Here is a 55055-nt window from a genome sequence, read left to right as displayed (position 1 = left end):
GCACGTCCTCGTTGACGACCCGCACCCCGTCCTCGCCGACGGCGCCGTAGGCCACTTCGGGGTGGGACGGGACGCCGAGCTTGCGGACGAGGACGACATCGAGCGGGCAGTCCAGCGCACGGGCGACCGGGTGGGCGACCGGCACCCCGCCGCGCGGGAGGGCCAGCACCACGGGCCGTGCGTGGCGGAGATGGTGCAGGCGTTCGGCGAGGAGCCGGCCGGCCTCGGCACGGTCGGTGAAGAGCATGGTGCGCCGCCTTCCTGCCCGCCGCTCGACGTGATCGTGCGGGCGGCACGGGCATGCCGTGTCGGGTCGGCCCGATGCCGCTGTCAGTCCGGGAGAGCTGCCCGTATCCGGGAGGCCACGTCGTCGGCCTCCGCCTGGTCCGCGTACCGGGTACGGGGCCAGAAGAAACCCCGCAGACCGTCCTTCCGGTTCCGCGGCACGACATGGACGTGGAAGTGGGGCACGGACTGGCTGACGCGGTTGTTGGCCCCGACGAAGGTGCCTGCCGCGCCCATGGCCCGTTCGACGGCGCCGACGGTCCGCCGGACCCGGGCGAACAGGGGGCCGACCTCGTCCTCGGTGAGGTCGGTGAGGGTCTCGGCGTGCCGGACGGGCACCACGAGGACGTGGCCGTGGAAGAGGGGCCGGGTGTCCAGGAACGCGACGGCCGTCCCGTCCTCGAAGACGCGGTGTGCGGGTGCGGCGCCGCTCACCACGCGGCAGAAGGCGCAGTCGGAGCGGCCGGTGACCGGCTCGTAGGACCGTGAATCACCCATTCGCGGCTTTCCTCCTTATAATACTTTCTGTGATTGTGGAACAGCTCATGGTGAACGTCCCCTACATCAGGAGTGTCCATGATCCTGTCCATCTCCGGCGTGGTGCTGCTGGGAGTCATCGTCTTCCTGCTGTTCAAGAAGGACGGCATGAAGCTCTCCCATTTCGCGGTGTGCGCCCTGTTCGGCTTCTACCTGGCGGGCACGGCGATCGCGCCGGGCATCAAGGCGGGCGGGGCCAGCCTCGCGAGTCTGATCGGAGGCATCCAGCTCTGACGACGCCGACGACGGAGCACGGTCCGGAGAGGAGCACGGTGTGAGTCTGCGGTCCATGCCACCCTTCGCGGGACTGTCCGGCCTCGGTGGAGGCACGAGGGAGGCGGTGCGGCGCAGCCGTGCGGCCGTGAGCGCGGGCGCGGACACGGCGGCGGACGTCCTGCATCCACTGACCGTGGTCGTACGGGGCCTGCGCCGCCTGGCGGTCTCCGCACGCGACTGGTGGAGGTCGGCACCGCAGGAGCAGCGGGGCCCCGTCGCCGGCCTGCTGGTGCTGGGGGCCGCGTGTCTGCCGCTGACGCCCTACGGTCCGGGCGCGGCCCTCGTCGCCCTGCTGGCCGCGGCGGCCTGGCGCGGACGCGGCGAGGACCGGGTGCCGGAAGAGACGGAGATCGGCCCGGGGCCGGAGGAACTCGCGCGGCTGCAGGCCCTGTACGAGGCGCTGGTGCCGTACTTCGCGCCGCCCGAGGCCGCGGCTGCCTCGGCGCTGTACACCCATGACGGAGAGTGGGAGCGCTGTTTCGAGGAGTACGCCTTCTCGGCCGAGGGCCGGATCGCACGTCTGCTGCTCCGCTACCCGGCCTGGTTCCCCGACGGCGAGGACGAGCAGCGGGTGCGGGTGGAGCGGCTGCTGGCAGTCAAGGCGGGCAGGGGACGCGAGTACCGGTTCGAGTGGGACGAGGAACGCAACATGCTCGAGGTGTCGGTGCTGCCGCATCTGTCGCTGGACATCGTCGCGCAGCCGTTCGTCACCGCGCCGGGCGAGACCGTCCTGGGGTTCACCGACCCCGGGGCGGTGGACCGGACCATGCCGGTCTCGGAGGGGTGGGCGTCCCGCGATGTCCCGCCCGTGCTGTGGCGCACCGGCACACGCTCGACCGAGCCGCACCTGCTGGCACTGGGCAACCCTGGGTCCGGGGTGACGACGCTGCTGCGGTCCCTGGCCGTGCAGGCCCTGCGCCACGGTGACGTGCTGGTGGTGGACGGCGGCGGCGGGGACGAGTTCACCTTCCTCTCGGGGCGTCCGGGTGTCCTGGCCGTGGAGTCGGGCGCCGCGGGGGCGCCGGCCGCGCTGGAGTGGGCCGTGCACGAGACGGAACGCCGGCTGCTGGCCGTGCACCGGGCACGCCAGGAGGGCGTACCGGCTCCTTCCGATGTACGGCGGCCGCTGTGGGTCGTCGTGGACCGCCCCGCGCTGCTCGGGCATCTGGCCCGTGCCGAAGGCCGCCGCGACCCTCAGGAGTTGCTGGAGGTGCCGCTGCGGCACGGCCGGGCCGCGCACGTGACGGTGGCGGTGGGCGAGCAGTTCGAGGGGGCACAGGAGCTGGCGCAGTCGGTGCGGGCCTGCACGCGTGCGCGGGTGGTGCTCGGGGCCGGGTCGGCCGAACAGGTACGGGCGGTGCTCGGTGAATCACCGCGGTCGGCCCCCGCACCGCAGCCTCCGCCGGGCCGGGGGTACGCCCGTCTCGGCGGCGGACCGGTACTGCGGCTGCAGGTGCCCGCAACGCCCGACCCGTACGACGAGTCGACGAGCGAGGCGCACCGTCAGGCCGTACTGGGGCTCCTGCCGCTGCGCCGGACGAACGGCGAGGTCGCTCAGGCGACGTAGCTGCGCGGGGTGGGGCTGCCGGACGCGGCTCCGGAGCGCACCTGTTCCGCTGCCGCGGCGAGGCGGGCGACGGCTTCCGAGGCGAGGGGGTCGGCGAGGGTGAAGGGGACGCGCACATAGGCTTCGAACGCCCCGTCGACCCCGAACCGGGTGCCGGCGGGCACGCGCACGCCGAGCCGCTCGCCGGCCTCGGCGATGCGGGATCCCGACAGGCCACCGGTGCGCGCCCACAGCGTCAGGCCGCCGCGGGGAACCCGGAACTCCCAATCGGGCAGCCGGTGGCGCAGGGCTTCCACGACGGCGTCGCGGTTCTCACGGGCGCGGGTCCGGTGCAGGTCGAGAGCCCGGTGCCAGTCCGTGTCGAGGAGGTGCGCCACGGCGAGCTGTTCGAGGACGGGACTGCCGAGATCGGCGTAGGCGCGGGCTGCGGTCAGCCGGCGGACCACCTCCGGAGCGGCGCGGACCCACCCGATGCGCAGCCCGGCCCAGACGGTCTTGCTGACGGAGCCGACGGTGACGACGGTGGAGCCTCCGGGATCGAAGGCCGCCATCGGACGCGGGACCTCGGTGTCCTCGTCGAGGACGAGTCCGGTCATGGTCTCGTCCGCGACGAGGACCGTGCCGGCGGCACGGGCTGCGGCGACAAGCTGCCGCCGCTCGTCCTCGCCGGCGAGGACACCGGTGGGGTTGTGGAAGTCGGGGATGACGTACGCCATGCGGGGTGCCGAGTCGCGCAGCAGCTGCCGCCAGGCGGCCAGGTCCCAGCCGCCCGCGTCGTCGTCCATGGCCACGGGCATCAGGCGGGCACCGGACTCGCGGAGCAGCTGGAGGATGTTGGCGTAGGAGGGGTGTTCGACGGCGACGCGTTCGCCTCGCGGGAGGAATAGTCGCGACAGCGCGGAAACCGCTCCCATGGCGCCCGTCGCGATCATGATCTGTTCGGGCATGGTGGGGATGCCGCGCGCGGTGTAGTGGCGTGCCACCGCTTCCCGGAGGACGGGGAGACCGGCGGGGTAGTCGCCGTGGGTGTGGGTGTAGGGCGGCAGGTCGCCGAGGGCGTGTTGGAAGGCGCGGGTCAGGTGGGGCTCGGGTGCGGGCAGTGCGGCGCATCCCAGGTCGATCATCGTGTCGGCGGCTTCGGGCGGCAGTGGCTCCAGGCCGCCGGTGGGCAGCGGGCTGCCGTCGGGCAGCGCCGTCCAACTGCCGGCGCCGCGGCGGGATGCCAGATAGCCGTCGGTGCGGAGCGTCTCGTAGGCGGTGGCGACGGTGGTGCGGGAGACCTGGAGCGCGGCCGCGAGTTCGCGCTCGGCCGGCAGGCGGGCGCCCACGGGGACGCGCCCTTCGAGGACCAGGAGCCGGATGCTGTCGGAGAGCCTGCGGTAGGCGGGACCGTGCACGGACTCCGCGCCGGTGCCGGCGGCGGGTGCGGGCGCGAGCAGGCGGGCCAGTTGGGCCGCGCCGACAGTCGATGTCCATGGCGCCACGGAAACCAGTCCACCTTCTTCGCATTGGCCCTGCACTTGGGGATTCTACAGGCCACAGACTGCCACGGTCCGGCCACCGATGCCAGAAATGAGGTCCTGTGGTGTCGTTCCCTCGTGCTTCCGGTCGTGCGTTCCGCCCGGGTCGGCGGCTCGCCCAGCTCTACACCGGCCTGGCGCTGTACGGCGCGAGTGCCGCACTGATGGTCCGCGCCGACCTGGGCCTGGGGCCGTGGGACGTGCTGCACCAGGGCGTGTCCCATCGTTCGGGGCTGTCCATCGGCACGGTTTCGGTGGTGACAGGGGCCGTGGTGCTGCTGCTGTGGGTTCCGCTGCGGCAGCGGCCGGGCCTGGGCACCGTCTCCAACGTGTTCCTGGTGGGACTGTCGATGGACGCGACACTGTGGCTGGTGCCCGCCCCCGGGCCGCTCGGGGCCCGTGTCCCGCTCATGGTGGGGGCGGTCGTGCTCAACGGTGTCGCCACCGGCCTGTACATCTCGGCACGGTTCGGCCCGGGCCCGCGGGACGGGCTCATGACGGGTCTGCACGCGCGGACCGGACGCTCCGTACGCCTGGTGCGCACGGCGGTGGAACTGGCGGTGCTCGCCACCGGCTACCTGCTGGGCGGGTCCGTGGGGGTGGGCACGGTGGTCTATGCCCTGGCGATCGGGCCGCTCTCGCAGGTCTTCCTGCGGATCTTCGAGGTCCCCGGGGCACCGGCGGCGGAATCCCGGAGAGCGGCGGGGAACACGGGCGAGGACGGGCGCGCGATACTGCGGGGGTGACCGGCGTACGACACTCCTTCCTCGACCGTCCGGCCCCACTGGCGTTCGCCCACCGGGGCGGCACCGCGGAGGGGCTGGAGAACACCGTTGCCGCCTTCCGGCGGGCGACGGACCTCGGCTACCGCTATCTGGAGACCGACGTGCACGCCACGGCGGACGGCCGTCTCGTCGCGTTCCACGACGACACCCTGGACAGGGTCACCGACGGGCGCGGGCGCATCGCCGAGCTGACATGGGACCGGGTGCGAAGGGCGCGGGTGGGCGGCTCGGAACCGGTACCGCTCTTCACGGACCTCCTGGCCGCCTTCCCGCAGGCGTACTGGAACATCGATGTGAAGGCGGAGGCCGCGCTCGACCCACTGCTGGCCGAGCTGCAGCACGCGGACGCCTGGGACAGGGTGTGCGTGGGCTCCTTCGACGAGCGGCGCGTGGCCCGCGCGCAGGAGCGGGCGGGGCCGCGCCTGGCCACGTCGCTGGGCTCGCACGGCGTCCTGGGGCTGCGGCTGCGGGCCTACGGAGTGCCGTACGCGGTGCGCCGCAGCGCGGTGTGCGTGCAGGTACCCGTGCACCACGGGCGGCTGCGGATCGTCGACGCGGCGTTCGTGCGGGCGGCGCATCGGCGGGGCCTGCAGGTGCACGTGTGGACCGTGAACGACGAGGACTCGATGCGGGCACTCCTGGACCTGGGAGTCGATGGCATCATGACCGACCACATAGAACTCCTGCGCGAGGTACTCGTCGACCGGGGAAGCTGGCCGGCCTGACAGCGGTCTCGCGCCGGGCGGACCCGGCCGACGCGGCAGGGCGGTACGAGGGGGCGGTCGGTGGAGACGGTCGAGGCGCAGGCGGCGGCGAGCGACGCGGAGCGTCGCCGGGAGCAGCGGGGCTGGTACTTCTACGACTGGGCGAACTCGGTGTTCTCCACCAGCGTGCTGACGGTCTTCCTCGGCCCGTACCTGACGGGCGTGGCCCAGGCGGCGGCCGACGCGCAGGGGTACGTCCACCCGCTGGGCATCCCGGTGCGGGCGGGCTCGTTCTTCGCCTATGCCGTCTCCGCGTCGGTGCTGCTCGCGGTGCTGGTGATGCCGATGGCCGCGGCGGTGGCGGACCGCACGGGGCGGAAGAAGCCGCTGCTGGGGTTCTTCGCCTATCTGGGGGCGGGCGCGACCACCGGGATGTTCTTCCTGTCCGGTGACCGCTACCTGCTGGGCGGGGCGCTGCTGATCGTGGCGAACGTGGCGTTCGGCGCGGCCGTGGTGATCTACCACGCGTTCCTCCCGCAGATCGCCCGGCCCGAGGAGCGGGACGCGGTGTCCTCCCGCGGCTGGGCGTTCGGCTACGCCGCGGGCGCTCTGGTACTGGTGGCGAACCTGGCCGTGTTCCTGCAGCACGAGGCGCTGGGCATCGGCGAGGGCACCGCGGTGCGGATCTGCCTGGCCTCGGCGGGACTGTGGTGGGGGCTGTTCACGCTGGTGCCGCTCCGGCGACTGCGGGAGCGTCCTGTCCCGGCGGCCGGCGGGAAGGCGCTCTCGCCGGGCGGAGGGGCCGGGCAGCTGCTCCGCACTCTGCGGGACCTGCGGCGCTACCCGTTGACGCTCATGTTCCTGGCCGCGTACCTGCTGTACAACGACGGCGTGCAGACGGTCATCACGCAGGCTTCGGTGTACGGCGCGGAGGAATTGGGGATGTCGCAGACCACCCTGATCACGGCGGTGCTGCTGGTGCAGGTGCTGGCGGTTGCGGGCGCGCTGCTGATGGGGTGGCTCGCCGGCCGGTTCGGCGCGAAGCGCACGGTGCTGGGTTCGCTGGTCGCCTGGACGGCCACGGTGAGTGCGGGGTACTTCCTTCCGGCCGGCGCACCGATGTGGTTCTTCGTGCTCGCCGCCGGTATCGGCCTGGTCCTGGGAGGCAGCCAGGCCCTGTCGCGGTCGCTGTTCGCGCAGCTGATCCCGGGAGGCAAGGAGGCGGAGTACTTCGCGCTCTACGAGATCAGCGACCGCGGGACGAGTTGGCTGGGGCCGCTGCTGTTCGGGCTGACGTACCAGCTGACCGGCAGCTACCGCGACGCGATCTTCTCGTTGGTGCTGTTCTTCGTCCTGGGCTTCGTACTGCTGGCCCGCGTGCCGCTGGCGCGGGCTGCGGCTGCCGTGGGGAACCCGGCCCCGGAGCGGATTTAACGGATGGGACGAGGGGGCGGTAGTATACGCCTTCGGCCCGCTGCATGAACCGACACTGCACGCTGCACGGCGAAGAACGCCGGGTGACATCTCCTGTCGCAGGTGACAAACCGGGCGTCGGCGGGTATCGAGTATTTCGACGCGGCACGACGGGCGACGCATGTTCCTTCGCGGGAATCTTCACCGCCGACCGGACGTTGACTTCGAAGACGACGACAGCGACACCTGTCCTGTGGGCGACCAGCCCGGGAGGCACGATTCATGAGTGAGCGAGCTCTTCGCGGCACGCGGCTCGTGGTGACCAGCTACGAGACGGACCGCGGCATCGACCTGGCTCCGCGCCAGGCCGTGGAGTACGCATGCCAGAACGGTCATCAGTTCGAGATGCCGTTCTCGGTTGAGGCCGAAGTCCCGCCGGAGTGGGAGTGCAAGGTGTGCGGGGCACAGGCACTCCTCGTGGACGGCTCCGGCCCCGAGGAGAAGAAGGGCAAGCCGGCGCGTACGCACTGGGACATGCTCATGGAGCGCCGCACGCGCGAGGAACTCGAGGAAGTGCTGGCCGAGCGGCTGGCGGTTCTGCGTTCCGGCACCATGAACATTGCCGTGCACCCGCGCGACACCAAGCGCAAGTCGGCCTGACGCACACGGTCACGAGCGGGGGGGGGGGGGGGGCGCCCCCCGGGGGGGGGGCCCCCCCCCCCCCCGGCGGGGGGGGGGGGGGGGGGGGGGGGGGGGGCCGCCCCCCCCCCCGCCGCCCCCCCCCCCCCCCCCGCCCGGGGGGCCCCCCCCCCTGGCCCCCGCTTGGGGGGTGGGTCGGGAGGGCGGGGGGGGTGGGCCGCCCCCCCCGCGGGCCCCCCCCCGGGGGGGGCGGGGCGGGGGCCCCCCCCCCCCCGCCTCCGGATGATCAGCCCACCAGGTGCAACACGGTCCTGCGACGACCCCTGGAACCCGAGGATCAGCGCGGCGCTGTGCACGCCGGGGTGCGGCAACCGGTACGCCGCCTATGCCGTTGCGGCATCCCCCGTACCGACCTCGTACTGGCCGACCTCGAGGAAGTACCGCCGATCCTCATCGGTCCCGTCCATCGCCTCCTGCGCCGCTTCGTACAGTGCACTGCCCGGTTCCGCCTCGGCGATGATCCTCATCACCGCCACCCGGTCGTCCTCCGCGCGGGCCTCGTAGAAGCCGACCTCGAGGAAGTGGCGCATGTCCTCGGGGGTTCCGTCCAGGGCGGCCTGCGCGGCCTCCCGTACGGCCCTGCCGGTGTCCTCGTCGGCGAGGATGCGCAGGATCGCGATCCGGTCCTCCTCCGCGGAGGGCTCTTCGTCCGCGAGCGTGGACGCCGCCTGGCCGGTGGCGTCGGGGCTCCGTTCGGCCGCGACGGCCGGTGCGGAGAAGAGAAGAGTCGGGGCGAGAACCGTTGCCATGATCACGATCGAAGCTCTGGATGCTCTCATGCACGAACCAACTTCCTGTCGGAAATGCGAGTTGTTCGACGGTAACCACTCGTCAGGTTCGTTTTCCTCTGCATTTCCGGGCAGGTTTCCCACCTCGACGCTGCCACGTTCCTGAAGGAACGACCGCCCACCACCACCGTTACGCTGACATCCATGTCCTGGTGGACGAACTGAGACGCACGTGAAGGGCGAAGCGTGACGGAGGAGAGGGACGTGGGCCGATGAATCCGCTCAGGGGCGGGCCGCCGCGCGGCGGCTGGCGACGCCGGGTGCTCCGCGCGCCCATCGGGCTGTACCGCATGGGGCTGGGCGGTCTGCTGGGTTCCCGCATGGTCCTGCTCACCCACACCGGGCGGAAGTCCGGACTGCCCCGTCAGGTCGTCCTGGAAGTGGTGGCGCGCGGGGACGGACCGGGCAGCTACGTCATCGCCTCCGGCTACGGCGAGCGCTCCCAGTGGTTCCGCAACGTCACGGCCACGCCCGCCGTCCGCTACCAGGTCGGTACCCGGACCTACGAGGGCACGGCCGTACCGCTGCCGCCCGAGGAGTCCGGGCGCCGACTCGCCGACTACGCGGCCCGGCACCCGCGGACCGCTGCGAAGCTGATGGCGTCGCTGGGCCACACCCCGGCATCGGCCGCCGACTACCGCGCCCTCGGCGCCGACCGGCGCGGCGGTGTGCCACTGGTCCTGCTGAGCCCGCGGGCCTGACCGGCTTCAGTCCTCGGCCAGTTCGGCAACGCCCGTGATGCGGTGCAGGGGGTAGGTGCGGACCTCGTCCGCGGTGTGGTCGTAGGCGGTGACGAATCCGCCTTCCACCCGCACCGGCGCGATCACCCGCTGCGAGGCGGCCCCGTCGGCGTTGACGTAGCCGATCCACAGCGCGGTGCCCGTCAGCACCGCCGACTGCATCGTGGCGATGGTGTCGGCGGACGTGGTGCGCGGCGGTTCGCCGTCGCGTTCCCGCGAGGCGGCGGGGATCCGGGGCTTGTGCGCGGCGGTCGCCGCGTGGTCCCCGGCGCGGACGGCCCGCACGGCGGCGGACAGCAGCGCGGCGTCCGGCACCGGAGGCCCGTCCGGCACCGGGGCCGGCGCGCTGCGCGGTGGTGTGCGGCGGGCGTCGGGGCGAGCCACGAGTACGTCGCCCTCGGCCGATTCTGCGGCCGGGGCGTATCCCAGCTCCCGCAACCGGGCGAGCAGCTGGTCCGGGGGCAGCTCGGAGGCGGCCACGGTGGGGGCGAGCAGCCGCAGCCGCATCGGTGCCGCGCGCTTCTCGGCGAGGATTTCGGTGAGCAGCGCGTCGTCGTCGCAGCGTAGGTACGAGCCGGCGGCACCGACCCGCAGGTGCCCGTGGCGGCGGGCCACGTCGTCGACCAGGTACGACAGCGGCTGCGGCACCGGTGTGCGGGAGTGTGTGGCGAGGAAGGCGTGGATCTCCGAGGCGCTGCGTCCGGCGTCCAGGCCGCGGCGCACCGAGGCGGGGGTGAAGCGGTACACCGTGGCGCCGCCCTTGGACTCCACGTCGGCCAGCACTCCCAGGGCCGCTGTGAGTTCGCGGGTCAGCGGACCGGGTGCGACGGCGGTGAGGTCGGCCTGGAGCAGGACGTGGTCGAGTGGTTCCGGCAGCAGCGGGACGAGGCCGGCGGACGCCTCGTCCGCCTGGGTGGCGCCCTGTGCGGCGGTCACCGACCGTCCCCAGGCCGGGTCGTCCGCGTCCGTGCCTTCGGCGGCCTCGGGCGCCAGTGCACGGGCGTACGATGCGAGGGCGCCGCGCCCCGTGAGACCGAGGAGTTCGGTTTCCGCGAGCGCCCAGCGCGCCAGCCGCGTCCGCAGGGGCGTCCCCTCGGCGGGCGTCGAGGCGGCGTTGCGGCCGGGGGCCGCCGGAACGCCCGCGCCGCGCAGCGGGCGCTCCCACGCGAGCCGTTCCGGCACGGACTCCTCGACCGGTGCGGTGCCGGGCGGCAGCTCGGCCAGCAGGACGAGCACCCGGTGCCGTACGTCGGGTGCCAGTCCCCGGTCGAGGCCGGGGCCGAGGGCGGCCATGACGCGGCCCTTCGCGTCGCGCTCGCCGACCAGGCCCGCCACCCGTGTCTGCGTCAGCCAGGCGGAGATCAGCCGTCTCCACTGCTGCTGGGGCGCGGCGCGCAGCCAGTCGTCGTAGGCGGGCGTGGGGGCGTACACCTCGTCGGCCTCTCCGTCGGAGGCCAGCAGCCCGGCGGCGAAGGCGAGTTCGATCCAGAACGCGGCGGTCGGCTCCGGGAGGTCCAGTGCGACCGCGGTGCGCTTGAGGTCGCGCACGCCGAGGCCGCCCGCGCGGAGCACGCCCGGCGGGTCGGCCTCCCAGACGCCGCAGAGTTCCTCGACCGTCGTCAGAGCGGTGAAGGCCTGGGCGGCCGCGGTGGCGTCGACGGTTCCGGTGGGGTGTTCGCGGCGTGCGGCCACCTCCGGCGGGTCCGGCTCCAGGTTGCGGTGCGCGCGGCCGCCGCGCAGGTGCAGCGCCACTTCGCGGGGCAGCACCACCGCGCGGTCCGCGGACGGCAGCAGCAGACCGTGGTCGAGCAGCCGGGCCAGGGGCGGCGACGGCGCCCGGTGGTCGACGGTGCCGTACGGCGGGCCCCAGACCAGGCGGTCGAGCACCTCCCGGCTCTCGGCGGGCAGTGCGTCCGCGAGGAGCGCCGCCATCCGGTCCCGGTCGGTGAACAGGCCGGTCAGCGCCTCCAGCGCGCTGACCGGGTCGTGCGTGGCGGGAAGGCCGTTGTGACGCAGGATTTCCTGGAGCCGGTTCGGGGACATCCCAGCGGTGGCCTCGGTCACGGTGGGGCCGAGGCCGGTCGGCGGGACTCCGGGCGGGGCGGGCGCGAGGACGGTGCGCGCCGTCCGCACCAGCCGGAGCCGGTCGTCGCCGCCCCACAGCAGGGCGCGGGCCCGCAGGGTGCGCAACGCTCCGGGGAGGCGTGCGTCGACGGCGGCTGTCGCCGCCGGGTCGGGGTCGGTGCCGAGCAGCAGGTCCCGGAGTACGGGGTACGGGCAGGGGTCGGGTGCCACGGCGATCGCCTCGGCGACCTGGAGGGCGAACCGGTCCAGGCGTTCCACGGCCCGCACCACGGAGGCCCGGGTGCCGGCGCGGGTCGCGAGCTGCGTGAGGTCGCCGGGTACCGGGGACAGCAGGTCGGGGCGGGCGCGCAGCAGGGCGGCCAGTGCGTCGTCGTCGCGGCCCCGCAGATCGTCGGCGAGGGTGCGGGACGGTGCCGGGGCGGCGGACTGCGGCTCGTGGCTCATCCCTCCCACGTTAGCGGCGCGACCGCCGCCTGTGGATTCCGCTGTGCGCCGGACCCGCGCGAGCGGGTCGACGGGGAATCCCGTGGCGCACCCGCCGTGCCCCGTCCTACGGTCCGCGCATGACGTACGCCGAGGCCCCGTGTCCCACTCTGCGCACCGAGCGGCTGCTGCTGGAGCCGTACGCACCGGCCGACGAGGAGGACTTCGTCGCCCTGTTCCAGGACCCGCGTGTCTCCCGGTGGATGGGCGACGGGCCGCAGAGCGAGGAGGACGACCGCGCACTCTTCGGGCGGATCTTCTCCGCGGTATACCCGGCCCGCCGGTTCGCCGTGTGGGTCGTGCGGCACCGGGGGCGTCCCGTCGGGCATGCCGAGGTCAAGCGGACGGACGCGGCCGACGGTCACGAGATCGTCTACGCCCTCCGCCCCGACTGCTGGGGCCGCGGCATGGGTACGGAGCTGGCCGGGGAACTGGTGGCCTACGGGTTCGGGGCCCTCGGCCTCCCGGCGCTGCACGCGACGGTGGCGGCGGAGAACGCGGCCTCGCTGGCGCTCCTGGAGCGCCTCGGGTTCCGGCACGTGCGCGACATCCCCGAGGAGCAGGGCGGCGTCACCCGCCATCTGAGGTGCGACGCCCGGCCCGGCACACGGTGAACCGCCCGTGCGCCGGGCGCAGGCGCGGTACGGTCGGCATGATCGGACATCACCGGGTGGTGGAGCGGGTGTTGAGGTAGCGGTGGGGATCGAGAGCGAACAGCTCGTCTTCGACTATCTGAGCCGTGTCGGCGACCTCGCGCACGGCACGTCGATGACGGCGTCAGAACGGGGCAGGCTGGTCGGTGGGCTGCGGACCGAGATCGAGCGGATGCGGGCCGCGGCCGGTGGCGCCGGGAGCACGGCGGCGGTGCGGAAGGTCCTCGAACGCCTCGGCACGCCGGAGGAGGTCGTCTCCGAAGCTCTCGGAGGAACCCCCGTGGGCGTTCCCGCCGGCCCCTCCGAGGAGGAGGCGGAGCCGCGGCCCCGGGTGCGGCTCACCAAACTGCCGCGCATGCGGCGGGCGGAGGCCCCGGAGGCGCCGCCGCCGTCGCGCGGCGCGTCGCCGCCGCACCTCGCCGGTATCGACGAACTCGGCCCGGAGGAGAGCGACCCCGAGTGGTGGCGGGTGTCCCGCCGCGCACAGGGCGGCAGCGGGAGAGAACTCGGCTACGACATCCCCGACGCGTTCAGCGGCGGCATCGAGCTGCCGGAGGTACTCGAGCGTCCCCCCGGGGAGAAGTCGGAGGACGCGCCGCCCGCCGTCGGCGGAGCCGGGGCGTCCGGTGGCCGGAGTTCCGTGATCGGCGCCCTGAAGGCCCGGCGCAGGAAAGCGGCGGAGGCGGGGCCGGCCGTCGGCGGATTCGTCGAACTCGCGGCGGCCGGGTTGCTGGTGGCCGCTGCCGTGACGGGGTCGCTGCCGGTGCTCGGGCTCGGCTGGCTGGCCGCCTACTGGTCGCCCCGGCTGACGCCGAGCGAGGGGCAGTGGGCGGCCTTCGGCATCCCCGGGCTGACCGCCGCGGGCTGCGTGGTGTGGCTGTGGGGCCGCACCGAGGGGCGCTGGGGCTCACCGCTCGGTGCGGGTCCGAAGGCGATGCAGGAGGCGTTGACCGGCATCTGGCCGGTGGCGTTCCGGGTTGCGGCCGTCGCCGCGGCGGCCTACCTCGTGTGGCGCGCGCGGCGACGGCCGGGCTGACGCGGTGACGGCCGGGTTCCGGTGACGGACGTGGGCCGTCACCCGGCGAGGTGTGTCGCCATCTCGTCGAGGATCCGGTCGGCGGCGGTGTAGCCGATGCCCATGAACCACAGGTCGTCCTCGACGTGGAAGGCGTTGCCGTTCCGCACGGCAGAGAGGTTCTTCCACAGCGGGCTGTCCACCGCCTCGGCCTCGCCGGACTTCTCGGCCGCGCCGTAGGAGCTGTAGAAGACGACGTCGGCGTCGCCCTTGTCCACCTGCTCGGGGCTCACCTCGTACGCGAAACCGTCCTCGGCCTTGTCGACGATCGCGGGACGGCCGACCCCCAGGTCGTCGAGGATCGTGCCGATGTAGTTCTTGCGGCCGTACAGGCGGGTGTCCGCGCCCTCGATGAAGCGGACCATGCTCACGGTCGTCCCCGCGGCCTCCTTGCTGCCGCCCAGCGCCTTCCGGGTCTCCGCCACGTGCGTGTCGTACGCGTCGACGACCTCCTCCGCCTCGTCCGTCCGGCCCAGCGCCTTCGCGTGGACGAGGAAGTTCTCCTTCCACGGGTAGCCCGTGGTCTCGGTGAGGACGGTCGGCGCGATGGCCGAGAGTTCGTCGTAGCGCTGGGCGTCCCGGATCTTGCTGCTGAGGATCAGGTCCGGTTCCAAGGAGGCGATCTTCTCCAGGTTCGGGGAGGCGATCGTGCCGACCTGCTCGATCCCGGACAGCTTCTTCTCGGGGAAGTAGTCGAGGAAGCCCTGCGAGGCGTCCGCGACGGTCGCGCCGACCGGCGTCACGCCGAGGGTGAGGGCGGAGTCCAGCTCGGCCGTGTCGAGGACGACGACCCGCTCGGGGTCCTCGGGCACCTCGACCTTGCCCATGGCGGTGTCCATCGCGTGGGTGGTGCCGTCGGCCTGCGCGTCGGCCGATCCGGAGCCGGAACCGGAACCGGTGTCGGAGCCGCAGCCGGTCAGGGCCAGCGTGCCGGCCAGTGCGACGGCCGCGGCGGTTCTTCTGCGGGGGGTGAGTGTCATGTTTCTTCCTTTCGTGGTGCGGGCGGGGCGGGTGGCGTGGCCCCCGCGGTGGGTCCGCCCCTGCCGGGACGGTTCTGCCCGGGAGCGCCGGGCACGACGAGCGGGCCGCCGGTCACGGGGTCCTCGACGACGACCGCCTCCAGTCCGAACACCTCGCGGACGAGGTCGGCCGTCACGACGTCCGCGGGACGGCCCTGGGCGACGACCCGCCCCTGTTCCATGGCGACCAGGTGGTCGGCGTACCGGGCGGCCTGGTTGAGGTCGTGGAGGACCATCACCACGGTGCGCGCGCCGGCGCCCGGCGTGGCCAGCTCGCGCACCAGGTCCAGGACCTCGACCTGGTGCGCGATGTCCAGGTACGTCGTCGGCTCGTCCAGCAGCAGCAGGTCCGTCTGCTGCGCCAGCGCCATCGCGAGCCACACCCGCTGCCGCTGCCCGCCGGAGAGTTCGTCCACCGGGCGGGCGCCGAGCACCGCGACGTCCGTACGCTCCATGGCGTCGGTGACCGCGCGTTCGTCCTCCTCGGACCACTGCCGCCACCAGCGCTGGTGCGGCTGCCGCCCGCGGGAGACCAGGTCGGCGACGGTGATCGCCTCCGGGGCCGAGGGGGTCTGCGGCAGCAGTCCGATGGTGCGGGCGAGTGCCCGGGTGGGAATGCGGGCCAGTTCCCGCCCGTCGAGGAGTACCGCGCCGCTGCTGGGCCGCAGCAGGCGGCCCAGCGCCCGCAGGGTCGTCGACTTGCCGCAGGCGTTGGGCCCGACGACGACCGTCACCCGCCCGTCGGGCATGTCCAGGTCGAGCCCGTCGACGACGGTGCGTTCCTCGTAGGCGAGCGTCAGTCCGCGCGCGGTCAGCCGCGCGGCGGCTTCGGGACCGGCGGGCCCGGCGGAGCGGCCCGGTTCCGGAGCCCTCGCGGCGGGGCCGGTGGGGAGGTCGGTGTCTGTCATGCCGTGGCTCCAGGGCGGCTGCGGACGAGGAGGCGGATCAGGTACGGCGCGCCCACGGCAGCGGTGAGCACGCCGACCGGCAGCTCGACGGGCGCGAACACCCTGCGCGCCAGCAGGTCGGCGGTCACCACGACGCACGCGCCCACCAGTGCGGAGGAGAGCAGCGGGATCTGCGCGGTACGGGTCAGGCGCCGCGCGACCTGCGGGGCGAGCAGCGCCACGAAGTCGACGGGTCCCGCCGCTCCGGTCGCCACGGCCGCGAGTCCGACACCGGTGAGTACCAGCAGCAGCCGGGTCCGCCCGAGCCGCACCCCGAGCGCGGTGGCGGTGTCGTCGTCCAGCGTCACGTTGCGCTGGGCGTACGCCGCGCACAGCACCAGCGGCAGCAGCCCGAGCAGCGCCCACGACAGGGGCGCCGCCTGGTCCCAGCCGCGGCCGTTGAGGGAGCCGGTGAGCCACACCTTCGACTGCTGGGCGAGCAGATGGTCGCCCTTGGTCAGGAACAGCTGGGTGACGGACCGCAGGGCCACCGCCACGCCGACGCCCACCAGGACGAACCGGCCGGCCTGCAGGCCACCGCGCCAGGCGAGGACGTGGACCAGCGCGGCGGCGAGCAGACCGCCGGTGACCGACACGTACGGCAGGACGGCGTGGGAGGTGAGGCCGAACGTCATCGCGCCGACCGTCAGCGCGGCCGCGCCGTGGGTGACGCCGATGATGTCCGGGCTGGCGAGCGGGTTCCGGGCGACGGTCTGGACGAGGCCGCCGGCGACGCCCAGCGCGGCGCCGACCAGCGTGCCGAGGACGACGCGGGGGAGGCGGAGGGTGCCGACGACCAGCTCGTCGGGCGACGGCAGACCGAACAGCACCCTGACCACCTCGGTGGGAGGGACGGTACTCCGGCCGAAGGTCAGGCCGGCCACCACCGCGCAGAACAGGAGCAGCCCGAGCGCCCCTGCCACTCCGGCGCTGCGCCGGTGCAGCAGCAGGGAGGCGCGGCCCCACCGGACGGCGGCGTACCCGGCGGGCCGGGTCGTGCGGCGGGGGCGGGTGGAGTCCGCGGGCGCCGGTGCGGGCGCGGCGGTCATGCGACGGCTCCCCTGCGGCGGACGAGAGCGACGAGGAACGGCACGCCGACGAGCGCGGTCATCACGCCGGCCGGCACCTCTCCGGGCCGCGCGACCAGACGGCCGGCGATGTCCGCCGACAGCAGCACGACCGGCCCGAGCAGCGCCGACATCGGCAGCAGCCAGCGGTGCCCGCCGCCCACCAGGGCGCGCGCCAGGTGCGGCACGGCCAGCCCGACGAACGCGACCGGTCCGGCGGCCGCCACCCCGGCGCCGGTGAGCACGGTCGCGCCCAGGCCGCCCACGATCCGCACCGCGGCCACGTTCTGTCCCAGGCCCCGGGCGACGTCGTCGCCGAGCGCCAGGGCGTCCAGTCCGCGGGCCGCCTGCGCGACGAGCAGCAGCCCGGCCAGCAGGAACGGCCAGACCTGGTCGGCGATGTCGGCGTACCGGCCGGACAGCGATCCGACCTGCCAGAAGCGGAAGGCGTCGAGTGTCGCGGCCATGGTGGTGAGGACGCCGGCGCTCAGCGAGGCGAGCAGGGCGTTCACGGCGGCCCCGGCGAGCGCGAGTTTCACCGGCCCGGCCCCGCCCCGGCCGCGGGAGGCGATGGCGTACACCGCCACGGAGGCGGCCGCAGCGCCCACGAAGGCGAACCAGACGTATCCGGTGAGGGTGTGGACTCCCGCGAACGCCAGGGCGACGACCACGCCGAGCGCCGCCCCCTGGCTCACTCCGAGGATGCCCGGCTCGGCGATCGGGTTCCGCGTCAGACCCTGCATGACCGCGCCGGCGACTCCCAGCGCGGCGCCCACCATCAGGCCGACGAGGGTGCGGGGGACGCGCATCGTGCGGATGACGAGGGCGTCGTCGCCCGTGCCGCCGCCCCACAGCGCCTGCCATGTCTGCGACGGGGGGACGGGGCGGCTGCCCAGCGCCACGCTGAGCAGGGCGGCGCAGGCCAGCACGGCCAGCGCGGCGAGCAGCCATGCGGTCCGGCGCGTGGTGAGCGACGGCGGCGGCGTCGGGGTGACGGCTGGCATCGGCTCCTCGGCGTCCGGGCGCTCGGTCGGGCGTACAGGGCGGGCGGGGTGTCGGACGATCCGACAAGCCAGGTAAGGCAGACCTAAGTGTACGGGGGAGGGTGACCGGCAGAATGGGGGGCATGTCTGTGCACCATCCGACGGTCGGCTTCGACCTCGACATGACCCTCATCGACTCCCGGCCCGGTATCCGGGCCGCCTACCGGGCCCTTTCCGTGGAAACAGGCGTCCACATCGACGCGGACCTGGCCGTCACCCGACTTGGGCCGCCGCTCGAGGAGGAGTTGGCGCACTGGTTCCCCGCCGAGGAGGTCCCCGGGGTCGGGGAGCGCTACCGCGCCCTCTACCCGCAGTACGCGATCACGGCGGCGCTCGTCCTCCCCGGCGCGCGGGAGGCGCTGCAGGCCGTGCGGGACGCCGGCGGGCGGTCGCTGGTCGTCACCGCGAAGCACGAGGCCAACGCGAAGCTGCACCTGGAGCACCAGGGGCTGGAACCGGACGCCCTGGTGGGCGGGCTGTGGGCGGAGGCCAAGGCGGAGGCGCTGCGCGCCCAGGACGCGCAGGTGTACGTCGGCGACCACGTCGGGGACGTGCGCGGTGCGCGGGCGGCGGACGCGGTGTCGGTGGCCGTCCCCACCGGGCCCTGCTCCGCGGACGCACTGCGGGCAGCGGGCGCCGACGTCGTCCTGACGGGCGGACTGGACGATTTCCCCGGGTGGCTCGCCCGGCACCTCGCGGAGCGCGACTGACCGGGCCGCAGGTGCCGAGTGGGCCTGCGCGGCCCCGTCAGTCCCGCTCGGACGGGGCGTGCGGGGCCGCTGCGCGTGCCGCGCGGCGCTGGGCCGCGACGGAGCGGAGCACCCCGACGGCGGCGAGGGCGAAGCCCACGCCCATCAGCATGCAGACGACGTAGGCGGGCGCCGGGAACGGCTCGGTCCCGAGGAACAACGGGGCGACGGTGACCAGGGTCGCCACGGCGCCGACGAGGAAGACCACGCCCCCGATCCGTACCAGCAGATCTCCGGCGCGGGGAGTTTCAGTGTTCACCCCGAAAGGGTAGATCGCTGAGCAAGGTGCCGAGGAACGGAGGAGGAACGCGGGGCGCAAGCCACCCCCGCCGGGAGCATCAGCCTTGTGGGAGGCGGGCCGTGGGCCCGCCGCACTGCTCTCAGGGCCGTGTGCATCGCTTCCTGCCGTCGGGCGGACACCCGGACAACATCCGATCCCCACACAGCAGCGCGCAGCCGGACGTGGTCCGGCTGCGCGGACGAGTAAACGAGGACGAGGACGACGTGCCTACCGGCAAGGTCAAATGGTTCAACAGCGAGAAGGGCTTCGGCTTTCTCTCCCGTGACGGCGGCGGTGACGTCTTCGTCCACTCCTCCGTCCTGCCCGCGGGAGTGGACGCACTGCGCCCGGGCCAGCGCGTCGAGTTCGGCGTGGTGGCCGGGCAGCGCGGTGACCAGGCGCTCTCCGTCTCCCTGCTCGAGCCCGCGCCGTCCGTAGCCGCCGCGCAGCGCCGCAAGCCGGACGAGCTCGCCGGCATCGTGCAGGACCTCACCACGCTGCTCGACGGCGTCTCGCAAGGGCTGGAGCGCGGCCGTTACCCGGACAAGGCACACGGCCACAAGATCGCCGGGATGCTGCGGCACGTGGCCGACCAGCTCGACGTCTGACGCCGCGGAACACGACGGGCCGCCTCCCGCGCTGTCCCGAGCCGCCGCCTCACGGAGGGGCGGGCTCGGGCGTCAGGGGAAGCGCAGGGCCGCCGGCGGCACGGCCGGCACCAGGCCCTCGGCGGCCGCCCTGGTCAGCAGGCCGCGTACCGCCGCGTACCCCGTCTCCCCGAGATCGGCGGTGAACTCGTTGACGTACAGCCCGATGTGCTGATCCGCGACCGCCGGGTCCATCTCCTGGGCGTGCTCCAGGATGTAGGGCCGTGACGCCTCGGGGTCGTCCCAGGCCATGCGGACCGAGGCGCGGGCGGCCTCGGCCAGCGCCCGCAGCCGTGCGGCGCCCAGGCGTCGCCGGGCGACGATCGCGCCCAGCGGGATGGGCAGTCCCGTGGTGTCCTCCCAGTGGCGGCCCATGTCGGCCAGGCAGTGCAGGCCGTACTCGCCGTAGGTGAACCGGGCCTCGTGGATGACCAGGCCGGCGTCGACCCGGCCGTCCCGCACGGCCGGCATGATCTCGTGGAAGGGCAGCACCACGATCTCGCCGACATCGCCGGGCACCCGGTCCGCCGCCCACAGCCGGAACAGCAGGTAGGCCGTCGACCGTTCGCTCGGCACCGCGACCGTGGCGCCGCCCAGCGACGCCCCGTCGTCCGTACGGGGGGTGTGGGTCAGCACCAGCGGCCCGCAGCCCCGCCCGAGGGCGCCCCCGCAGGGCAGCAGGGCGTACTCCGACAGCACCCACGGCAGCACCGCGTAGGAGACCTTCAGGACGTCGAGGTCGTCCCCGGGGTCCGCCCGCCCGGTCGCGGTCCGTTCGGCGATGCCGTTCGTGACGTCGATGTCCGCGAACGAGACGTCCAGCGGGGGCGCGCCCGGGACGCGTCCGTGCGCCCATGCGTCGAAGGCGAAGGTGTCGTTGGGGCACGGGGAGTACGCGATCCGCACCGGGCTGTCGAAGTCCGTCAACGCGTGGTCAGCCTTTCCGGCCCGCGAGTACCGGCACCGTCCGGTGCCACGCCTCGCCGAGGGCCTGCAGTGCTTCGGGAATGCGCCAGGCGGCCCGGTCCCGGGGCCCGACCGCGTTGGCGATCGTGCGCAGCTCCAGCACGGGGACGCCGTGGGCCGATGCCGCTTCGGCGACGCCGAAGCCTTCCATCGCCTCCGCCGCCGCATCGGGGTGACGGCGGATCAGTTCCGCGGCACGCTCGGCGGTGCCGGTGGCGGTGGAGACCGTGAGCACCGGCCCGGTGGCCGCGGCAGCGGCCCGTGCCACGCCCTCCACCACGTCCTGCGGCGGCCGGTGCTCGACACGTCCCAGGTCGAGGCCCGCGACCGACACGAAACCGTCCGCGGTGTCCGCGCCCAGGTCGGCGGCGACGATCCGGGTCGCCACCACGGCGGCACCCACCGGAACGCCGGGGAACCCGCCGCCGATGCCCGCCGACACCACGAAACCGTACGGCTCCGCGGCAGCAGCGGCGGCGGTCAGCGCGGTCGCGGTGCCGGCGGCCGCAGCCGCCGGGCCGACGCCCGCCGCCAGCGCGTCGGTGACGACGGGCCCGCCCGGGGTGTCCACGGACCTTCGGAGGACGGAGAACCGCCCGCCGGGCAGCGGGTGGGCCGTGCCGCCGCCCGCGGCGGCGTCCCGCTCCGCGGCGACGGCGGTGACCAGCAGGACGCGCACCGTGGCGCGGGCCCCGGCGGCCTCCGCGCCGGCTGCGGGCACGGTTACTGCTCGCGCTCGACGGTGATGTTCCAGATGCCCTTGAGCTCGTTCTTCCCGAGGGTGGTGACGCTCAGCGTGACCTTCTTCGGCGGGGACGGCTGGTTGGGGTTGGGCTGGAACCAGTCGTTCGAGTCGACCGTCTGGTACGTGCTCTTCATTGCTTCGGCGGACATCGGGCGCTGGTTCACGAAGTAGATCCACCCGGTCTCCGCCATGTCCGGCTCGACACCGAGGTGGATCCGGTCACCCTGCTTCACGGTGATCGTGGCGTCGGGCTTCTTCTTGAGACACGCGAAGCCTTCCTTGCGCGTCAGTCCGCCGTCGCCCTCCGGCAGACAGGTGGCCTCGGTCGTCACGGTCTCGCTGCCGACCGTCACCGTCGTCAGCGCGGTCGGTTCGGTCATGCCGCAGCCGGCGGTGGCGAGAAGGCCCAGGGTGGCGGCGCCGAGTGCGGCAGCGGTCCGCACGCCGCGGCGCGAGACGGAGAAGGCATAGCTCATGCGCCGCAATCTACCCGCCGTTCCCGGTCAGGCCACGCGGGGGTGGGGGGTGCCCCGGCGGGCCGATGTCAGCAGACCGCGCCCCGCCGTCGCGGCACCGAACGCCACGAGCACCGCCCCCACGGACATGCCCAGTGCCCCGTTGAGCGGCAGCGAGATCCCGATCAGGCCGCCGATCACCCAGGACATCTGCATCAGGGTCTCCGACCGTGCGAAGGCCGAGGTGCGCACCTGCTCGGGCACGTCCCGCTGGATCAGCGCGTCCAGCGACAGCTTGCCCAGCGCCTGCACGACACCGGCCGTGCCGGCCACCACGGCCACCATGACCGTGCCGTACAGCGCCGCCGCCACCACCGCGGCGGCGAGCGCGCAGAGCAGCACGGTCGTGATGATCACTTCGGGGGCCCGTTCCTTCAGCCACGCTCCCAGAGCCGTCCCCAGCGCGTTCCCGGTGCCCGCGGCGACGGCGACCATCCCGAGGGACACCGAGGCGCTCAGCCCGGAGAGCGGCTCCTCGCGCAGCAGGAACGCGAGGAAGAAGATCAGGAAGCCCGACAGCGACCGTACGCAGGCGTTTGCCAGCAGGCCGCTGCGCACCGACACGCCAACCGTGCGCAGCCCCGGCCGGCGCCGGTGCACGGCTTCGCCGGCGAGGAAGGCCTTCCGCTCGCCCTTCGCGGAATCGACCTTCGGGTCCAGCGAGAAGGCGAGGAAGGTGCCGAGGACGAACAGCGCCATCGCGCCGTACAGGGGCCAGGACGGGCCCAGCCGGTGCAGGGCGATCCCCACCGGCGCCGCCGCGCCGGTGGCCAGCAATCCGGCCAGGGTCACCCGCGAGTTGGCCCGGACCAGCGGGAAGCGGCGCGGCAGCAGACGCGGCACGACGGCAGAACGCACCACGTTGTACGCCTTCGAGGCGACCAGGACGCCGAGGGCCGCCGGATAGAGCTCGATGCCGCCGGTCGCCACCGCCCCCGCCAGAGTGATGGCGAGGAGCGCACGGGCCAGCATCGCTCCGGCCATCGCCGCCCGCCGGCCGTGCGGTATGCGGTCCAGCAGCGGGCCGATGACCGGGGCGAGCAGCGCGAACGGCGCCATGGTCACCAGGAGGTACAGGGCGACACGGCCGCGGGCCTCGCCCGTCGGCACGGAGAAGAAGATCGTGGAGGCCAGGGCGATGGTGATCAGCATGTCGCCCGCGGAGTTCACGGCATGCAGTTCGATGAGCTTGCCGAGCCCCGACTCTCCGGCGCCGTGCGCGTGCGTGGCACGCCGGATGCGTCGGCCGAGGGTCGCGGGCGAGCGCCCCACGGCACGCACCATCCGTGCCGCCGGGAGCCGCCGTCGCGCGGTGCGGACGCCACCCCCGGCGCCGGGTGCCCCGGTGTCGGGTGCCCCGGAGCCGTGCGTGCCGCCGCCCGGCGCGCCCGGCCCGGGACCCGCACCCTCGACGGGCGGCCGGACGGGGCGCCGCACGGGCGGTGTCCCCTGATACGACTCGTCCGTAGCCACGACGTTCAGTGTGCCCCAGATGTCCGCCCTTACCGCGTTGGTGCCGGGTGGGCGTGCCCGAGGGACAGCGGCCGCCCGGGGCGCGCGGCACCGCGGATCGCTCCGCCCGCACCGGGGCCGCGCGGAGTTGCGTCCCCGGTGTTGGGGTAGCGTGGTTGAAACGGTGCGCCCCGCACGGCCCGAGTGTGGGCGCGGACGTCGCAGCGGCCTTCGGTTCCGCTCCGTCCGTATTCCTCGCCCGGCCCGGCCGCACGGCCAGCGCCCGCCACACGACTACGACGTCGCCTCGGTGGCGTGGGAGACGATTCTTGTGAGTGCAGCATGAGCGCCGGTACGCGACGCCGGCGCACGCCGCGCAAGCCGGACCGGCTGTGCGCGGAGGCCGTCGACGTGGCACGCGAGGCCGCGGAACAGGTCGCCTCGCCGGGCCGGGTCGGTGACTGGATCGAGGCCGTCCCCGACGACGACCGTGTGGTGACCCACCTGTTCGAGTGCCTGGACCCGGGGTACCGGGGCTGGCGCTGGGCCTCCACGGTCGCGCGTGCCTCCCGCGCCCGCTCGGTCACTCTGGACGAGACGGTGCTGATCCCCGGGCCGGACGCCGTCCTCGCGCCCGAGTGGCTGCCCTGGAACGAGCGGCTGCGCCCGGGCGATCTCGGCCCCGGCGACCTGCTGCCCACCGAGAGCGACGACCTCCGTCTGGAGCCGGGGTTCTCCGGCGAGGACGCGCCGCCGCCCAACTCCGCGGTCGCGGAGGAGGAGGACGAGGCGGAGGCCGCCCCCATCACGGAGCGGCCGTCTCCCGCACCCGCCCGCGCCGGTCTCGGCGCGGTGGCGGCCGAACTGGGCATGGGCCGCGCCCGCGTGCTCTCGCGCTACGGCCTGCACGCCGCCGCCGACCGGTGGGAGGAGGCACACGGCCCCCGGACCACGATGGCCCAGTCCGCCCCCGCCAGCTGCCTCTCCTGCGGCTTCCTGGTACCGCTGACCGGATCGCTGCGCCAGGCCTTCGGCGTCTGCGCCAACGAGTACAGCCCCGCCGACGGCCAGGTCGTCTCCCTCTCCTACGGCTGCGGGGGCCACTCCGAGGCCGCCGTGATGCCCAGGACCCCGCAGCCGCCGCCCCCGGTCGTCGACGAGACCCGTGCCGACGCGTTCGGCCTCCACGACGCGGCGCCCGAACCGGCCGACGTCTCCGCCGACACCGCCACCGCCACCGCTCCGGGCGGAGACGGCGGGGCCGGGCCGGGGGAAGAGGAGCACGGTGGGAGCGCCGGCGGGGAGAGCGACAAGGACACCGGCAAGGACACCGACAAGGACACCGACAAGGACACCGGCAAGGGCGGCGGGCGGAGCACCGCGGACAAGGGCCGACGGGGAACCAGGAGCCGGGGCGGACGCTCCCGGAAGCAGAGCGGGCGCGGCGGCCAGAGCTGACGCGCGGGACCTGCCCGCCCGCCCGGTCCTCGGCCCTCCGGCACGGGAGGAACGACCCGCTCGCGGTCGCTGCGACGTTCGAGCCGTCGACCCGCTCGGATGAAACCGCCGCGACACGGTGCGCAACGGCACCCCTGCGCCCGCCTCCGGGGACGATCGTTCTCCCGATCGCCCAGCCACGACCCCGGGAGCCTCCGTTGCCGCACCGCCACCGCCTCGCCGCCTTCGCCCTCGCCTCCGTGATGCTCACCGCCGGCTGCGCCCAGGGCACGGGGGACGGCGCCGGACAGTCCAAGGGCCGCAGCCACGCGAGCCCGTCGCCGTCCCGCTCCGCCGCGCCGACGGATGCCTCCCCGCGCGAGGTGGAGGGACGTCCGGCCTCCGGAGCGTCCGAGCCGAGACTGCGGGACGTCGAGGTGACCGGCCACGGCACGTTCGACCGCGTCCGGTTCACGTTCAGCGGTGGCGTCGGCACCGTGTTCGCGGAGTACATGCAGGCCCTGCGCGACCCGGGGCGCGGGAACAGGATCCCGCTCGCCGGCGAGCACCCCTTGATCCTCGTCTTCTCGGGAGTCGCCCGTCACCGGCCCACTCTCGACGTCGAACCCACCGCAGCCGTCCGCGAAGTGCGCAGCACCGGCGTCTTCGAGGGCGAACTGACCGTCGGCATCGGAACGCAGGGCACCGGCCACGGCCCGGCCGGTTTCCGGGTCCGGATGAAGGACGACGCCGTGCTCGTCGACATCGCCCACCGCGCGGAGAGCGGGGCCCGCTGAGACGGGTTCAGAACACCGCCCGCGCGACCAGCAGCACCCCCGAGACGCTGACCACGGCCAGCAGCGCCGTGCGCAGCCCGTCGGTGCCGAACCGGCGGCGCAGCGGCCGCCCGATCAGGAACCCTGCCGCCACGCACGGGAAGAGCGACAGACCGGTGCGCACCTGCGTCCACCCGAGTTCCCCGGCGCCCGCCAGGACCGCCAGCGACATCAGGATGCCGAGCAGGAAGTAGGCGCCCAGCGTCCCCCGGACCCGGGCCGCCTGCTCGTGCTGGTACAGCAGCGCCATCGGCGGGCCGCCGATGGTCGTCGCGGTGCCGGTGACGCCCGACAGCGCCCCCGCGGTCAGCAGCGTCGCGGGCCGCACGCCCACCCTGAGGTCCCCCACGACGGACGCGGCCACCGCGAGCAGCACCATCCCGCCGACCGCACCGCCCAGCAGCCGCGCGTCCATCACGGCCACCGCCCACGCACCGGCCACCGAACCGATCAACCGGGCGGGCAGCGCCCAGCCCAGTCCGCGCCAGTCCACGTCCCGCCAGTCGCCGGTGAGTGTGAGCATCGCCATCGTGGCGTTGGTGATCAGCAGGGCACCGGGCATCAGCGACGGTTCGAGGACGACGAGCACCGGCGCGGCGACCATTCCCAGGCCGAGGCCGACGCTGCTCTGCACGACGGCCCCCAGGACCACGGTCGCGCCGGCGAGGAGGAAGAACTGCGGGTCGGGCACGTCCGACGACCCTACGCGCCCCGCACCCGCGGTGCGGCGGGTGGCCCGGACGGCCACGGTCTCCTGCCCGCCTGTCTCCACGTGCGGCCGGGCCATGCCGTAGCGTCACCACGGAGGCCGGTGAACGGCGTACGGAGCGGTGCGGGGACGCACCACGGCGGCGAGGAGGCGGCGTGAGCGGCGGCACGGTGATGGTCCGGCAGGGGAGCGGCGAGGACCCGTTCGGCACGATGCGGCTCCGGCGGGGCGTCCTCGACGCCTGGGCGGCCTCGCCCGCACGGTTCCGCGAGGACGCCAACGCCGAACAGGATCTGGCGCTCGGCGGGTACCGCGACCGGATGGTCGTGGAACTGGCGCAGAACGCGGCCGACGCGGCGGCGCGCGCCGGCGTACCCGGACGCATCCGCTTCACCCTCCGCGCCGGGGCGCTCGTCGCCGCCAACACCGGGGCCGCGCTGGACGCGCCGGGAGTGGAGTCGCTTTCGACGCTCCGCGCCTCCGCCAAGCGCGACGCACCGCACCACGGCCCCGACGGGGACGGCGGCCCCGGGCCCGTCGGACGGTTCGGCGTCGGCTTCGCCGCCGTGCTGGCCGTCAGCGACGAACCCGCCGTCCTCAGCCGGGCGGGCGGGGTGCGCTGGTCGCTCGGCGAGGCACGGGACCTGGTACGCGCGGAGGAGACCGACGACGGCGGCCTCGCCGACGAGGTGCGCCGCCGCGACGGCCACGTGCCGCTGCTCCGGCTGCCGCTCCCCGCCGAGGGCACACCGCCCGAGGGCTACGAGACCGCCGTCGTGCTGCCGCTGCGCGACGGCGCCGCGGAGGCATTGGCGTACCGGCTGCTCGCGGCGGTGGACGACGCCCTGCTGCTCGCGCTGCCCGGCCTTTCCGAGGTGGTCGTGGACACGGACGACGGCGTGCGGACCCTGACGCGCCGCACCGACGGGCCGTACGTGCTGATCGGGGACGAGACCGAGCCGACCGAGCGGAGCGGCCCGACCCCGCCGGCCGTCACCCGCCGCACCCGCTGGCGGGTGGCGACCGCCGGCGGCCGGGCCGAGCCCGGCCTGTTCGCGGACCGGCCCGTGGAGGAGCGGCTGCGGCCCTGGTGGTCGGTGACCTGGGCGGTGCCGGTGGACACCGAGGGCGCGCCGGCCCGCCCCCGCACCCAGCATGTCGTCCACGCCCCGACCCCCACGGACGAGGCACTGGGACTGCCGGCGCTGCTCATCGCGTCCTTCCCGCTGGAGCCCACGCGGCGGCACGTGGCCCCCGGCCCCCTCACGGAATTCCTGCTCGAACGGGCGGCCGAGACCTACACCGGCCTCCTCGCCGCCTGGGACCCGGTCGGGCCGGGGCTCGTCGACCTCGTGCCCGGCCCGCTCGGCAAGGGGGAACTCGACGGCGAACTGCGCCGCATGCTGCTGGAACGGCTGCCCCGGGTCGCGTTCCTGCCCAGCGCCGCCGGAGGACGCACGGCCCTTCCGGCGGACACGGCGGACACGGCGGACATGGCGGAAACCGCCGGGACGTCGGAGGACGTGCCGCGGGCGCTGCGCCCCCGGGACGCGGAGCTGATCGAGGGGGCTGGCGCGGAGACCGTGCAGGTGCTGGCCGAGCTGTTCCCGGCACTGCTGCCCGCCGGGCTGGAGCGCCGCAGCGAACTGCGCGCCCTGGAGGTGGCCCGGCTGCCGCTCGGCGAGGCCGTCGACCGGCTCGCCGGAGTCGAACGCGACCCCGCCTGGTGGCGGCGGCTGTACGACTCGCTCGCTGGCGTCGACCCGGACCGTCTCACCGGACTTCCGGTGCCGCTCGCGGACGGCCGCACCGTCATCGGGCCCCGGCAGGTCCTCATGCCCGGGCCCCAGGACACCGCGCCCGAGGGCGGTCCCGCCGGCCGGCACCGCGCGCTGGCGCGGCTCGGGCTGCGGGTGGCGCACCCCGACGCCGTGCACCCGCTGCTGGAGAAGCTCGGCGCCACACCGGCCACACCCCGTGCGGTCCTGACGACCCCGCAGGTGCGGGAGGCCGTCGCCGGGTCCCTGGACGCGGGTGAACTGTGGGACTTCGGCCCCGGCACCCCCGACGCCGAGGAGCTGGCCGAGACCGTCCTCGGTCTGGTGCGGGACGCCGCGCTCATGCCCGGCGACGAGCCGTGGCTCGCCGCTCTCGCCCTGCCCGACGACGAGGGCGAACTCGTACCCGCCGGTGAACTCGTCCTCCCCGGCAGCCCGTTCGCCGAGATCGTCCGGGAGGGTGAACTGGCGTCGTGCGACGCGGAGCTCGCCGAGCGCTGGGGCGAGCAGCCGCTGACGGCCGTCGGTGTCCTCGCCGATTTCGCGCTGGTGCGCGCCACCGATGTGGTCCTGGACCCGGACGAGATCGTGGAACCCGTCCTGGAGACCGCGGGCGACTACCCCGCCCCCGACGACACCGGCCTGCTCGACGCCGTCGACGTCTGGTGCGAGGACCTCCTCGACCGGCTGCCCGGCACACCCGTCCCGCCAGTCGCTGCCGAGATCGTGGCGGTCCGCGACCTGGACCTCGTCGACGACGACTGCTGGCCGCAGGCGCTCGCGATGCTCGCCCGGCCGCCGCTGCGGGAGGCCCTGACCGCCCCGGTGCGTGTACTGCTCCCCGACGGGACCACGGAACTGGTACGGCCCTACACCGCCTGGTGGCTCCGCGGACATCCGGTCCTGGACGGCCGCCGGCCCGCCGGGCTCCGTGCCGCGGGCGGCGATCCGCTGCTGGCGGGGCTGTACGAGGAGGCCGACGCCTCGTCCCTGACGTCCCCGGAGCCCGACGGCCCCGGCGAGCCCGACGCGGAGGTGCTGCGCGCCCTGGGCGTCCGCACCTCCGCGGCTGCGCTGCTCGACGAGCCGGGCGGCGCGGCGGAACTGCTGGGACGACTGGCCGACCCCGCCCTGCGGGTGTCGGTGGAGCAACTGCACGGCCTCCACGGGCTTCTCGCGCGCCTCGACCCCGCGGAGGTCACGCTGCCGGACGAGCTGCGCGCCGTCGTCGGCGGCCGGGACGTCTCCGTGGTCACCGCCGCGGACGCCGTCGTCGCGGACGCCCCGGACCTGGTGCCGCTGGCGGGCGACCGGCCGCTGCTGCCCGTGCGGCCGGTGCACGCGTCCGGCCTGGCCGCCGTGCTGGAAGTGCCACGGCTGAGCCGGGTGGTCGCCGGCGAGGTCTCCGGCGACGCGGGCACCCGCCGGGACGTGCCGGAGCCGGTGCGCGCCCTGCTGCCGGACGCGCCCGCGACCTACGTCGAGCACGACGAACTGCTGGTGGACGGCGTCGAGGCCGACTGGCGGCTGGCCGCCGACGGCACGCTGCACGCCGCCACGTTCGAGGGCGTCGCGGCCGGTCTGGCGTGGTCGGCGGGCAGGTGGGCCGCCCGTTTCGAGGCGGCAGCGCTGCTGGAGGACCCCGACCGTGCCGGCGAGCTGGCCCGCGCCCGCTGGTTCGAGTGATCCGTCGGCGCCGGTGCGCGCCCCCAGCCGCGTGGGGCGCACCGGCGGCCGCTCAGCCGCGCATCCCCGCCGGCACTGCCGCCATCAACGCGTGGGTGAAGGCCGTCACGGCGGGGTGCCCGCCGGCACCCCGCCGGAACGCCACCTCCGTGCAGCGGGGGTGCTCGACCTGCGCCAGGACCACCCCCTCGGGCGGCGCCTGCGCGCCCAGTTCCGGTACGAACGCCACCCCCAGACCGGTGGCCACCAGTTCCAGCACCGCCCCGAAGTCGTCCACGTGGTGCACGGTGTCCGGGGCGAAGCCCTCCGCCGCGCAGTGCTCCACGGCCGCGGTGTGGCACAGGGTCCCGGGAGAGGCGGTGATCCACGGCGCCTCCCGCCAGCTCCGCACGGCGTGGCGCCCGCCCGGCGGCGGCTTCCACGCCGCGGGGGAGGCCAGGTACATCCGCTCGGTGCACAGCGGCACCGTGTTCAGGCCGGGCGGGGGCGGAGGCGGCTCCGCCCCGTAGTGCTGGAGCAGCGCCACGTCCAACCGGCCGGACCGCAGCGCGTCCGGGACCTGCGCCGGGTCCGTCTCGCACAGTACCGGCCGCAGGTCGGGCAGCGCCCGGCCGAGCCGCGGCAGCGCCTCCGGCAGCAGCGCGCGCGTCACCGAGGGGACGGTGCCGATGTGCAGGGGCCCGCCCGGCTCGTCCACGCTGTGCGCCAGATCGGCGGCGGCCGTCTCCAGCCGTTCCAGCACCGCCTCGGCGTGACCCACCAGAACGCGGCCCGCGGCGGTCAGCGCCACCCGCCGCCCGGTACGCTCCAGGAGCGGGACACCCGCCTCCTTCTCCAGCACGGAGAGCTGCTGGGACACGGCCGAAGGGGTGTAGGCGAGCGCTTCGGCCACGGCGGCGATCGTCCCCCGGTGGGACAGTTCCCGCAGCAGGTGGAGCCGCCGTACGTCGAGCATCAGCTCAGCTTAAGCTCCACGCCAGAAGGCTGAGCTGGACGGGAGCCGTCCCGCCGGGCGACGCTCGGTGCCATGCAGCAGACGCCGGCCCTGGAAGGGCTCCACGTTCCCCTGGTCACCCCGTACACGGCGGACGACCGTGTCGCGGCCGACGCGCTCGAGCGGCTGGCCCACGAGGTGCTCGACGAGGGAGCGGACGGTCTGGTCGCGCTGGGCACGACGGGGGAGCCGTTCGTCCTGGAGGACGAGGAGCGGCGGCTGGTCGTGGACACCTGCGCCCGGGTGTGCCGGGAACGCGGGGCGAGCCTGATCGTCGGCGGCGGATCGGCCGCCACCCGGCAGGCGGTGCGGGATCTGGCCGGGCTCGCCGGCCGCCCCGAGGTCACGGCGGCCCTGGTGACCGTGCCCGCGTTCGTGCGCCCCTCCGAAGCAGGCGTCCTGGCGCACTTCCGGGAGCTCGCGGCCCACAGTCCGGTGCCGCTGGTGGTCTACAACATCCCCTACCGCACGGGGCAGCGCGTGGGCGCGGACACCCTGCGGGAACTTGCCGCACTGCCCGGAGTCGCCGGGGTCAAGCACGCCGTCGGCGGCATCGACGCCGACACTCTGGCGCTGCTCGCCGACCCACCGCCCGGCTTCGCCGTCCTGGGAGGTGACGACGCCTACCTGCCCGCCCTGCTCGCGCTCGGCGCCCACGGCGGGATCCTGGCCTCCTCGCACCTGGCCACGGCACGGTGGGCCGAACTGGTCGCCGCATGGCGGAACGACGACGCGGCCACCGCCCGGGAGCTCGGCCGCGGCGCGGTCCGGCTCGCTGCTGCGGTGTTCCGCGAGCCCAACCCCGCGGTGGTCAAGGGGGTGCTCCACGCGCAGGGCCGCATCCCTTCCCCGGCGGTGCGCATGCCGCTCCGACCGGCGAGCTCCGGTGCGGTGGAGCGGGCGCTGGCCCGGGCTGCGGAGTGGTCGGCCGCCCCGGCGTCCTCCGTCACGGTCGCCGCCTGAGTCCGGTTCCGCTCCGTCCGCCGGTGGTGGCGTCCTCGCGGTCGGCGCCGGTGGCGTTCCGCCGGTCCGCACCCGCGGCGTGGTCCTGCTCGTCCGCTCCGTCGTCGGCGTCCCCGGGCCCGGCGTCCTGCTGCTCGGCGAGGCGGCGGAGGGCCGCCTCGCGACGGCGGACGATCCAGATGCCGAGCAGGCCGAGCCCCGCACCGGCGGCGCAGGTCCACACCCACCAGGTGTGCCCGTGGTCCTCGAACCACCCGTAGAACGGGAGCTGGCCGAGGAAGAGCAGCAGCCAGACCACCGTGCCCGTGACGATCGTGCCGACGACCGGGCCCTCGAGCGGTTCGGGAGCCTCGCGCTCACCGTCCGTCCACTTGCTCAGCAGGCCCATGCGTCGGCTCCCTCCCGTGTGCCGGACTTCCGGCGGTCGTGCCGCCAGCTTATCCAGCCCGGAAGGGGACTGCGGCGGCGCAGGTGTTCACGTGCGCGGATTGGCGATCAGGGCAGTTGTTTGTTCATACTGCAACGGTTCTTCCATGGCTGGTTTCTTTCGTACGAAGCTCCATGTCGGGCGTGCCGCGTCCCGACGCGTCCGACGGGCCGGCCGTGCCGCGCGCCCGATCCACCGAGGTCACCATGTCCCCTCAGGCCAGCAAGACGGCCGACCACGTGCAGCTGACGGCCCCCGAGCGCCCCGCAGGGCGCGCCGGCCGGATCGACCGCTTCTTCCGGATCTCGGAACGGGGTTCGACCCTGGGCGGGGAGGTGCGCGGCGGGCTCGCCACCTTCTTCGCGATGGCCTACATCGTGGTGCTGAACCCGATCATCCTGGGCGCCGGGACGGACAAGTTCGGCCACCAGCTCGACGCCACCCAGCTGGTGACCGCGACCGCGCTGACGGCCGGCCTCACCACCGTGCTGATGGGCGTGATCGGCAACGTCCCCATCGCGCTGGCCGCCGGACTCGGCATCAACGCCGTGGTCGCGCTGCAGCTCGCCCCGCAGATGAGCTGGCCCGACGCGATGGGCATGGTCGTCCTCGCGGGTCTGCTGCTGATGCTCCTGGTGGCCTCCGGGCTGCGGCAGCGCGTGATGGACGCCATCCCGAACGGGCTCCGGCGCGCCATTGCCATCGGCATCGGACTCTTCATCACTCTCATCGGGCTGGTCGACTCCGGCTTCGTCACCCGCAATCCGGACGCGGCGCACACCACGGTCCCCCTCGGGCTGGGGGAGGGCGGCCGCCTGGAGGGCTGGCCGGTGCTGATCTTCGTGCTCGGCCTGGCGCTCATGTACGTCCTGATGGTCCGCAAGGTCCGCGGTGCGATCCTCATCGGCATCGCGGTGACGACCACCGCCGCCGTGGCGGTGAACGCCCTCGCGTCCGTTCCCGACGCCGCCTGGGGGCTGGCCGTTCCCGAGGTCCCGGAACAGGTCGTCGGCTCTCCCGACTTCGGGCTGATCGGTGAGATCAGCCTCTTCGGCGGCTTCCGGGAGGTCGGGTTCCTCACCGGGGGCCTGTTCGTCTTCACCGTGCTGCTGTCCGGCTTCTTCGACGCGATGGGCACCGTGATCGGCGTCGGTGAGGAGTCCGGGCTCACCGACCGCGACGGCCGACTGCCCGGCATGGGCCGCGTCCTCATGGTGGACGGCGCGGCGGTCGCAGGCGGCGGCTTCGGGTCCTGCTCCGCCAACACCTGCTTCGTCGAGTCCACGGCCGGTGTCGGAGAGGGGGCGCGGACGGGTTTCGCGAACCTGGTGACCGGCGGGCTCTTCCTGCTCGCCCTCGTCTTCACACCGCTCGCCACGATCGTCCCCTCGCAGGCGGCCACCCCCGCGCTGGTGGTCGTCGGCTTCCTGATCATGGCGTCGAACGTCCGGGAGATCGACTGGTCGGACACCACGGTGGCGGTGCCGGCCTTCCTGACGATGGTCTCGATGCCCTTCACCTACAGCATCACCAACGGCATCGGCCTGGGCGTGCTCGCCTTCATCCTGCTGCGCACGGCGACCGGCCGGCTCCGCGAGGTGCCCTGGCTGCTGAACGTCGTGGGGCTGTGCTTCCTGGTGTACTTCCTGCTCGGGCCGATCGAGCAGGCGCTGGGCGTCTGACGCTGCCGCGCGGCGCGACCCCGACGACCCGTTCAGGCGCGTCCGTAGAAACGTTCCGTCTCTTCGACGGCCGCCTGGAAGCGCTCGTCGAAGTCCTCCCGTACCAGCACCCGTATGACGTAGTCCTGCACGCTCATGCCCCGGCGGGCGGCATGGGCGTGCAGCCGTGCGCACAGTTCGCTGTCCATGCGCAGACTGAGCACCGTGGATTCCATGCGATCCACGGTGCTCGGTGCGTGGTGTGCGACGAGGTGATTTTCCGTACAGGCTCACCCGTACGTGTGATCAAAGGCGAGGTAAACGTCACTCGAAACGGTTAGTTCTTAGCGCAGGTAATGAGTTATGCTAAGGACATGCCGGACGAGAACGCCGTCGCAGTGAACTCTCTCCGCTCGGCCGTGATGCGCCTCTCCCGGCGCCTGCGGCACCAGCGCGTCGACGAGTCGCTGAGCCCCACCGAGATGTCGGTGCTCGGCACCCTCGCCCGCTGCGGCGCCGCCACGCCCAGCGAGCTGGCCAGGAAGGAGCACGTGCAGCCGCCGTCCATGACGCGGATCGTGGCGATGCTCGAGGCCAAGGATCTGGTCCGGCTGGCGCCCCATCCGGACGACCGTCGCCAGAAGGTGGTCACCCGGACGGAGCGGGCCGACTCGATGCTCGAGGCCAGCCGCGCCAAGCGGAACGCCTGGCTGGCCGAACTGGCGGGCGGGCTCGACGAGGACGAGTGGGCGAAACTGCGCGAGGCCGCTCCTGTCCTGGAGAAGCTGGCGCACATGTGACTCAGGACGCGCCCCGGGTACACGGCGCGTCCGCGAAAGGGGAAGGACCACGAGGAGGCAACCGTTGAGTTCGGGCCACGGAGCAGACTCCGCACCCGCACCGCACGACACGACCACGACACACCACGCACGCCAGAACCACCACGACCACCACGACCACCGTGCACCACGGGAATCCCGCGACGCACGGGAATCCCGCGACGCACGGGAAGCCCACGACACCGGCGAGACCACTGCGCCGGGCGGGGACACGGCCGCCGACGGCGCCGACGGCGCCGCCGGGACTGCCTCGATGTTCTCCTCGCTGCGCGTGAGGAACTACCGCCTCTTCTGGCTCGGCCAGATCGTCTCCAACACCGGCACCTGGATGCAGCGCATCGCCCAGGACTGGCTGGTGCTCAGCCTCACGGGCTCCGCCACCGCCGTCGGCATCACCACCGCGCTCCAGTTCCTGCCGATGCTCCTCTTCGGCCTCTACGGCGGCGTCATCGCCGACCGCTGCCGGAAGCGCCGGCTGCTGCTGCTGACCCAGTCCACGATGGGCGTCACCGGCCTGGCCCTCGCCGCCCTCACCCTCAGCGGCCACGTGCACGTGATGCACGTGTACCTGCTCGCCTTCGCGCTCGGCCTCGCCACCGTCGTCGACAACCCGACCCGCCAGACCTTCGTGTCCGAGATGGTCGGCCCGCGCATGCTGCGCAACGCGGTCTCGCTGAACTCGGCGAACTTCCAGAGCGCCCGGCTGGCGGGCCCGGCTGTCGCCGGTCTCCTCATCACCGCCGTGGGCAGCGGGTGGGCGTTCCTGCTCAACGGGCTGTCCTTCCTCGCACCCATCGCGGCCCTGCTGCTGATGCGGCCCGGTGAGCTGCATCCCACGGAGCGGGCGCCGCGCGGCAAGGGCCAGCTCCGGGAGGGGCTGGAGTACGTACGTAGCAAGCCCGAACTGCTCTGGCCGATCGTGCTGGTCGGCTTCATCGGCACCTTCGGTTTCAACTTCCCGATCTGGCTGACCGCGTTCACCGAACGCGTCTTCGAGGAGGGCGCGGGAACCTACGGCCTGCTCAACACCCTCACCGCGGTCGGTTCCCTGATCGGCGCGCTGCTGGCGGCACGCCGTGCGGTGAGCCGCATGCGGCTGATGCTCGGTGCCGCGCTGCTGTTCGGCCTGCTCGAGACGGCCGCGGCCCTCACGCCCTCGTTCTGGCTGTTCGCCGCGCTCATGGTGCCCATCGGCGTCATGGGACTGACGTTCAACGTCACCGCGAACGCGGGCGTGCAGCTCGCTTCCGACCCGGCCATGCGGGGGCGCGTGATGAGCCTCTACATGATGGTCTTCGTCGGCGGCACACCGATCGGTGGCCCGATCATGGGCTGGATCACCGACACCTACGGGGCGCGCGTCGGGTTCCTCAGCGGCGGCCTGATCTCGGCCCTCGTCGCGGTCGGTGTCACCTGGGCGCTGGCGCGGGTCAGCGGGCTGCGGCTGCGGTTCGCCCCGGGCGGGGGCCGGCGGGTGCTCCGCTTCGTGCCGCGGGAGCCGGCGGTGCCGGCCGGCGCGACGACGCCCGAGGTGCCCCGTGCCGGAGTGCCTGACGGAGAAACCGCCGCGACGCCTGCTGCCCGCGGCGAACGCGTCGTCGGCGCAGTCTGACACCGCGGAGCCGCAGAGCCGCGGGCGAGCACCGTACGGTTCCGGTATGCGCCTGTTCGCTGCTCTGCTGCCACCGGACGCCGCCCTGGGCGCGCTCGCCGAGACCGTCGCGTCCCTGCGCGTGCGGCCCGACGCGGACGGGCTGCGGTGGACCGCCGTCGGCGGCTGGCACATCACGCTCGCCTTCTACGGCGAGGCCGACGAGGAGCACACGCTCCCCGGGCTCCGGGAGCGGCTGTCCCGCTCCGCCGCCCGCAGCCGCCCGCTGGACCTGCGGGTCGCCGGGGCCGGCCGCTTCGGGCGGCGGGCCCTGTGGGCAGGGGTGGAGGGCGACCGGGAGGCGCTGCGGCAGCTCGCCCGGTCCGCTGCGGCGGCCGGCCGCCGCAGCGGCCTCACCGAGGAGGAGGGCCGGTCCTTCCACGCCCACCTGACCGTGGCCCGCGCCCGCGGACGGGGTGGCGCGGTCGACCTCCGCCCGTACGCGGACCGGCTCGCGGCCGTCCGCGGAGAACCGTGGACGGCCACCGAACTCGTGCTCGTCCGCAGCCACCTCCCTGTGAGCGGAGTGCGGGGTGAGCAGCCTCACTACGAGACGGTGGCGTCCTGGCGGCTCGGCCGTTGACCCGCCCCGCTACCGTGGGGGCGTGAACGTCAAGACCCGCACGCGCATCGTCAGCGGCGCCCTCGTCCTGCTCCTGGTCGCCGTCGCCGTCGCCGCCGCCCTCGGCGGCTGAGGCACCGCACCGCCCGGCGCCGCGCGCCCTCAGGCCGCGTCGAGCGCGGCGATCTCGTCCGCGGTCAGACGGAGGTCGGCGGCGGCAGCCGAGTCGCGGATGGTCCCGGGGCGGCTCGCGCCCGGAATCGGCACCACCATCGGCGACTTCGCCAGCATCCACGCCAGGCACACCTGCTGCGGACTCACCCCGTGCGTCTCCGCGATCCGCGCGAACGGCGCGTACGCCGAACCCAGTTCGGCAGCCCGGGAGATCCCGCCGAGCGGACTCCACGGCAGGAACGCGATGCCCAGCCGGTCACAGAGTTCCAACTCCGGCTCGCTGGACCGGAAGGACGGGGAGAACTGGTTCTGCACCGCGACCAGCGCGCTGCCGAGGATGTCGTGGGCCAGCCGGATCTGGTCGGGGTCGGCGTTGGAGATGCCCGCGGCCCGGATCTTGCCCTCGTCGTGCAGTTCGCTGAGCGCGCCGACGGATTCCGCGTACGGCACCTCGGGGTCCGGGCGGTGGAACTGGTAGAGCCCGATGCTCTCCACCCCCAGGCGCGCGAGGGACGCCTCGCAGGCGCGCCTCAGGTACTCCGGTGAACCGTCCAGGCCCCAGGCGCCGTCCGGCCGGGTGTGCCCGCCCTTGGTGGCGACCAGGACCTCGTTCCCCCTGCTGTGGCTCCCCAGCGCCTTCGCCACCAGCGACTCGTTGTGCCCCGGACCGTCGGCCCGTGCGAAGTAGGCGTCCGCCGTGTCGATCAGGGTCACCCCGGCCTCGAGCGCCGCGTGGACGGTGGCCAGGCCGCGTTCCTCGTCCGGGCGGCCCTCGACGGACAGCGGCATCGCGCCCAGCCCGATCGCCCCGACCTCGACGTCACCGATTCGGCGGGTGTGCATGGTTCACGCGTCCTTTCGTCGGTCCCGCCGCGTTCCGCGGAACGCGGCGCTCTGCGGCCCGATTGTCCTACCCGGGGCGTGCTCCTTCTCCCACGACGCGCCGCCGCGCCGTCCTCCCCGGGTCAGCCCAGTCCCCAATCCGAAATGCTGGCGTTGCCGGGCGGGGGCTTGGGGACCGTCAGGTCCTCGGTGCCCCGCACCCGCGCGGCCAGGCCGCCGTTGTCGCTGCTGCCGCGGGACTTACGGCGATGCATGGCGAGACCCATGGCGAGAAGCAGGACGGTGGGGATGCCGAAGAACAGGACGAGAGTGAGCATGGTGTTCTCCTTCGTTCAACGCAGGGACGTAACCGGGAGCGAACGGGGTGGTCGCGATGCAGTGCGTGCGCACCTCCGCGGTGCCCTCGACCCGCGCGGCCAGGCCGCCGCGCCGGGCACTGCCGCGACGCTGCCGCCGCGCCATGGCGACGACCATGGCCACGAACACCGCGCCGGGTATGCCGCAGACCGCCAGTAGCTCGAACACGGCGCCCCCTTCCTGGGCGTATCGCACGCCCGGCTGTCGGCCTTGCACGACAGAGTGTGAAGATGCCCGCACACGACGTGAAAGAGGCGAAGGCGGCAACGACGGGCATCCCGGCGCTTCCGGACCCGGGAAGCCGTGCGCGGGCACGGCGCCGGGTCCGGTGCGGCGGGCGCACCGCTACCAGGCGAACGCCTCCGGCGAGGGGCCCGGTCCGGGGAAGATCTCGTCCAGACCGGCCAGCAGTTCGTCACCCAGTTCCAGCTCCACCGCACGCAGCGCCGAGGAGAGCTGCGCGGACGTACGGGGTCCCACGATCGGCCCGGTCACGCCCGGCCGGGTGAGCAGCCACGCCAGAGCCGTCTCGCCCGGGTCCAGCCCGTGCTTCGCGACCAGGTCCTCGTAGGCCCGGATCTGCTCCCGCGAGGAGGCGAGGGCGTCCGCCGCCCGCCCGGACGTGCTGCGTGCGCCACCGCCTTCGCGTTCCTTGCGGAGCGCGCCGCCCAGCAGACCGCCGTGCAGCGGTGACCACGGAATGACGCCCAGCCCGTATCCCCGGGCGGCCGGGACGACCTCCATCTCCGCGCGGCGCTCCGCCAGGTTGTACAGGCACTGCTCGCTGACGAGGCCCATGCTGCCGCGCCGTGCGGCGGTCTCGTTCGCCTGCGCGATGTGCCAGCCGGCGTGGTTGCTGGAACCCGCGTAGAGGATCTTGCCCTGCTGCACGAGCACGTCGACGGCCTGCCAGATCTCCTCCCACGGCGTCGCGCGGTCGACGTGGTGGAACTGGTACAGGTCGATGTGGTCGGTCTGCAGCCGCTTCAGGCTCGCTTCGACCGCGCGGCGGATGTTCACCGCGGACAGCTTGTCGTGGTTGGGCCAGGCGGGGCCGTCCGCGCCCATGTTGCCGTACACCTTGGTCGCCAGGACCGTCCTGTCGCGGCGGCCGCCGCCCTTGGCGAACCAGGTGCCGAGGATCTCCTCGGTGCGGCCCTTGTTCTCGCCCCAGCCGTAGACGTTGGCGGTGTCGACGAAGTTGATCCCCGCGTCGAGGGCGTCGTCCAGGATGCCGTGGCTCGCGGCCTCGTCCGTCTGCGGGCCGAAGTTCATCGTGCCGAGGACGAGACGGCTGACCGTGAGACCGGTGCGTCCGAGCTGTGTGTACTTCATGCTGGCCAGCCAACCCTTTGGGCGGCGCCGGGGGCAAGCGTTCAGCCGGTCGACACGGTGGCCCGCTCCTCCCGCGGGGACGGATACGCGCCGCCCACCTCCCAGGCCCGGTGCAGGGTGTCGGCGAAGGCCGCCGCGATGCGGTGCTCGCCCCGTGGGGACGGATGCGTGCCGTCGCGGGTGTCCCGGGTGTGGTCCCAGCCGGGCGGCGCGGACGCCACGAGCAGCGGCGAGGCGTGCGTGGACAGTTCGGCTGCCCGCTCCGCCAGCAGCTCGTTGAAGCGTTCGACCCGCGCGGCGAACGCGCCGTCGGTGGCGACCCGTATGTTGGGCAGTACGGGCAGCAGCACGGTCCGTATCCCGGGTGCCGCGCGCCGGGCGGCCGCCACGAACAGCCGCACGTTCGCGGCCGTCTGGTCCGGGTCGGTGTAGAAGCCGAGGTCCATCAGCCCGAGCGACACCAGCGCGATGTCGGCGGGATGGGCACGCAACGCGTCGTGGACGGTGTGGGCGTGGTGCGTGAACCCGGTGCCCCATGCGGCGAGATGACCGCGGGCGTGCGCCGGGGCACTCCGGTCGGCGTAGGCGTCGGATCCCTCGTGCAGGGCGCTGTGCGGCCCGACCATGCGGACCGGGGAGCCGCTCGCCGCGGTCAGGTGCCGCCACAGCCGGATCCGCCAGGTGTGCTCGCCGGCGCTGCCGATGGTCATGGAGTCGCCGACGGGCATGATGCGCATCGCGGCATTCTGCCGCACCCCGGCCCGTGCGGCCGTGGCGCCCGTCACCGGTGGTGCGGGATGGCACTCTGGGGGCATGCGGATGCATCGTCGTTGGGGGCTTCCGGCCACCCTGCTGGTGGCCTGCGCCGCTGCCGCCGCCGGCCCGGCGTCGGCAGCGGACCGGGAGCACGAGCCGTCCTCGTTCCGGCTGCGGGACCCGCGCATCACCGAGTCCAGCGGACTCGCCGCCAGCCGTGCGCACCCGGGCGTCTACTGGACCCACAACGACTCCGACGACGGGCCGTACGTGTACGCCGTCGACGGCCGGACCGGGCGGACGCTCGCCACCGTCACCCTGCGGGGCGTGGAGCCGCGGGATGTGGAGGCCGTGTCCGTCGGGCCCGGCGGCGACGTCTTCGTCGGCGACATCGGCGACAACCTGGGAGGGGCCTGGAGCGAGGTGTGGGTGTACCGCTTCCCGGAGCCGGAGCGGCTGCGGGACACGACCGTCACGCCGACCCGCAGCACCCTGACGTACGCCGACGGCCCGCGCGACGCCGAGTCGTTGATGGTCTCCCCGACGACCGGCCGCCTCTTCGTCGCCAGCAAGAGCGGCAGCGACGGCGGCCTGTACGCCGCGCCGGAGGAACTCTCCGCCTCCGCCCCCAACACGCTCCGCCGGATCGCCGACATCGACATCGAGGCCACCGACGGGGCGTTCTCCCCGGACGGGACGCGCCTGGTGCTCCGCAGCTACTTCGGCGCCACCATGTACCGGTGGACGGACTCCGGGCGGCCGGAACCCCTCGGCCCGGTGCCGGTGTCCACCTTCGGACAGGGGGAGTCGGTCACGTTCACCCCCGACGGCACCACCCTCATGTACGGCTCCGAGGGCCGGCACAGCACCGTGGCGCCGCAGGAACTGACGGGCGAGGCGCTGCCGGAGAGCGTGGCGCGGGAGCGGCGCAGCGGGGACGGCGGGAGCCCCGCGGAAGCGGACGGGCAGCAGCCGCCCGCCGCCCCGGGGGAGCACCGCGACCTGGCGGTCGGCGCCGTCGTCCTCGCCGCCGCCACCGGCGTGTGGATGCTGCTGCGGCGCGCCGCCCGCCGCGGCCGGGTCTGAGCGGGAACCCGGCCACCGGCGGCGCGCCGTGCCTCAGAGCTGCTCGATCACGTGGTCGACGCAGGCCGTCAACGCCTCGACGTCCGCCGGATCGACCGCGGGGAACATCGCCACACGCAGCTGGTTGCGGCCCAGCTTGCGGTACGGCTCGGTGTCGACGATGCCGTTGGCCCGCAGCACCTTCGCGATCGCGGCGGCGTCCGTGGCCTCGTCGAAATCGATCGTGCCGACCACGGAGGAGCGCTGCGCGGGGTCGGTCACGAAGGGCGTCGCGTGCTTGTGCTCCTCCGCCCAGCCGTACAGCCTGCGGGCCGAGTCGGCGGTGCGCCGCACCGCCCAGTCCAGGCCGCCTTGGTCGTTGAGCCAGTCGAGCTGGTCCGCGAGCAGGAAGAGGGTCGCCAGCGCCGGGGTGTTGTACGTCTGGTTCTTGCGGCTGTTGTCGATGGCCGTCTTGAGGTTGAAGAATTCCGGGACGTGCCGGTCGGAGGCGGCGATCCGCTCCGCGCGCTCGAGCGCCGCGGGCGAGAACACCGCGACCCACAGGCCGCCGTCGGAGGCGAAGGACTTCTGCGGCGCGAAGTAGTAGGCGTCGGTCTGCGTGATGTCGACCGGCAGGCCGCCCGCGCCGGAGGTGGCGTCGACCAGCACCAGCGCGCCGTCGTCCGCGCCGTCGACCCGCCGCAGGGGCATGGCGACGCCGGTCGAGGTCTCGTTGTGCGTGAGGGCGTACGCGTCGACGCCCGCCTCGGCCCGTGCCGCCGGGTGCGTGCCCGGGTCCGACGCGACCACGGACGGCTCCTCCAGCCACGGCGCGAGCTTCGCGGCCTTGGCGAACTTGGAGGAGAACTCACCGAACGTCAGGTGCTGGGAGCGCCGTTCGACGAGCCCGTGCGTGGCGATGTCCCAGAAGGCGGTGGAGCCGCCGTTGCCGAGGACGACCTCGTAGTCCTCGGGGAGCTGGAACAGGTTCCGTACGCCGTCGCGTACGCGCCCCACCAGGTTCTTCACGGGGGGCTGGCGGTGCGAGGTGCCGAGCAGGGACGTGCCGGTGTCGGCCAGGGCGCTCAACGCCTCCGGCCGGACTTTGGAGGGACCCGAGCCGAAGCGACCGTCGGCGGGCATGATGTCAGCGGGAATCTGGATATCAGCCACGGGAGCGAGGGTAGTGCCTTCCCGCCCGTCGCACCCGGCACGTCCGTACCCCGAGACGCGGCGACGACCGGCGCCGGAGGTCCGCGCACCCGGTGCGCTCACACCCGGTCGAAGGGCTCCGCGTACGCGAAGCGTCCGCGGAGGGCCGCGTCGTGTGCGGCGAGGGGCCGGACCTGGAAGTGGGCACCCCACCGCGGATCGGGCGGGTCGATGCCGTGCTCGGTCGCGGGACGGAAGCCGAACCTGCCGTAGTAGGCGGGGTCCCCGAGCAGCGCCACCAGCGGTTCGCCCTGCGCGTCGGCGGCGCCCAGCACGGCGTGCACGAGCGCGGAGCCCACCCCGGAACGCTGGTGCCTCGGGTGGACGCTCAGCGGCCCCAGGCCGAGCACGGGGCGCCGGGCGACCTGCGCCCGGGTGCACACCACGTGGCCCGTCACGTCGCCCGACGGGGCGAGCGCGACCAGCGACAGCGCGGGCAGCCAGGCCGCGGACTCCCGCAGGGCGTCCAGCAGTGGCACCTCGGCCGGCAGCGGCGTGTCCGTCCGGTCGAACGCGGCGGTGGTCACGTCCCGCACGGCGCTCTCGTCGTCCGGTGTCTCGCGTCGGATCAGCACCCGGCCCAGTGTCCGGAAGCGGGGCGCGGCGGGCAACGCGTTTTCCGGCGTCAGACCCCCGGGGAGCGGCCCGGGGCCGGGGGTCCGGCCGGGTCACCTGCGGCGGCGCGGCGTGCGGCGTCGGGCCCGATCTCCACGAGGATCTCCTCCTCGTCGTCCCCCTCGGCCGACACCTCGGCGGTCGGCACGAAGCCCAGCGAGACGTACAGTTCCCGCGCGGCGGAGTTGGACCGCTGGTAGGTCATCCGGATCGCCCAGCAGCCCTCCTGCTCCGCGAGCCATCCCAGCAGCGTGCGCAGCAGGGCCCTGCCGATTCCCCTGCCCTGCTCGGAGCGGTCGACGAGGATGCCGCCCACCCAGTGCGAACCGTCCTCGTCCCGGCCCCACATCACGTGGCCGACGACGGTGTCGTCCGCGTAGACGCCGAGGGAGCGCCACGGGCCCTCGTACACCGACAGCAGCAGGTAGCGCGCCGCCAGGGCGGCGACGTACCCGCGCTGCTCGTCGAACGGGGCGACGTCCGCGACGGCGCGCCAATTCTCCTCACCCACCTCCCGCAGGGTGATGCGCCGTCCGGCCCGGTCGGAGAGTCCTTGGTCGATCACCCCAGCAGCCTATGCGGCGGCGGGTGAGCCTTCCACGCCGATACCGCGCCCCTTCCGTGTGCTCTCCCCGAAACCCGGTCCGAGGCGGCACGCTGGGGTCATGGCAGCAGCAGACGCAGCAGGCACCCCGGGCAGGGCGGACACCGCGACCGACGCGGCCGGTACCGAGCGGGCACTCCGCGCGGAGGTGCGGGGCGAGGTGGAGTTCGACGCCGCGGACCGTGCCCTGTTCACCATGGACGCCTCCAACTACCGGCGCATCCCGCTGGGGATCGTCGCGCCCCGGGACGCGGACGACATCGCGGCGACCCTGGCGGTGTGCCGGGAACGCGGCGTGCCCGTCGTCGCCCGAGGCGCCGGCACCTCCATCGCCGGGCAGGCCACCGGCCTGGGAGTCGTACTGGACTTCACCCGCCACATGAACGCCGTACGGGCCCTCGACCCCGGTTCGCGGACCGCGCTGGTGCAGCCCGGCGTGATCCTCGACGACCTGCGCGGGAAGGCCGCCGCGTACGGGCTCACCTTCGGCCCCGATCCCTCCACCCACAGCCGCTGCACCCTCGGCGGCATGATCGGCAACAACTCGTGCGGCTCCCATTCCGTCGCCTGGGGCACCACCGCCGACAACGTGCGCGAACTGGAGGTGCTCACGCACGGCGGCGAACGGGCCCTCCTCGGCCCCGGCGGCGAGGGGGTGCCGCGGCAGCTGCGCGACGCCGTCCGCGCCCTCGTCGACGGCAACCTGGCCCGGCTGCGCACCGGTTTCCCCGCCCTGCCGCGGCGCATCTCCGGCTACGCGCTCGACGCGCTCCTGCCGGAGAAGCACCAGGACTGGGCCCGCGCCTTCACCGGCAGCGAAGGGACGCTGGGCGTGCTCACCGAGGCGACGGTGGAACTCGTCCCCGCACCCGCCGCGCGCGCCCTCGCTGTCCTCGGGTACGCCGACGAGTCCGCGGCGGCCGAGTCGGCGGCCGCGCTGCTCCCGTACCGGCCCCTCACCGTCGAAGGCATGGCCCACGACCTCGTCTCGGACACCGCCCGCGCCTCCCTGCCGCGCGGTGCCGCCTGGCTGTTCGTCGAGACCGGCGGCGGCGATCCCGCCGAGGCCGCCGCCCGTGCCGAGGAGATCTGCCGGGCCGCGGCCGACGGCACCACGGACCACAGCGTGCTCGTCGACCCGGCCGACCAGCGGGCCCTGTGGCGGGTGCGGGAGGACGCCTCCGGCACGGCCACCCGTCTCCCCGGCGGCGGCGAGGCGTGGCCCGGCTGGGAGGACTGCGCGGTGCCGCCCGAGCGGCTCGGCGCGTATCTGCGGGACTTCCGGGCGCTGCTGCGCGAACACGGCCTCCGGGGCCTGCCGTACGGGCACTTCGGCGACGGCTGCATCCACGTCCGCATCGACTTCGACCTCCTGGGCACGGACGGCATCCGGCGGTTCCGCGCCTTCTCCCACGACCTCGCCGACATCGTGGTGGCGCACGGCGGTTCGCTGTCCGGGGAGCACGGCGACGGGCAGGCGCGGGCGGAGCTGCTGCCGCGGATGTACGGGCAGGAGATGGTCGACCTCTTCCACCGCTTCAAGGACCTCTGGGACCCGCACAACGGCCTCAACCCCGGAGTTCTGGCCCGCCCGGACCGGATCGACGAGAACCTGCGCTTCGCGTCGCTGCCGCGCGAGCCGGTCGACGTGGAGTTCGGCTACCCGCACGACGGGGGCGACTTCTCCGCCGCGGTCCGCCGCTGCGTGGGTGTCGCCAAATGCCGCAACACGACGGCCGGAGCGGGCGTGATGTGCCCCTCGTTCCGCGCCACGGGCGAGGAGCAGCACTCCACGCGGGGTCGTGCGCGGCTGCTGCACGAGATGCTCGCGGGCGAGGTGGTCACCGACGGGTGGCAGTCCGAGGAGGTCCACGAGGCGCTGGACCTCTGCCTGTCCTGCAAGGGCTGCCGCAGCGACTGCCCGGTCGGCGTCGACATGGCGACCTACAAGGCGGAGTTCCTGCACCACCACTACGAGGGCCGTCGCCGTCCGGCAGCCCACTACTCCATGGGGCGCCTGCCGCAGTGGCTGCGTCTGCTGGACGCCACCCGGGCCGCCCCGCTCGTCAACGCGGCCGCGGGCGTGGCTCCGCTGGCGCGGCTCGCGGCGCGCCTGGGCGGACTCGCCCCCGAACGGCCGCTGCCCGCGCTGCCCTCCGGTTCGTTCCGCCGCTGGTGGCGGCAGCAGCCGGGCCGCGGCATGCGCGAACAGGGCCGGGGGCAGCGGGTGGTGCTGTGGCCGGACACCTTCACCGACCACCTCTCCCCGGAGGCCGGAAAGGCCGCGGTGCGGGTGCTGCGGGACGCGGGACTGCGGATCACCGTGCCGCCGCGGCAGGTGTGCTGCGGATTGACGTACGTCTCCACCGGACAGCTCGACGCGGCCCGCGCGGTGATGCGCCGGACCCTGGACCGCGTCGAGCCCGCGCTCGACGCCGGGCTGCCGATCGCGGTGCTGGAACCGCCGTGCGCGGCGGCGCTGCGGACCGACCTTCCCGAACTGCTCGGCGACGACCCGCGCACCGCGCGGCTCGCCGCGTCCGTACGGACCTTCGCGCAGACCCTCCAGGAGTACGCGCCCGACTGGGAACCGCCGCGCCTCGACCGCCCGGTGGCCGGCCAGACCCACTGCCACCAGCACGCCGTGCTCGGCGACGCGGCGGAGCGGCGGCTGCGGGAACGGGCAGGCCTGACGGGCGAACTGAGCGGGGGCTGCTGCGGCCTGGCCGGGAACTTCGGGTTCGAGGCGGGCCACTACGAGGTGTCGGTGGCCTGTGCCGAGGACCAGTTGCTGCCGTCCGTCCGCGCCGCCGTGGAGGCCGACCCGCGGACGGAGGTGCTGGCCGACGGCTACTCCTGCCGCACCCAGCTCGCCCAGCTGGACGACGGCCGGCCGAGTCGCCACCTGGCCGAGGTGCTCGCGGAGGGGCTGGACCGCCGGGGGTGACGCGCCCCGCCCGCTGTCCGCGCCGGCCGCGGACGGCGGGCCCGGCCCGACCACCGGGGGCGGGGGCGCCGGAGCGGCTCTCCCGCTCCGGCGCGTGGCGTCAGCCGGAGGCCTTGCCGTATCCGGGCACGTCCTGCGGCCCGCGCGGGCCGGGACCCACGTAGCGTGCCGCCGGGCGCACCAGCCGGCCCGTGCGCTTCTGCTCCAGGATGTGCGCCGACCATCCGGCGGTCCGTGCGCAGGTGAACATCGAGGTGAACATGTGCGCGGGCACCTCGGCGAAGTCGAGCACGATCGCGGCCCAGAACTCCACGTTGGTCTCCAGCACCCGGTCCGGGCGCCGGTTCCGCAGTTCCTCCAGGGCGGCCCTCTCCAGGGCCTCCGCGACCTCGTACCGGGGTGCGGCCAGCTCCTTCGCGGTCCGCCGCAGCACCCGCGCCCGCGGGTCCTCGGCACGGTAGACGCGGTGCCCGAAGCCCATGAGCCGCTCGCCGTTGTCGAGCTGCTGCTTCACGTAGCCGGCGGCGTCCCCGGTCCGCTCGATCTCCTCGATCATGCCGAGTACCCGCGAGGGCGCGCCGCCGTGCAGCGGTCCCGACATGGCACCCACCGCTCCGGACAGGGCGGCCGCGACGTCCGCGCCGGTGGAGGCGATCACCCGGGAGGTGAAGGTGGAGGCGTTCATGCCGTGCTCGGCCGCGGACGTCCAGTAGGCGTCGACCGCCGCCACGTGCTTCGGGTCGGGCTCGCCCCGCCAGCGCTTCATGAAGCGCTCGACGACGGTCTCGGCCTTGTCGATCTCCTTCTGCGGCACCATGGGCAGGCCCTGCCCGCGGGCGGACTGCGCGACGTAGGAGAGGGCCATGACCGCCGCGCGCGCCAGGTCGTCGCGGGCCTGCTGCGCGTCGATGTCCAGCAGCGGCTTCAGGCCCCACACGGGCGCCAGCATGGCCAGCGCGGACTGTACGTCGACGCGGATGTCACCGGAGTGGACCGGGATCGGGAACGGCTCGGCGGGCGGCAGGCCGGGGGCGAAGTCGTCGTCGACGAGCAGCCCCCAGACGTTCCCGAAGGTCACATGCCCCACCAGGTCCTCGATGTCCACCCCGCGGTAGCGGAGCGAACCGCCTTCCTTGTCGGGTTCGGCGATCTCCGTCTCGAACGCGACGACTCCTTCGAGTCCCGGTACGAAGTCGGACATCAGGCGGCTCCTCGTGGTCGTGCCGGCGGGTGGCGCCGGGTGGGTCGACGGCGGCTGCTGACCTGGCGTGATGCGTGCGGGTCCCGGGGGCCGTTCGGGCTCCGTGGTGCTGTCCGGCCCGGACGGTTCCGGGATGCCGGGCTGCGGACCTCCCGCGTCACTCGGTGGTGCCCCGTGCCGCCGGAGGTCAGACCCGTACGGCCGGGCGGCACACCCGGCGTGTTGTGGACGTGTTGTGGAAGGGCCACAGTATGCCGCGGAGCGATTTTGAGGGTTCCGACCATGCGAGGGGAAGGGTGAGAAGCGGCACACTGCTCGATCATCGATCAGATGCTTGACCGCGGCAACGCAGGGGAAGGTATGAGCGCCCCGCCACGTCCGGCATGGCGCGTCGCGTGCCGGCCCCGCGGAGAGGACGCCGCATGCCGGGGGAGCCGATGGGACAGGATGGACGGGTGTCACACGCCGACGACGCGCAGGCCCGCCTCCGCGCCCATGCCGGGCGCCCCACCCTCGACCCCGCCGCCATGCGGGCCCGCTACCGGGCCGAGGGCCTGGTGGAGGCGGACCTCGCCCCCGATCCGATCGAGCAGTTCGCGCGCTGGTTCGAGCAGGCGGCAGCCGGCGGGCTCCACGAGCCCAACGCCATGGTCCTCTCCACCGCCGACGCCACCGGCCGACCGGCATCGCGCACCGTGCTCCTGAAGAAGTTCGACCCCCGGGGTTTCGTCTTCTTCACCCAGCACGGCTCGCGCAAGGGACGGGAGATCGCCGAGAACCCCAGGGTGTCGCTGCTCTTCCCGTGGCACCCGCTCGCCCGCCAGGTCGTCGTCGGCGGCAGTGCGGCACGGATCGGCCGGGACGAGACGGCCGCGTACTTCCGCACCCGGCCGCACGGGTCGCAGCTCGGCGCCTGGGCGAGCGACCAGTCCGCGACCCTCGCCTCCCGGGAGGAACTGGACCGGCGCTTCGCCGACCTGGCCGCCCGCTACCCCGAGGACCAGGACGTGCCCGTGCCGCCGCACTGGGGCGGCTACCGGGTTGTCCCGGAGACGGTCGAGTTCTGGCAGGGTCGCGAGAACCGGCTCCACGACCGTCTGCGGTACCGCGCCGCGGACCGCGGCTGGACCGTCGAGCGACTCTGCCCCTGAGGGCCGGCAGCTTCGGATACGACGCAGAACGGCCCGCGGGCGACTCCCTCCGCGAGAGCGGAGGGCGCCGGTCGGACGAGTCCGACGAGCCCGCGGGCCGGGTGACTGCTGGGAATGGGCCGGCGGAGCCGGCGTCACGCTGTGACGTGCGGCTCCCTAGGCCGCAGCCACCTCACGCGTCCGGGTTTCACTCATCGACCGAACCACCTCCCTTCTCGTGTACCTCACACGCTAGGCACGCCGCCGGGGGGCGGCAAGGGAATTTCGGGCGCACAACGATTTCCCGCGAACCGGTGTGTCGACCGCCGCATGTGGAGTTGAATGATCTCAGCGTGCCGCAGTGTCGCAGCAGGCAGCGTCCAGCTGGGGGTGCCAGGTGTCCGCACAGTCAGAGACCCACTCCGACCGGGCCGCTCCGGACGGCGGAGGGCCCGCGGGCGACGCGCGCGCCGACCCCCGTGCCGCCGGGGAGAGCGCCGCTGCCCCGTCCGGGAGTCCCCGGGGGAACACCGACGACGAACTGCTGCTGGCGGCCCTTCTCGACGGCATGGACACCGCCCTGTGCGCCTTCGACGCGGACGGCGCGGTCACCCATTGGAACCGCGAGGCCGAACGGATCCTCGGCTGGACGCGGGAGCAGGCCGTCGGCCGTCGCGGACTGTCCGGATGGGCCGTCCGGAACGCCGACGCCCCCGAGGTGGAGGCGCGGCTCCTGGAGGCGATGAAGACACCGGACCGGCAGGTCCACGACTTCCCGATGGTCACCAGCAGCGGGGGCCGCGTCCTGGTCCGCACCCAGCTGTCGGGTGTGACAGGACACGACGGAGCCCCCGCCGGCGTGTACTGCGCCTTCGGCGAGGTGCACGACCGGATCGACCTGGAGCGCTCCATCGCCCTCGGCGAGGCCCTCCTGACCGAGGCCCCCTGGGGAGTCGTCGTGGTCGACGCCGACCTGCGGCCCGTCGTCGCCAACGCCGGAGCGGCGAGAGCCCTGCGCGCGCCCTCGCGGGGAGCGGTCCTCGGCAGGCCGCTCGGAGAGCTCCTCGACCACGGGGCGGAGGAACTCGAGCACGCCCTGCAGCACGTGCTGGCGGAGGGGACGACGCCCGGTCCCGCCGAGATCTGGCTCGACCTGCGGCGGGGCGCGGCCGGAGGCGTCCCGGGAGAGGCTGTCGTCGGCGCCCGTGACGGCGAGGACGACCAGGGCACGCGGCGTTGCTGGCGCAGCACCTTCCTCCGCCTGACCTCGCCCCTGGCGGAGCAGCCGGTGCCGCTGGGCGTGGCCTGGTTCTTCCGGGACATCACCGACGAGAAGCGGTCCGCCCAGGACCTGGCGCGGCTCCGTTTCCGCGACAGCCAGCTGCACCGGGCGGCGCGCGCCGCCGCGGAGTGCGCCGACCCGATGGCGGCCGCCGCCGTGCACCTCGACTTCGCCCTCGCGGGATTCGCGGACCACGCCCTGCTCGACGTCGTCCCGGCCGGGACGTTCCCCGACGCCGCCCCGGTCAGGTTGCTGCGGGCCGCAGCCGCACCGTCCGGCGGCGACGCGCCCTCGGACCTGCCGCCGGTGGAGCCCGGGCTCGCCAGCGGCATCCCCGTCGGCTACGACGGGACGCACCCCGCGGTGCGCGCCCACGAGCGCGGCGGCACGGTCCGCACGAGCGTGGGAGGGGCGGCAGTGCAGGGCTGGGCGGAGGCCCGGAAGTGGCCACCGGGCACGGTGCACGGCCTCTGCGCGGTGCTCACCAGCCGGGGCAGGACGCTGGGGGTCGTCACCTTCCTGCGCGGGTCGGGCCGCCCCTGCTTCGACCGTGCGGACGCCTCGTACGCGGAGGACATCGCCGTCCGCATCGCGGCGGCCGTGGACCTGGCGCTGGCGCTCGCACGCTGAGCCGGGGACTGCTCGGGCGGGAGCCGTGGCGATCGGCTGTGCCGACGACCGCCGGGACTCGGAGGCGTCGGGTTGCGCGTCCGACCGCGTTGCGAGGTCTTCGTGAGGCCCGCGGGCACGGGCAGCATCTAGGAGTGGAAGACGTGCTCCCGGTGTTCCCGGAGCACGCGTGTGTTCCAGTCCTGGCCGCCGTCGACGTTGCCGGAGCGCAGCAGCGGCGGTTCGATGCCCCGGGCGGCCAGGTCGCCGACCGCCGCCGCCACCACGGCCTGCAGCAGGGCGCAGGCCACCACTGTCGAGGCGGGCGCGAACGGCGCCGGCACCCCGGGGTGCGCCAGCGTGGTGTCCCCCACGGGCACGCTGCTGTCGACCACCACGTCGCAGTGGTCCTTCAGGAAGGTTCCCGAGGCGTGCCGGGAGACGGTCTGCGCCGCGTACGCCGTCGACGTCACGCCGACGACCCGCAGGCCGCGTGCGCGGGCCCGTTCGGCCATCTCCACGGGCAGCGCGTTCCGTCCGGACAGCGAGACCACGACCAGGGCGTCCCCGGCGCGTGCGGGGGAGGCGTCCAGCACCGTGGCCGCCAGGCCCGGCAGCCGTTCCAGTCCGCCGCCCAGGGTGGCGGGGTGCACGTCGACGCCGACCGTTCCCGGTACGGCGAGCAGGTTCATCACGGCCAGGCCGCCGGCCCGGTGGACCACGTCCTGTGCGGCGAGGGAGGAGTGGCCCGCGCCGAAGGCGAACAGCCGGCCGTCCCGGGCGGCGGACTCCGCGAGCAGGCCGCCCGCCGCCGCGATGTTCTCCGCCTGCGTCTCGCCGACCCGGTGCAGCAGTTGGATCGCCGCGTCCAGGAAGTCGGTGGCTGTCGTGTTCCGGTCCACTCGGAGGCTCCTTCGCCCGCTCGTCCGGCGCATGCCGGTGGACCGTCCCACCGCGGGGCGGTCCGGCGCTCACGCTCGGCCCGGGGAGGGGCGGTGTCAACCGGTGCGCCCGGGCCGCTGCCGCCGCGGGAGGCTACGGCACCCGCGCGGTCGGGGTTGTCGGCACGATGGGTCAGAATTGGGGTCAGGGCCACCGCACGATCTGACGAGGGGCACGTATGTCCGGACTGATCGACACCACGGAGATGTACCTCCGCACGATCCTCGAACTGGAAGAGGAGGGCGTGGTCCCCATGCGGGCCCGCATCGCGGAGCGACTCGACCAGAGCGGCCCCACGGTGAGCCAGACGGTGGCCCGGATGGAGCGCGACGGGCTGGTCACGGTCGCGGGCGATCGGCATCTGGAGCTGACCGACGAGGGCCGTCGGCTGGCGCGGCGCGTGATGCGCAAGCACCGGCTCGCCGAGTGCCTGCTCGTCGACGTGATCGGGCTGGAGTGGGAGCAGGTGCATGCGGAGGCCTGTCGCTGGGAGCACGTCATGAGCGAGGCCGTGGAGCGGCGGGTGCTGGAGCTGCTGCGTCATCCGACGGAGTCGCCGTACGGCAACCCGATTCCCGGGTTGGAGGAGCTGGGGGACGAGGGCGGGACGGAATCCTTCCTCGACGACGGCATGGTGAGCCTGTCGGATCTGCACGCCGGCAGTGATGCCAAGACGGTCGTGGTCCGGCGCATCGGCGAACCCATCCAGATGGACGCCCAGCTGATGTACACGCTGCGGCGGGCGGGTGTGCAGCCCGGCGCGGTGGTCAGTGTGACGGCGGGGGCCGCCGGTGGTGTGCACGTGGCGAGCAGCGGGGAGTCGGCGGAGCTGGAGAGCGACATCGCCTCGCACGTGTTCGTCGCCAAGCGCTGACCGTCCGGCACGTTCACGGCGGCTCCGGACCGTCTTTTCGTTTCCTGCACTCGACTTGCCGGAAACCGCCCGTTCCCGATCGCAGCGTGTCACCCTGTCGTTACGCATGTCCGCGCGGCGTACGACGGAGCCGGTGGACGGAAGGGAATCCGGCCGATGCACCGAGGACCTCAGCGGGGTGTGGGTGCCGGGTGCGGGACGACGCGCCCGGTCGCAGTGAGGCGGGCCCCGGCGCCGATGGCCGGGGCCCGTCCCTCCCTGTGCCGCCGTCACGACCCGGAGCCCCGAGCCCCCAGGGTCGTGCGCCCTCCCGTTGAGGTTCTCCCCCTGCCGGCGTCGTTCGACACCGGCAGGGACTCACCCGAAAGAGGGGTCTTCGCGGAGAATCCCTCGCGTTCGAATGATAGTTCGATATTCTGCAGGTGCGGTCGGACGGAGTGGGGGTGCCAGGGCGCATGGTGAAACGCATCGACGTGGCGGGAGCGGACAAGGTCCGTCTCGCGGCATGGGAGTTCGCCGAGCCTGCGCGCCCGGAGCGGCCCGCCGCCGGAGCGGGGCAGGCCGTGCAGGAGCCGCAGGGCGTGCTGCTCCTGCACGGCCTGATGGGGCGTGCGGCCCACTGGGCGGACACCGCCCGCTGGCTCTCCGGCCGCTTCCGTGCCGTCGCGCTGGACCAGCGGGGCCACGGCCGCAGCGACGCCCCGCCCGACGCCTCCTACGAGCGGGAGGCCTACATCGCCGACGCCGAGGCCGCCGTCGAGCAACTGGGTCTGGCCCCGGTCGCCCTGGTGGGCCACGCGATGGGCGCGCTGACGGCCTGGCAGCTCGCCGCGCGCAGGCCGGACCTGGTCCGGGCCCTGGTCGTCTGCGACATGCGGGCCTCCGCCCTCGGCGAGAGTTCGCAGCGGGAATGGGAGGAGTGGTTCGCCGGTTGGCCGCTGCCCTTCGCGACACTCGCCGACGTCCGCAGGTGGTTCGGGGAGGACGACCCCTCGCTGGAGCGCCCCCGTGCGTCCCGCGGCGACTTCTTCGCCGAGGTCATGACCGAGGAGAAGGACGGCTGGCGCCCCGTCTTCTCCCTGGAGCAGATGCTCCGGGTGCGGGAGACCTGGGTCCACGACGCCCACTGGGACGAGCTGGCCCGGGTGCAGTGCCCGACTCTCGTCGTCCGGGGGCCGGACGGCACCCTCGGCCGCGCGGAGGCACAGGAGATGGTCCGGGTCCTGCCGCGGGGCATCTATGCCGAAGTGCCGGACGCCGGCCACCTCGTCCACTACGACCAGCCGGCCGGCTGGCGGCGTGTGGTCGAACCGTTCCTCCAGGCGGCGATGTCGGGGCGCGGCTGACCCGCCGCCCGGGCCGCGCGCTCCGCCCGCAGCCGTGGCGACGGGCGGAGCGCGCCGCAGCGTCCGGCGGCCGTCAGCCGCGGGACACGGCGGTGAGGATCTCCGGAAGGCGCTCCGCAGCGACGGGCGCGGTGAGGCGGAGCGAGAGGGCGCAGAGCCCGAAGCCGTAGGCCGCGCCCAGCGGCAGCAGCAGCCACAGGTAGCCGTGCAGCGCGCTCAGGTGCAGCCAGACCGTCAGCCCGATCAGCGGCGCACAGGCCAGCGCGCCGATCAGCATGCCGCCGAAGATGCTCAGGTAGGCGAGCGAACCCTGCCCCGGGGCGACGTTCTTGGCGCTGTTCTGCGGAATGGAGTACGGGAAGCGGGTCGAGGACCATGCACCCGTTGCGAGCAGGGCACCCAGCAGAGCGAGAGCCAGACCGAGCGCCTCCGGGAAGCGGTCCGGTGCGTCGAGCGCCACCGCCGACCCCGTGACGACCAGCAGCACGTAGGGCACACCCACCAGCGCGATGGCCAGCATGCGCGCGCGCAGCTCCACCTGTGCGTCGCGTGCCGAGGACGTCGAGGCGGCCACCAGCCAGAAGGCCGAGTGGTCCTGTCCGAACTGGTTGTACATCTGCAGCCCCAGCAGCCCCGCGGCGAAGCAGGAGTGGTACACCGTCCCGTTCCCCTGCACGGCGGCCACGACCGGCAGCAGGATGCCGATCCCCAGCGCGGAGGCCCAGCCGAGCTTGGTCTTGGGGTCGCGCCACGCGTACCGCAGCGTGCGGAGCATCACGGCGCCGGTGCGGCCCGCGGGCAGCAGGTCGGCGAGGAAACCGCCACCGCCGGCCCGGTCCCGCGTCGCGTCCCCCGAGGATGCCTGGAGCGTGGAGGAGTCCGGTGAGGTCATCAGACGGCTCAGGGTCCGCGCCCACCAGGACAGCAGCGCGGCCAGTGCCGCCACCGCGAGCAGCAGCTGTACGCCCGCGGTGCCGTACGCGCCCTCGGACGTGGACCGCACGGCCCCGATCGCGGACGACGGCGGCAGCCAGCGGAGTACGGCCGCCGCCGGCTCCAGCACGGCGAGTCCGCCGGGCCGGGACAACTGCTGGATGCCCAGATTGAGGAACTGCGCGCCGACGGCGAGCACGATGCCGCTCAGCAGTGCCAGATCGCGGCCCTTCCTGCTGGTCAGCAG

51 protein-coding genes and 2 pseudogenes (2 of these 53 cut by a window edge) are annotated in these 55055 nt (G+C 74.2%); 25 read left to right on the top strand and 28 right to left on the bottom strand.

Annotation, left to right across the window (positions count from 1 at the left end; translation table 11 throughout):
* A pseudogene (locus ACL06G_RS04305) lies at positions 1-247 on the bottom strand (phosphoribosyltransferase) (its annotated part extends 380 nt beyond the left edge of the window); the annotation flags it as partial.
* 83 nt (positions 248-330) lie between these two features.
* Positions 331-783, bottom strand: a complete 453-nt coding sequence (locus ACL06G_RS04300; protein WP_412784376.1) for an HIT family protein — start codon at positions 781-783, stop codon at positions 331-333.
* 78 nt (positions 784-861) lie between these two features.
* Here ACL06G_RS04300 and ACL06G_RS04295 point away from each other — a divergent pair, with 78 nt between their 5' ends.
* Together ACL06G_RS04295 and ACL06G_RS04290 are read left to right on the top strand one after the other, a co-directional pair.
* Positions 862-1056 carry a hypothetical protein gene (locus ACL06G_RS04295; RefSeq protein ID WP_412784375.1) on the top strand — a complete coding sequence of 65 codons (195 nt, stop codon included), beginning with the start codon at positions 862-864 and terminating at the stop codon, positions 1054-1056.
* Positions 1057-1111: 55 nt separating this feature from the next.
* The gene (locus tag ACL06G_RS04290; RefSeq protein ID WP_412835434.1) at positions 1112-2665 is read left to right on the top strand and encodes a hypothetical protein; all 1554 of its coding nucleotides are present in this window, start codon (positions 1112-1114) and stop codon (positions 2663-2665) included.
* On the opposite strand, the gene yczR is transcribed toward ACL06G_RS04290, so the two are convergent.
* Entirely contained in the window at positions 2653-4149 is a 1497-nt protein-coding gene (yczR, locus tag ACL06G_RS04285; protein ID WP_412784374.1) for a MocR-like transcription factor YczR, read from the bottom strand. The two genes, ACL06G_RS04290 and yczR, sit on opposite strands and share 13 nt — an antisense overlap.
* A gap of 101 nt (positions 4150-4250) precedes the next feature.
* Between yczR and yczE the strand changes: the two genes are divergently transcribed.
* The 4 genes from yczE to ACL06G_RS04265 all read left to right on the top strand — a co-directional run bounded on the left by yczE (position 4251) and on the right by ACL06G_RS04265 (position 7747).
* The gene (gene yczE, locus ACL06G_RS04280; protein WP_503167845.1) at positions 4251-4931 is read left to right on the top strand and encodes a membrane protein YczE; all 681 of its coding nucleotides are present in this window, start codon (positions 4251-4253) and stop codon (positions 4929-4931) included.
* Positions 4928-5695, top strand: a complete 768-nt coding sequence (locus ACL06G_RS04275) for a glycerophosphodiester phosphodiesterase family protein (protein WP_412784373.1) — start codon at positions 4928-4930, stop codon at positions 5693-5695. The genes yczE and ACL06G_RS04275 overlap by 4 nt, the downstream gene beginning before the upstream one ends.
* Before the next feature lie 60 nt (positions 5696-5755).
* A complete protein-coding gene (locus ACL06G_RS04270; RefSeq protein WP_412835433.1) occupies positions 5756-7108 on the top strand; it encodes an MFS transporter in 1353 nt (450 codons plus the stop codon).
* 261 nt (positions 7109-7369) lie between these two features.
* The gene (locus ACL06G_RS04265) at positions 7370-7747 is read left to right on the top strand and encodes an RNA polymerase-binding protein RbpA (RefSeq protein ID WP_412784371.1); all 378 of its coding nucleotides are present in this window, start codon (positions 7370-7372) and stop codon (positions 7745-7747) included.
* A 362-nt stretch (positions 7748-8109) separates the two neighbouring features.
* Here ACL06G_RS04265 and ACL06G_RS04260 read toward each other — a convergent pair whose 3' ends face one another.
* A complete protein-coding gene (locus tag ACL06G_RS04260) occupies positions 8110-8565 on the bottom strand; it encodes an ALF repeat-containing protein (protein WP_412786816.1) in 456 nt (151 codons plus the stop codon).
* A gap of 221 nt (positions 8566-8786) precedes the next feature.
* On the opposite strand from ACL06G_RS04260, the gene ACL06G_RS04255 reads away from it, so the two are divergent.
* On the top strand, positions 8787-9275 hold the full coding sequence (locus tag ACL06G_RS04255; RefSeq protein WP_412786815.1) for a nitroreductase family deazaflavin-dependent oxidoreductase: 489 nt from the start codon (positions 8787-8789) through the stop codon (positions 9273-9275).
* A 6-nt stretch (positions 9276-9281) separates the two neighbouring features.
* Here ACL06G_RS04255 and ACL06G_RS04250 read toward each other — a convergent pair whose 3' ends face one another.
* Positions 9282-11843 (bottom strand): helicase-associated domain-containing protein, encoded by a 2562-nt coding sequence (locus ACL06G_RS04250; RefSeq protein ID WP_412786814.1) that lies wholly within the window; start codon positions 11841-11843, stop codon positions 9282-9284.
* A gap of 119 nt (positions 11844-11962) precedes the next feature.
* On the opposite strand from ACL06G_RS04250, the gene ACL06G_RS04245 reads away from it, so the two are divergent.
* Positions 11963-12496 carry a GNAT family N-acetyltransferase gene (locus ACL06G_RS04245; RefSeq protein ID WP_412786813.1) on the top strand — a complete coding sequence of 178 codons (534 nt, stop codon included), beginning with the start codon at positions 11963-11965 and terminating at the stop codon, positions 12494-12496.
* A gap of 82 nt (positions 12497-12578) precedes the next feature.
* Positions 12579-13571 carry a hypothetical protein gene (locus ACL06G_RS04240; RefSeq protein WP_412786812.1) on the top strand — a complete coding sequence of 331 codons (993 nt, stop codon included), beginning with the start codon at positions 12579-12581 and terminating at the stop codon, positions 13569-13571.
* Positions 13572-13609: 38 nt separating this feature from the next.
* Here the strand turns inward: ACL06G_RS04240 and ACL06G_RS04235 are convergent, their stop codons facing one another.
* From ACL06G_RS04235 to ACL06G_RS04220, 4 genes are read right to left on the bottom strand one after another with little or no spacing between them, the layout of a single operon-like run.
* Positions 13610-14590, bottom strand: a complete 981-nt coding sequence (locus ACL06G_RS04235) for an ABC transporter substrate-binding protein (protein ID WP_412786811.1) — start codon at positions 14588-14590, stop codon at positions 13610-13612.
* A complete protein-coding gene (locus tag ACL06G_RS04230; RefSeq protein ID WP_412786810.1) occupies positions 14587-15537 on the bottom strand; it encodes an ABC transporter ATP-binding protein in 951 nt (316 codons plus the stop codon). Before ACL06G_RS04230 ends, ACL06G_RS04235 begins: the two co-directional genes overlap by 4 nt.
* Complete coding sequence (locus tag ACL06G_RS04225; RefSeq protein ID WP_412786809.1) at positions 15534-16625, bottom strand: FecCD family ABC transporter permease; 1092 nt, start codon at positions 16623-16625, stop codon at positions 15534-15536. The genes ACL06G_RS04230 and ACL06G_RS04225 overlap by 4 nt, the downstream gene beginning before the upstream one ends.
* Positions 16622-17647, bottom strand: a complete 1026-nt coding sequence (locus ACL06G_RS04220) for a FecCD family ABC transporter permease (RefSeq protein ID WP_412786808.1) — start codon at positions 17645-17647, stop codon at positions 16622-16624. Before ACL06G_RS04220 ends, ACL06G_RS04225 begins: the two co-directional genes overlap by 4 nt.
* Before the next feature lie 122 nt (positions 17648-17769).
* On the opposite strand from ACL06G_RS04220, the gene ACL06G_RS04215 reads away from it, so the two are divergent.
* Entirely contained in the window at positions 17770-18396 is a 627-nt protein-coding gene (locus ACL06G_RS04215) for an HAD family hydrolase (RefSeq protein WP_412786807.1), read from the top strand.
* A gap of 37 nt (positions 18397-18433) precedes the next feature.
* Here ACL06G_RS04215 and ACL06G_RS04210 read toward each other — a convergent pair whose 3' ends face one another.
* Positions 18434-18694: a hypothetical protein gene (locus ACL06G_RS04210; RefSeq protein WP_412786806.1), complete on the bottom strand. Its 261-nt coding sequence runs from the start codon at positions 18692-18694 to the stop codon at positions 18434-18436.
* A 245-nt stretch (positions 18695-18939) separates the two neighbouring features.
* Between ACL06G_RS04210 and ACL06G_RS04205 the strand changes: the two genes are divergently transcribed.
* On the top strand, positions 18940-19323 hold the full coding sequence (locus tag ACL06G_RS04205) for a cold-shock protein (protein ID WP_412786805.1): 384 nt from the start codon (positions 18940-18942) through the stop codon (positions 19321-19323).
* Between the two features lie 72 nt (positions 19324-19395).
* Here ACL06G_RS04205 and ACL06G_RS04200 read toward each other — a convergent pair whose 3' ends face one another.
* Genes ACL06G_RS04200 through ACL06G_RS04185 form a run of 4 tightly spaced genes read right to left on the bottom strand, consistent with a single transcriptional unit; the run spans position 19396 to position 22872 of the window.
* Positions 19396-20289, bottom strand: coding sequence for a 1,4-dihydroxy-6-naphtoate synthase (locus tag ACL06G_RS04200; protein WP_412786804.1), 894 nt, complete (start codon positions 20287-20289; stop codon positions 19396-19398).
* A gap of 7 nt (positions 20290-20296) precedes the next feature.
* Positions 20297-21007, bottom strand: a complete 711-nt coding sequence (locus ACL06G_RS04195) for a futalosine hydrolase (RefSeq protein ID WP_412786823.1) — start codon at positions 21005-21007, stop codon at positions 20297-20299.
* 44 nt (positions 21008-21051) lie between these two features.
* Positions 21052-21549 (bottom strand): hypothetical protein, encoded by a 498-nt coding sequence (locus tag ACL06G_RS04190; RefSeq protein WP_412786803.1) that lies wholly within the window; start codon positions 21547-21549, stop codon positions 21052-21054.
* A 27-nt stretch (positions 21550-21576) separates the two neighbouring features.
* A complete protein-coding gene (locus ACL06G_RS04185; RefSeq protein WP_412786822.1) occupies positions 21577-22872 on the bottom strand; it encodes an MFS transporter in 1296 nt (431 codons plus the stop codon).
* Positions 22873-23382: 510 nt separating this feature from the next.
* On the opposite strand from ACL06G_RS04185, the pseudogene ACL06G_RS04180 reads away from it, so the two are divergent.
* Both ACL06G_RS04180 and ACL06G_RS04175 read left to right on the top strand, forming a co-directional pair.
* Positions 23383-24261 (top strand): annotated as a pseudogene (locus tag ACL06G_RS04180) (DUF3027 domain-containing protein); the annotation flags it as partial.
* A gap of 434 nt (positions 24262-24695) precedes the next feature.
* Positions 24696-25274: an AMIN-like domain-containing (lipo)protein gene (locus ACL06G_RS04175; RefSeq protein ID WP_412786802.1), complete on the top strand. Its 579-nt coding sequence runs from the start codon at positions 24696-24698 to the stop codon at positions 25272-25274.
* 7 nt (positions 25275-25281) lie between these two features.
* On the opposite strand, the gene ACL06G_RS04170 is transcribed toward ACL06G_RS04175, so the two are convergent.
* Complete coding sequence (locus ACL06G_RS04170; RefSeq protein ID WP_412786801.1) at positions 25282-26100, bottom strand: sulfite exporter TauE/SafE family protein; 819 nt, start codon at positions 26098-26100, stop codon at positions 25282-25284.
* A gap of 95 nt (positions 26101-26195) precedes the next feature.
* Here ACL06G_RS04170 and ACL06G_RS04165 point away from each other — a divergent pair, with 95 nt between their 5' ends.
* Positions 26196-29486, top strand: coding sequence for a sacsin N-terminal ATP-binding-like domain-containing protein (locus tag ACL06G_RS04165; RefSeq protein ID WP_412786821.1), 3291 nt, complete (start codon positions 26196-26198; stop codon positions 29484-29486).
* A gap of 52 nt (positions 29487-29538) precedes the next feature.
* On the opposite strand, the gene ACL06G_RS04160 is transcribed toward ACL06G_RS04165, so the two are convergent.
* A complete protein-coding gene (locus ACL06G_RS04160; protein WP_412786800.1) occupies positions 29539-30441 on the bottom strand; it encodes a LysR family transcriptional regulator in 903 nt (300 codons plus the stop codon).
* Between the two features lie 72 nt (positions 30442-30513).
* Between ACL06G_RS04160 and ACL06G_RS04155 the strand changes: the two genes are divergently transcribed.
* A complete protein-coding gene (locus tag ACL06G_RS04155) occupies positions 30514-31443 on the top strand; it encodes a dihydrodipicolinate synthase family protein (RefSeq protein ID WP_412786799.1) in 930 nt (309 codons plus the stop codon).
* On the opposite strand, the gene ACL06G_RS04150 is transcribed toward ACL06G_RS04155, so the two are convergent.
* The gene (locus ACL06G_RS04150; protein WP_412786798.1) at positions 31427-31831 is read right to left on the bottom strand and encodes a DUF2530 domain-containing protein; all 405 of its coding nucleotides are present in this window, start codon (positions 31829-31831) and stop codon (positions 31427-31429) included. The two genes, ACL06G_RS04155 and ACL06G_RS04150, sit on opposite strands and share 17 nt — an antisense overlap.
* Before the next feature lie 245 nt (positions 31832-32076).
* Here ACL06G_RS04150 and ACL06G_RS04145 point away from each other — a divergent pair, with 245 nt between their 5' ends.
* On the top strand, positions 32077-33552 hold the full coding sequence (locus ACL06G_RS04145) for an NCS2 family permease (RefSeq protein ID WP_412786820.1): 1476 nt from the start codon (positions 32077-32079) through the stop codon (positions 33550-33552).
* 32 nt (positions 33553-33584) lie between these two features.
* Here ACL06G_RS04145 and ACL06G_RS04140 read toward each other — a convergent pair whose 3' ends face one another.
* A complete protein-coding gene (locus tag ACL06G_RS04140; RefSeq protein ID WP_412786797.1) occupies positions 33585-33767 on the bottom strand; it encodes a ribbon-helix-helix protein, CopG family in 183 nt (60 codons plus the stop codon).
* A gap of 138 nt (positions 33768-33905) precedes the next feature.
* On the opposite strand from ACL06G_RS04140, the gene ACL06G_RS04135 reads away from it, so the two are divergent.
* From ACL06G_RS04135 to thpR, 3 genes are all read left to right on the top strand, one after another.
* Entirely contained in the window at positions 33906-34331 is a 426-nt protein-coding gene (locus ACL06G_RS04135) for a MarR family winged helix-turn-helix transcriptional regulator (RefSeq protein WP_412786796.1), read from the top strand.
* Positions 34332-34395: 64 nt separating this feature from the next.
* Positions 34396-35982 (top strand): MFS transporter, encoded by a 1587-nt coding sequence (locus ACL06G_RS04130; protein ID WP_412786795.1) that lies wholly within the window; start codon positions 34396-34398, stop codon positions 35980-35982.
* A 46-nt stretch (positions 35983-36028) separates the two neighbouring features.
* Positions 36029-36604: an RNA 2',3'-cyclic phosphodiesterase gene (thpR, locus tag ACL06G_RS04125; protein WP_412786794.1), complete on the top strand. Its 576-nt coding sequence runs from the start codon at positions 36029-36031 to the stop codon at positions 36602-36604.
* A gap of 141 nt (positions 36605-36745) precedes the next feature.
* Here thpR and ACL06G_RS04120 read toward each other — a convergent pair whose 3' ends face one another.
* From ACL06G_RS04120 to ACL06G_RS04105, 4 genes are all read right to left on the bottom strand, one after another.
* Positions 36746-37600: an aldo/keto reductase gene (locus ACL06G_RS04120; protein WP_412786793.1), complete on the bottom strand. Its 855-nt coding sequence runs from the start codon at positions 37598-37600 to the stop codon at positions 36746-36748.
* A gap of 122 nt (positions 37601-37722) precedes the next feature.
* The gene (locus ACL06G_RS04115) at positions 37723-37917 is read right to left on the bottom strand and encodes a hypothetical protein (RefSeq protein WP_412786792.1); all 195 of its coding nucleotides are present in this window, start codon (positions 37915-37917) and stop codon (positions 37723-37725) included.
* A 385-nt stretch (positions 37918-38302) separates the two neighbouring features.
* Positions 38303-39292, bottom strand: coding sequence for an aldo/keto reductase (locus ACL06G_RS04110; RefSeq protein WP_412786791.1), 990 nt, complete (start codon positions 39290-39292; stop codon positions 38303-38305).
* A gap of 41 nt (positions 39293-39333) precedes the next feature.
* Positions 39334-40029: a GDSL-type esterase/lipase family protein gene (locus tag ACL06G_RS04105; protein WP_412786790.1), complete on the bottom strand. Its 696-nt coding sequence runs from the start codon at positions 40027-40029 to the stop codon at positions 39334-39336.
* A gap of 76 nt (positions 40030-40105) precedes the next feature.
* Between ACL06G_RS04105 and ACL06G_RS04100 the strand changes: the two genes are divergently transcribed.
* Positions 40106-41134 carry a hypothetical protein gene (locus ACL06G_RS04100; RefSeq protein ID WP_412786789.1) on the top strand — a complete coding sequence of 343 codons (1029 nt, stop codon included), beginning with the start codon at positions 40106-40108 and terminating at the stop codon, positions 41132-41134.
* 33 nt (positions 41135-41167) lie between these two features.
* On the opposite strand, the gene serC is transcribed toward ACL06G_RS04100, so the two are convergent.
* From serC to ACL06G_RS04085, 3 genes are all read right to left on the bottom strand, one after another.
* Positions 41168-42286: a phosphoserine transaminase gene (serC, locus tag ACL06G_RS04095; protein ID WP_412786788.1), complete on the bottom strand. Its 1119-nt coding sequence runs from the start codon at positions 42284-42286 to the stop codon at positions 41168-41170.
* Positions 42287-42384: 98 nt separating this feature from the next.
* Entirely contained in the window at positions 42385-42900 is a 516-nt protein-coding gene (locus ACL06G_RS04090; RefSeq protein WP_412786787.1) for a GNAT family N-acetyltransferase, read from the bottom strand.
* A 50-nt stretch (positions 42901-42950) separates the two neighbouring features.
* Entirely contained in the window at positions 42951-43505 is a 555-nt protein-coding gene (locus ACL06G_RS04085) for a GNAT family N-acetyltransferase (RefSeq protein WP_412786786.1), read from the bottom strand.
* A 100-nt stretch (positions 43506-43605) separates the two neighbouring features.
* Here ACL06G_RS04085 and ACL06G_RS04080 point away from each other — a divergent pair, with 100 nt between their 5' ends.
* A complete protein-coding gene (locus ACL06G_RS04080; RefSeq protein ID WP_412835432.1) occupies positions 43606-46491 on the top strand; it encodes an FAD-binding and (Fe-S)-binding domain-containing protein in 2886 nt (961 codons plus the stop codon).
* A gap of 100 nt (positions 46492-46591) precedes the next feature.
* On the opposite strand, the gene ACL06G_RS04075 is transcribed toward ACL06G_RS04080, so the two are convergent.
* A complete protein-coding gene (locus tag ACL06G_RS04075; protein WP_412786784.1) occupies positions 46592-47692 on the bottom strand; it encodes a citrate synthase 2 in 1101 nt (366 codons plus the stop codon).
* Between the two features lie 437 nt (positions 47693-48129).
* Between ACL06G_RS04075 and pdxH the strand changes: the two genes are divergently transcribed.
* Positions 48130-48843, top strand: a complete 714-nt coding sequence (pdxH, locus tag ACL06G_RS04070) for a pyridoxamine 5'-phosphate oxidase (protein ID WP_412786783.1) — start codon at positions 48130-48132, stop codon at positions 48841-48843.
* Positions 48844-49219: 376 nt separating this feature from the next.
* Positions 49220-50734 (top strand): PAS domain-containing protein, encoded by a 1515-nt coding sequence (locus ACL06G_RS04065; protein ID WP_412786782.1) that lies wholly within the window; start codon positions 49220-49222, stop codon positions 50732-50734.
* Between the two features lie 128 nt (positions 50735-50862).
* Here ACL06G_RS04065 and ACL06G_RS04060 read toward each other — a convergent pair whose 3' ends face one another.
* Positions 50863-51648, bottom strand: coding sequence for a sugar isomerase domain-containing protein (locus ACL06G_RS04060; RefSeq protein WP_412786781.1), 786 nt, complete (start codon positions 51646-51648; stop codon positions 50863-50865).
* 185 nt (positions 51649-51833) lie between these two features.
* On the opposite strand from ACL06G_RS04060, the gene ACL06G_RS04055 reads away from it, so the two are divergent.
* Together ACL06G_RS04055 and ACL06G_RS04050 are read left to right on the top strand one after the other, a co-directional pair.
* Complete coding sequence (locus ACL06G_RS04055; protein ID WP_412786780.1) at positions 51834-52529, top strand: iron-dependent transcriptional repressor DtxR; 696 nt, start codon at positions 51834-51836, stop codon at positions 52527-52529.
* Between the two features lie 455 nt (positions 52530-52984).
* A complete protein-coding gene (locus ACL06G_RS04050) occupies positions 52985-53875 on the top strand; it encodes an alpha/beta fold hydrolase (RefSeq protein WP_412786779.1) in 891 nt (296 codons plus the stop codon).
* A 73-nt stretch (positions 53876-53948) separates the two neighbouring features.
* Here the strand turns inward: ACL06G_RS04050 and ACL06G_RS04045 are convergent, their stop codons facing one another.
* Positions 53949-55055: the 3' portion of a transporter gene (locus ACL06G_RS04045; RefSeq protein ID WP_412786778.1), read on the bottom strand. It continues 519 nt past the right edge of the window; the window shows 1107 of its 1626 coding nt (coding positions 520-1626); the start codon falls outside the window, past its right edge — the gene reads right to left on this strand; it ends in the stop codon at positions 53949-53951.

This window comes from Streptomyces callyspongiae, from assembly GCF_047200695.1.
In the GTDB taxonomy this organism is placed as follows: domain Bacteria; phylum Actinomycetota; class Actinomycetes; order Streptomycetales; family Streptomycetaceae; genus Streptomyces.
Note: the sequence above shows the minus strand (reverse complement) of the source record. Positions and strands in the feature narration are given on the sequence as shown.

Excerpts from the sequence above, each read along its gene's own strand:
- ACL06G_RS04160 (WP_412786800.1), bottom strand. The coding sequence starts at position 30,441 with ATGCTCGACGTACGGCGGCTCCACCTGCTGCGGGAACTGTCCCACCGG.
- ACL06G_RS04190 (WP_412786803.1), bottom strand. The coding sequence starts at position 21,549 with ATGAGCTATGCCTTCTCCGTCTCGCGCCGCGGCGTGCGGACCGCTGCC.
- ACL06G_RS04260 (WP_412786816.1), bottom strand. The coding sequence starts at position 8,565 with ATGAGAGCATCCAGAGCTTCGATCGTGATCATGGCAACGGTTCTCGCC.
- ACL06G_RS04150 (WP_412786798.1), bottom strand. The coding sequence starts at position 31,831 with ATGGGCCTGCTGAGCAAGTGGACGGACGGTGAGCGCGAGGCTCCCGAA.
- ACL06G_RS04230 (WP_412786810.1), bottom strand. The coding sequence starts at position 15,537 with ATGACAGACACCGACCTCCCCACCGGCCCCGCCGCGAGGGCTCCGGAA.
- ACL06G_RS04115 (WP_412786792.1), bottom strand. The coding sequence starts at position 37,917 with ATGCTCACTCTCGTCCTGTTCTTCGGCATCCCCACCGTCCTGCTTCTC.
- ACL06G_RS04075 (WP_412786784.1), bottom strand. The coding sequence starts at position 47,692 with ATGTCCGACTTCGTACCGGGACTCGAAGGAGTCGTCGCGTTCGAGACG.
- pdxH (WP_412786783.1), top strand. The coding sequence starts at position 48,130 with ATGGGACAGGATGGACGGGTGTCACACGCCGACGACGCGCAGGCCCGC.
- ACL06G_RS04120 (WP_412786793.1), bottom strand. The coding sequence starts at position 37,600 with ATGCACACCCGCCGAATCGGTGACGTCGAGGTCGGGGCGATCGGGCTG.
- ACL06G_RS04080 (WP_412835432.1), top strand. The coding sequence starts at position 43,606 with ATGGCAGCAGCAGACGCAGCAGGCACCCCGGGCAGGGCGGACACCGCG.
- ACL06G_RS04215 (WP_412786807.1), top strand. The coding sequence starts at position 17,770 with ATGTCTGTGCACCATCCGACGGTCGGCTTCGACCTCGACATGACCCTC.
- ACL06G_RS04295 (WP_412784375.1), top strand. The coding sequence starts at position 862 with ATGATCCTGTCCATCTCCGGCGTGGTGCTGCTGGGAGTCATCGTCTTC.
- ACL06G_RS04245 (WP_412786813.1), top strand. The coding sequence starts at position 11,963 with ATGACGTACGCCGAGGCCCCGTGTCCCACTCTGCGCACCGAGCGGCTG.
- ACL06G_RS04250 (WP_412786814.1), bottom strand. The coding sequence starts at position 11,843 with ATGAGCCACGAGCCGCAGTCCGCCGCCCCGGCACCGTCCCGCACCCTC.
- ACL06G_RS04225 (WP_412786809.1), bottom strand. The coding sequence starts at position 16,625 with ATGACCGCCGCGCCCGCACCGGCGCCCGCGGACTCCACCCGCCCCCGC.
- ACL06G_RS04050 (WP_412786779.1), top strand. The coding sequence starts at position 52,985 with ATGGTGAAACGCATCGACGTGGCGGGAGCGGACAAGGTCCGTCTCGCG.
- ACL06G_RS04185 (WP_412786822.1), bottom strand. The coding sequence starts at position 22,872 with ATGGTGCGTGCCGTGGGGCGCTCGCCCGCGACCCTCGGCCGACGCATC.
- ACL06G_RS04300 (WP_412784376.1), bottom strand. The coding sequence starts at position 783 with ATGGGTGATTCACGGTCCTACGAGCCGGTCACCGGCCGCTCCGACTGC.
- ACL06G_RS04255 (WP_412786815.1), top strand. The coding sequence starts at position 8,787 with ATGAATCCGCTCAGGGGCGGGCCGCCGCGCGGCGGCTGGCGACGCCGG.
- ACL06G_RS04155 (WP_412786799.1), top strand. The coding sequence starts at position 30,514 with ATGCAGCAGACGCCGGCCCTGGAAGGGCTCCACGTTCCCCTGGTCACC.
- ACL06G_RS04100 (WP_412786789.1), top strand. The coding sequence starts at position 40,106 with ATGCGGATGCATCGTCGTTGGGGGCTTCCGGCCACCCTGCTGGTGGCC.
- ACL06G_RS04135 (WP_412786796.1), top strand. The coding sequence starts at position 33,906 with ATGCCGGACGAGAACGCCGTCGCAGTGAACTCTCTCCGCTCGGCCGTG.
- ACL06G_RS04170 (WP_412786801.1), bottom strand. The coding sequence starts at position 26,100 with ATGGCCCGGCCGCACGTGGAGACAGGCGGGCAGGAGACCGTGGCCGTC.
- ACL06G_RS04145 (WP_412786820.1), top strand. The coding sequence starts at position 32,077 with ATGTCCCCTCAGGCCAGCAAGACGGCCGACCACGTGCAGCTGACGGCC.
- ACL06G_RS04060 (WP_412786781.1), bottom strand. The coding sequence starts at position 51,648 with ATGCGCCGGACGAGCGGGCGAAGGAGCCTCCGAGTGGACCGGAACACG.
- ACL06G_RS04140 (WP_412786797.1), bottom strand. The coding sequence starts at position 33,767 with ATGGAATCCACGGTGCTCAGTCTGCGCATGGACAGCGAACTGTGCGCA.
- ACL06G_RS04105 (WP_412786790.1), bottom strand. The coding sequence starts at position 40,029 with ATGCGCATCATGCCCGTCGGCGACTCCATGACCATCGGCAGCGCCGGC.
- ACL06G_RS04235 (WP_412786811.1), bottom strand. The coding sequence starts at position 14,590 with ATGACACTCACCCCCCGCAGAAGAACCGCCGCGGCCGTCGCACTGGCC.
- ACL06G_RS04055 (WP_412786780.1), top strand. The coding sequence starts at position 51,834 with ATGTCCGGACTGATCGACACCACGGAGATGTACCTCCGCACGATCCTC.
- ACL06G_RS04265 (WP_412784371.1), top strand. The coding sequence starts at position 7,370 with ATGAGTGAGCGAGCTCTTCGCGGCACGCGGCTCGTGGTGACCAGCTAC.
- thpR (WP_412786794.1), top strand. The coding sequence starts at position 36,029 with ATGCGCCTGTTCGCTGCTCTGCTGCCACCGGACGCCGCCCTGGGCGCG.
- ACL06G_RS04110 (WP_412786791.1), bottom strand. The coding sequence starts at position 39,292 with ATGAAGTACACACAGCTCGGACGCACCGGTCTCACGGTCAGCCGTCTC.
- ACL06G_RS04220 (WP_412786808.1), bottom strand. The coding sequence starts at position 17,647 with ATGCCAGCCGTCACCCCGACGCCGCCGCCGTCGCTCACCACGCGCCGG.
- ACL06G_RS04290 (WP_412835434.1), top strand. The coding sequence starts at position 1,112 with ATGCCACCCTTCGCGGGACTGTCCGGCCTCGGTGGAGGCACGAGGGAG.
- ACL06G_RS04165 (WP_412786821.1), top strand. The coding sequence starts at position 26,196 with ATGGTCCGGCAGGGGAGCGGCGAGGACCCGTTCGGCACGATGCGGCTC.